This window comes from Streptomyces sp. NPDC104381, assembly GCF_055583745.1.
In genome coordinates this window covers 1-55,054 of the sequence record NZ_JBVJNK010000005.1, presented here as the reverse complement: position 1 = coordinate 55,054, position 55,054 = coordinate 1, and the positions used below count along the sequence as shown (strand labels likewise).

General features: G+C 70.5%; 55 protein-coding genes (1 of these 55 cut by a window edge). 29 read left to right on the top strand and 26 right to left on the bottom strand.

The genetic code is table 11. From position 1 onward, the window contains the following. From ACZ607_RS18025 to ACZ607_RS18015, 3 genes are all read right to left on the bottom strand, one after another. Nucleotides 1–28: the start of an extracellular solute-binding protein gene (locus ACZ607_RS18025; protein WP_469735656.1), read on the bottom strand. 1,271 nt of this gene lie to the left of the window's left edge; the window shows 28 of its 1,299 coding nt (coding positions 1–28); it begins with the start codon at nt 26–28; its stop codon lies beyond the left edge, outside the window. Nucleotides 29–112: 84 nt separating this feature from the next. Beyond that, nucleotides 113–1,132: a LacI family DNA-binding transcriptional regulator gene (locus ACZ607_RS18020; RefSeq protein WP_469735655.1), complete on the bottom strand. Its 1,020-nt coding sequence runs from the start codon at nt 1,130–1,132 to the stop codon at nt 113–115. Between the two features lie 208 nt (nt 1,133–1,340). Further along, nucleotides 1,341–2,639, bottom strand: coding sequence for an MFS transporter (locus tag ACZ607_RS18015; RefSeq protein ID WP_469735654.1), 1,299 nt, complete (start codon nt 2,637–2,639; stop codon nt 1,341–1,343). Nucleotides 2,640–2,879: 240 nt separating this feature from the next. On the opposite strand from ACZ607_RS18015, the gene crcB (ACZ607_RS18010) reads away from it, so the two are divergent. Genes crcB (ACZ607_RS18010) through crcB (ACZ607_RS18000) form a run of 3 tightly spaced genes read left to right on the top strand, consistent with a single transcriptional unit; the run spans nt 2,880 to nt 4,095 of the window. Further along, complete coding sequence (gene crcB, locus ACZ607_RS18010) at nt 2,880–3,374, top strand: fluoride efflux transporter CrcB (RefSeq protein ID WP_469735653.1); 495 nt, start codon at nt 2,880–2,882, stop codon at nt 3,372–3,374. Then, nucleotides 3,371–3,721: a DUF190 domain-containing protein gene (locus ACZ607_RS18005; protein WP_469735652.1), complete on the top strand. Its 351-nt coding sequence runs from the start codon at nt 3,371–3,373 to the stop codon at nt 3,719–3,721. The genes crcB (ACZ607_RS18010) and ACZ607_RS18005 overlap by 4 nt, the downstream gene beginning before the upstream one ends. Continuing rightward, on the top strand, nt 3,721–4,095 hold the full coding sequence (gene crcB / locus ACZ607_RS18000; protein ID WP_469736602.1) for a fluoride efflux transporter CrcB: 375 nt from the start codon (nt 3,721–3,723) through the stop codon (nt 4,093–4,095). The genes ACZ607_RS18005 and crcB (ACZ607_RS18000) overlap by 1 nt, the downstream gene beginning before the upstream one ends. Nucleotides 4,096–4,207: 112 nt before the next feature. On the opposite strand, the gene ACZ607_RS17995 is transcribed toward crcB (ACZ607_RS18000), so the two are convergent. Further along, complete coding sequence (locus ACZ607_RS17995; RefSeq protein WP_469735651.1) at nt 4,208–4,726, bottom strand: MarR family winged helix-turn-helix transcriptional regulator; 519 nt, start codon at nt 4,724–4,726, stop codon at nt 4,208–4,210. Between the two features lie 174 nt (nt 4,727–4,900). On the opposite strand from ACZ607_RS17995, the gene ACZ607_RS17990 reads away from it, so the two are divergent. Next, nucleotides 4,901–6,118 (top strand): FAD-dependent monooxygenase, encoded by a 1,218-nt coding sequence (locus tag ACZ607_RS17990; RefSeq protein ID WP_469735650.1) that lies wholly within the window; start codon nt 4,901–4,903, stop codon nt 6,116–6,118. An 813-nt stretch (nt 6,119–6,931) separates the two neighbouring features. On the opposite strand, the gene ACZ607_RS17985 is transcribed toward ACZ607_RS17990, so the two are convergent. The 3 genes from ACZ607_RS17985 to ACZ607_RS17975 form a co-directional block, all read right to left on the bottom strand. After that, on the bottom strand, nt 6,932–7,711 hold the full coding sequence (locus ACZ607_RS17985) for a hypothetical protein (protein WP_469735649.1): 780 nt from the start codon (nt 7,709–7,711) through the stop codon (nt 6,932–6,934). A 114-nt stretch (nt 7,712–7,825) separates the two neighbouring features. Continuing rightward, nucleotides 7,826–8,236 carry a VOC family protein gene (locus ACZ607_RS17980; RefSeq protein WP_469735648.1) on the bottom strand — a complete coding sequence of 137 codons (411 nt, stop codon included), beginning with the start codon at nt 8,234–8,236 and terminating at the stop codon, nt 7,826–7,828. Between the two features lie 251 nt (nt 8,237–8,487). After that, nucleotides 8,488–9,606, bottom strand: coding sequence for an FAD-dependent oxidoreductase (locus ACZ607_RS17975; RefSeq protein ID WP_469735647.1), 1,119 nt, complete (start codon nt 9,604–9,606; stop codon nt 8,488–8,490). A 51-nt stretch (nt 9,607–9,657) separates the two neighbouring features. Here ACZ607_RS17975 and ACZ607_RS17970 point away from each other — a divergent pair, with 51 nt between their 5' ends. Beyond that, complete coding sequence (locus ACZ607_RS17970) at nt 9,658–10,347, top strand: TetR/AcrR family transcriptional regulator (protein ID WP_469735646.1); 690 nt, start codon at nt 9,658–9,660, stop codon at nt 10,345–10,347. Nucleotides 10,348–10,411: 64 nt separating this feature from the next. Then, nucleotides 10,412–11,023: a TetR/AcrR family transcriptional regulator gene (locus ACZ607_RS17965; protein WP_469735645.1), complete on the top strand. Its 612-nt coding sequence runs from the start codon at nt 10,412–10,414 to the stop codon at nt 11,021–11,023. Nucleotides 11,024–11,063: 40 nt separating this feature from the next. Here the strand turns inward: ACZ607_RS17965 and ACZ607_RS17960 are convergent, their stop codons facing one another. Beyond that, complete coding sequence (locus tag ACZ607_RS17960) at nt 11,064–11,828, bottom strand: SDR family NAD(P)-dependent oxidoreductase (RefSeq protein ID WP_469735644.1); 765 nt, start codon at nt 11,826–11,828, stop codon at nt 11,064–11,066. A 200-nt stretch (nt 11,829–12,028) separates the two neighbouring features. Beyond that, entirely contained in the window at nt 12,029–13,024 is a 996-nt protein-coding gene (locus ACZ607_RS17955) for an Lrp/AsnC family transcriptional regulator (protein ID WP_469735643.1), read from the bottom strand. A gap of 383 nt (nt 13,025–13,407) precedes the next feature. On the opposite strand from ACZ607_RS17955, the gene ACZ607_RS17950 reads away from it, so the two are divergent. Both ACZ607_RS17950 and ACZ607_RS17945 read left to right on the top strand, forming a co-directional pair. Further along, a complete protein-coding gene (locus ACZ607_RS17950) occupies nt 13,408–14,982 on the top strand; it encodes an MFS transporter (protein WP_469735642.1) in 1,575 nt (524 codons plus the stop codon). Nucleotides 14,983–15,110: 128 nt separating this feature from the next. Continuing rightward, nucleotides 15,111–15,857, top strand: coding sequence for a hypothetical protein (locus tag ACZ607_RS17945; RefSeq protein ID WP_469735641.1), 747 nt, complete (start codon nt 15,111–15,113; stop codon nt 15,855–15,857). 105 nt (nt 15,858–15,962) lie between these two features. Here the strand turns inward: ACZ607_RS17945 and ACZ607_RS17940 are convergent, their stop codons facing one another. Next, nucleotides 15,963–17,387: a sulfatase-like hydrolase/transferase gene (locus ACZ607_RS17940; protein ID WP_469735640.1), complete on the bottom strand. Its 1,425-nt coding sequence runs from the start codon at nt 17,385–17,387 to the stop codon at nt 15,963–15,965. 299 nt (nt 17,388–17,686) lie between these two features. On the opposite strand from ACZ607_RS17940, the gene ACZ607_RS17935 reads away from it, so the two are divergent. The 5 genes from ACZ607_RS17935 to ACZ607_RS17915 are packed head-to-tail and all read left to right on the top strand — an operon-like array spanning nt 17,687 to nt 23,067. Then, nucleotides 17,687–19,033: an ABC transporter substrate-binding protein gene (locus tag ACZ607_RS17935; RefSeq protein ID WP_469735639.1), complete on the top strand. Its 1,347-nt coding sequence runs from the start codon at nt 17,687–17,689 to the stop codon at nt 19,031–19,033. After that, a complete protein-coding gene (locus tag ACZ607_RS17930; RefSeq protein ID WP_469735638.1) occupies nt 19,033–19,992 on the top strand; it encodes a carbohydrate ABC transporter permease in 960 nt (319 codons plus the stop codon). The genes ACZ607_RS17935 and ACZ607_RS17930 overlap by 1 nt, the downstream gene beginning before the upstream one ends. A 36-nt stretch (nt 19,993–20,028) precedes the next feature. Continuing rightward, nucleotides 20,029–20,910, top strand: a complete 882-nt coding sequence (locus ACZ607_RS17925) for a carbohydrate ABC transporter permease (protein ID WP_469735637.1) — start codon at nt 20,029–20,031, stop codon at nt 20,908–20,910. Between the two features lie 34 nt (nt 20,911–20,944). Beyond that, nucleotides 20,945–22,072 (top strand): LacI family DNA-binding transcriptional regulator, encoded by a 1,128-nt coding sequence (locus ACZ607_RS17920; RefSeq protein ID WP_469735636.1) that lies wholly within the window; start codon nt 20,945–20,947, stop codon nt 22,070–22,072. Further along, entirely contained in the window at nt 22,069–23,067 is a 999-nt protein-coding gene (locus ACZ607_RS17915; RefSeq protein WP_469735635.1) for a Gfo/Idh/MocA family protein, read from the top strand. Before ACZ607_RS17920 ends, ACZ607_RS17915 begins: the two co-directional genes overlap by 4 nt. 49 nt (nt 23,068–23,116) lie before the next feature. Here the strand turns inward: ACZ607_RS17915 and ACZ607_RS17910 are convergent, their stop codons facing one another. Continuing rightward, nucleotides 23,117–24,607, bottom strand: coding sequence for a glycosyl hydrolase family 28-related protein (locus ACZ607_RS17910; RefSeq protein ID WP_469735634.1), 1,491 nt, complete (start codon nt 24,605–24,607; stop codon nt 23,117–23,119). A 317-nt stretch (nt 24,608–24,924) separates the two neighbouring features. Between ACZ607_RS17910 and ACZ607_RS17905 the strand changes: the two genes are divergently transcribed. Beyond that, complete coding sequence (locus ACZ607_RS17905) at nt 24,925–28,134, top strand: chondroitinase family polysaccharide lyase (RefSeq protein WP_469735633.1); 3,210 nt, start codon at nt 24,925–24,927, stop codon at nt 28,132–28,134. 71 nt (nt 28,135–28,205) lie between these two features. Continuing rightward, nucleotides 28,206–29,189 carry an alpha-L-fucosidase gene (locus ACZ607_RS17900; protein WP_469735632.1) on the top strand — a complete coding sequence of 328 codons (984 nt, stop codon included), beginning with the start codon at nt 28,206–28,208 and terminating at the stop codon, nt 29,187–29,189. A 178-nt stretch (nt 29,190–29,367) separates the two neighbouring features. Here ACZ607_RS17900 and ACZ607_RS17895 read toward each other — a convergent pair whose 3' ends face one another. The 4 genes from ACZ607_RS17895 to ACZ607_RS17880 are packed head-to-tail and all read right to left on the bottom strand — an operon-like array spanning nt 29,368 to nt 32,531. Next, nucleotides 29,368–29,775, bottom strand: a complete 408-nt coding sequence (locus ACZ607_RS17895) for a hypothetical protein (protein WP_469735631.1) — start codon at nt 29,773–29,775, stop codon at nt 29,368–29,370. Nucleotides 29,776–29,802: 27 nt separating this feature from the next. Further along, a complete protein-coding gene (locus tag ACZ607_RS17890) occupies nt 29,803–30,705 on the bottom strand; it encodes a PhzF family phenazine biosynthesis isomerase (protein ID WP_469735630.1) in 903 nt (300 codons plus the stop codon). A 33-nt stretch (nt 30,706–30,738) separates the two neighbouring features. Next, nucleotides 30,739–31,641, bottom strand: a complete 903-nt coding sequence (locus ACZ607_RS17885) for a DMT family transporter (RefSeq protein ID WP_469735629.1) — start codon at nt 31,639–31,641, stop codon at nt 30,739–30,741. Beyond that, nucleotides 31,638–32,531, bottom strand: a complete 894-nt coding sequence (locus ACZ607_RS17880) for an alpha/beta fold hydrolase (RefSeq protein ID WP_469735628.1) — start codon at nt 32,529–32,531, stop codon at nt 31,638–31,640. Before ACZ607_RS17880 ends, ACZ607_RS17885 begins: the two co-directional genes overlap by 4 nt. A gap of 137 nt (nt 32,532–32,668) precedes the next feature. On the opposite strand from ACZ607_RS17880, the gene ACZ607_RS17875 reads away from it, so the two are divergent. The 3 genes from ACZ607_RS17875 (at nt 32,669) to ACZ607_RS17865 (ending at nt 35,974) form a co-directional block, all read left to right on the top strand. Then, nucleotides 32,669–33,616 carry a LysR family transcriptional regulator gene (locus ACZ607_RS17875; protein ID WP_469735627.1) on the top strand — a complete coding sequence of 316 codons (948 nt, stop codon included), beginning with the start codon at nt 32,669–32,671 and terminating at the stop codon, nt 33,614–33,616. Between the two features lie 448 nt (nt 33,617–34,064). Further along, nucleotides 34,065–35,579: a leucyl aminopeptidase gene (locus ACZ607_RS17870; protein ID WP_469735626.1), complete on the top strand. Its 1,515-nt coding sequence runs from the start codon at nt 34,065–34,067 to the stop codon at nt 35,577–35,579. Next, nucleotides 35,576–35,974 (top strand): RidA family protein, encoded by a 399-nt coding sequence (locus ACZ607_RS17865; RefSeq protein WP_469735625.1) that lies wholly within the window; start codon nt 35,576–35,578, stop codon nt 35,972–35,974. Before ACZ607_RS17870 ends, ACZ607_RS17865 begins: the two co-directional genes overlap by 4 nt. Nucleotides 35,975–36,136: 162 nt before the next feature. On the opposite strand, the gene ACZ607_RS17860 is transcribed toward ACZ607_RS17865, so the two are convergent. Next, a complete protein-coding gene (locus tag ACZ607_RS17860) occupies nt 36,137–36,745 on the bottom strand; it encodes a TetR/AcrR family transcriptional regulator (protein WP_469735624.1) in 609 nt (202 codons plus the stop codon). 56 nt (nt 36,746–36,801) lie between these two features. On the opposite strand from ACZ607_RS17860, the gene ACZ607_RS17855 reads away from it, so the two are divergent. Further along, nucleotides 36,802–37,851, top strand: a complete 1,050-nt coding sequence (locus ACZ607_RS17855) for an alpha/beta fold hydrolase (protein WP_469735623.1) — start codon at nt 36,802–36,804, stop codon at nt 37,849–37,851. A 35-nt stretch (nt 37,852–37,886) separates the two neighbouring features. On the opposite strand, the gene ACZ607_RS17850 is transcribed toward ACZ607_RS17855, so the two are convergent. Beyond that, nucleotides 37,887–38,792 carry an NmrA/HSCARG family protein gene (locus ACZ607_RS17850; protein WP_469735622.1) on the bottom strand — a complete coding sequence of 302 codons (906 nt, stop codon included), beginning with the start codon at nt 38,790–38,792 and terminating at the stop codon, nt 37,887–37,889. 476 nt (nt 38,793–39,268) lie between these two features. Then, the gene (locus tag ACZ607_RS17845; protein WP_469735621.1) at nt 39,269–39,829 is read right to left on the bottom strand and encodes a nitroreductase family protein; all 561 of its coding nucleotides are present in this window, start codon (nt 39,827–39,829) and stop codon (nt 39,269–39,271) included. A gap of 246 nt (nt 39,830–40,075) precedes the next feature. Between ACZ607_RS17845 and ACZ607_RS17840 the strand changes: the two genes are divergently transcribed. The 5 genes from ACZ607_RS17840 (at nt 40,076) to ACZ607_RS17820 (ending at nt 43,944) form a co-directional block, all read left to right on the top strand. Then, complete coding sequence (locus tag ACZ607_RS17840) at nt 40,076–41,023, top strand: NADP-dependent oxidoreductase (protein WP_469735620.1); 948 nt, start codon at nt 40,076–40,078, stop codon at nt 41,021–41,023. Between the two features lie 14 nt (nt 41,024–41,037). Next, nucleotides 41,038–41,514: an ester cyclase gene (locus ACZ607_RS17835; RefSeq protein ID WP_469735619.1), complete on the top strand. Its 477-nt coding sequence runs from the start codon at nt 41,038–41,040 to the stop codon at nt 41,512–41,514. Next, nucleotides 41,511–42,245, top strand: coding sequence for an alpha/beta fold hydrolase (locus ACZ607_RS17830; protein ID WP_469735618.1), 735 nt, complete (start codon nt 41,511–41,513; stop codon nt 42,243–42,245). Before ACZ607_RS17835 ends, ACZ607_RS17830 begins: the two co-directional genes overlap by 4 nt. Nucleotides 42,246–42,287: 42 nt before the next feature. Continuing rightward, on the top strand, nt 42,288–43,232 hold the full coding sequence (locus ACZ607_RS17825; protein WP_469735617.1) for an LLM class flavin-dependent oxidoreductase: 945 nt from the start codon (nt 42,288–42,290) through the stop codon (nt 43,230–43,232). A 67-nt stretch (nt 43,233–43,299) separates the two neighbouring features. Beyond that, entirely contained in the window at nt 43,300–43,944 is a 645-nt protein-coding gene (locus tag ACZ607_RS17820) for a TetR/AcrR family transcriptional regulator (protein ID WP_469735616.1), read from the top strand. Between the two features lie 50 nt (nt 43,945–43,994). Here the strand turns inward: ACZ607_RS17820 and ACZ607_RS17815 are convergent, their stop codons facing one another. Next, nucleotides 43,995–44,912 carry an NAD-dependent epimerase/dehydratase family protein gene (locus ACZ607_RS17815; protein ID WP_469735615.1) on the bottom strand — a complete coding sequence of 306 codons (918 nt, stop codon included), beginning with the start codon at nt 44,910–44,912 and terminating at the stop codon, nt 43,995–43,997. A gap of 370 nt (nt 44,913–45,282) precedes the next feature. Then, nucleotides 45,283–45,564 carry a hypothetical protein gene (locus ACZ607_RS17810; RefSeq protein WP_469735614.1) on the bottom strand — a complete coding sequence of 94 codons (282 nt, stop codon included), beginning with the start codon at nt 45,562–45,564 and terminating at the stop codon, nt 45,283–45,285. A gap of 781 nt (nt 45,565–46,345) precedes the next feature. Here ACZ607_RS17810 and ACZ607_RS17805 point away from each other — a divergent pair. The 3 genes from ACZ607_RS17805 (at nt 46,346) to ACZ607_RS17795 (ending at nt 49,734) form a co-directional block, all read left to right on the top strand. After that, nucleotides 46,346–47,266, top strand: a complete 921-nt coding sequence (locus tag ACZ607_RS17805) for an acetoacetate decarboxylase family protein (protein WP_469735613.1) — start codon at nt 46,346–46,348, stop codon at nt 47,264–47,266. Between the two features lie 25 nt (nt 47,267–47,291). Then, nucleotides 47,292–48,890: a succinic semialdehyde dehydrogenase gene (locus ACZ607_RS17800; protein WP_469735612.1), complete on the top strand. Its 1,599-nt coding sequence runs from the start codon at nt 47,292–47,294 to the stop codon at nt 48,888–48,890. Nucleotides 48,891–49,119: 229 nt separating this feature from the next. After that, a complete protein-coding gene (locus ACZ607_RS17795) occupies nt 49,120–49,734 on the top strand; it encodes a TetR/AcrR family transcriptional regulator (protein WP_469735611.1) in 615 nt (204 codons plus the stop codon). Nucleotides 49,735–49,841: 107 nt separating this feature from the next. Here ACZ607_RS17795 and ACZ607_RS17790 read toward each other — a convergent pair whose 3' ends face one another. Together ACZ607_RS17790 and ACZ607_RS17785 are read right to left on the bottom strand one after the other, a co-directional pair. After that, nucleotides 49,842–50,330, bottom strand: a complete 489-nt coding sequence (locus ACZ607_RS17790; RefSeq protein ID WP_469735610.1) for a DinB family protein — start codon at nt 50,328–50,330, stop codon at nt 49,842–49,844. Nucleotides 50,331–50,631: 301 nt separating this feature from the next. Next, on the bottom strand, nt 50,632–51,138 hold the full coding sequence (locus ACZ607_RS17785) for a DinB family protein (RefSeq protein ID WP_469735609.1): 507 nt from the start codon (nt 51,136–51,138) through the stop codon (nt 50,632–50,634). Nucleotides 51,139–51,236: 98 nt separating this feature from the next. Between ACZ607_RS17785 and ACZ607_RS17780 the strand changes: the two genes are divergently transcribed. Continuing rightward, nucleotides 51,237–51,758, top strand: a complete 522-nt coding sequence (locus tag ACZ607_RS17780; protein ID WP_469735608.1) for an MFS transporter — start codon at nt 51,237–51,239, stop codon at nt 51,756–51,758. A gap of 219 nt (nt 51,759–51,977) precedes the next feature. Beyond that, nucleotides 51,978–52,121: a hypothetical protein gene (locus ACZ607_RS17775; protein ID WP_469735607.1), complete on the top strand. Its 144-nt coding sequence runs from the start codon at nt 51,978–51,980 to the stop codon at nt 52,119–52,121. A 136-nt stretch (nt 52,122–52,257) separates the two neighbouring features. Here ACZ607_RS17775 and ACZ607_RS17770 read toward each other — a convergent pair whose 3' ends face one another. From ACZ607_RS17770 to ACZ607_RS17755, 4 genes are all read right to left on the bottom strand, one after another. After that, nucleotides 52,258–52,731 carry an NUDIX hydrolase gene (locus ACZ607_RS17770; RefSeq protein ID WP_469735606.1) on the bottom strand — a complete coding sequence of 158 codons (474 nt, stop codon included), beginning with the start codon at nt 52,729–52,731 and terminating at the stop codon, nt 52,258–52,260. 76 nt (nt 52,732–52,807) lie between these two features. Further along, nucleotides 52,808–53,101, bottom strand: a complete 294-nt coding sequence (locus ACZ607_RS17765; RefSeq protein WP_469735605.1) for a DUF1330 domain-containing protein — start codon at nt 53,099–53,101, stop codon at nt 52,808–52,810. Nucleotides 53,102–53,134: 33 nt separating this feature from the next. Beyond that, entirely contained in the window at nt 53,135–54,568 is a 1,434-nt protein-coding gene (locus ACZ607_RS17760; protein ID WP_469735604.1) for an MFS transporter, read from the bottom strand. After that, nucleotides 54,565–54,927 (bottom strand): MarR family winged helix-turn-helix transcriptional regulator, encoded by a 363-nt coding sequence (locus ACZ607_RS17755; RefSeq protein ID WP_469735603.1) that lies wholly within the window; start codon nt 54,925–54,927, stop codon nt 54,565–54,567. The genes ACZ607_RS17760 and ACZ607_RS17755 overlap by 4 nt, the downstream gene beginning before the upstream one ends. Nucleotides 54,928–55,054 lie beyond the last annotated feature (127 nt).

The window sequence follows — 55,054 nt, the reverse complement described above, 5'->3', positions numbered from 1 at the left end:
GCAGCGAGTACGCCGTTCTCCTCAGCATGAAAGATCTCCGAACTGTTCCCGCCCGGCCTCGTCGCCGGACGGACATTCCTCGCCGCGCCACGAAGGCCCGGCGGCCCGCTCGTCAGGCACCGGGGGCCGGGCCTATCGACGCGCGGGGAACGAACTCGGCGGGCGGCAGCACGACGTGCGCCACCTCCTCGCCTGCCAGCACCCGGTCCAGGGCCCGGGCCGCCGCCTCGCCCCAGCCGCGCGCGTCGGCGCGGGCGGAGGAGAGCGGCGGGTAGGTGTAGCGCGTGAGGCTGGTGTCGTCGTAGCCGACGACCGAGAGGCGTTCCGGAACCGGGACCCCCATCTCCTGGGCCACGGAGAGCCCGGCCGTCGCGGCCAGGTCGTTGCCGTAGACGATCGCGGTGGGCGGTTCGGCCAGCGAGAGCAGCGCGCGGGTGGCCCGCGCACCCCCCTCCGCCGTGAAACCTCCGGGCATCACGGGGCCTTCGGGCAGGCCGAGCGTGTGCAGCGTCTCCTCCCAGGCCACCCGGCGCCGGTGTGCGTGGCGGAACTCCTGGGGGCCTTCGACATGGGCGATACGCCGGTGGCCCAGCCCGGCGAGGCGCTGTACGGCCTCCACGTAGGCGGGCCGGTCGTCGAGGCTCACCGAGGTGAGCCCGTCGCTCCACTCGCTCTGCCCCACCACCACGGCCGGCAGTCCGAGCCGGTGCATGAGAGCGGGGCGGGGGTCGTCGTGGCGCAGGTCGGTGAGGAGCACTCCGTCCACCCGGCGGTCGGCGGACAGCCGTTCGTACACGGACTGCTCCCGCTCGGGGGTGGTGAGGTGCACCATGAGCCCGTCGCCCCGCTCCCCCAGGGCCACCTCGACGCCCGCGATGAAGGCGGGGAAGAAGAGGTCGGCGCCGATCAGGTCGGGCTCCCGGGCGAGCACGAGACCGAAGGCGCCCGCCTTGCCGAGGGACAGCGCCCTGGCCGGACGGCTGGGGGTCCAGCCGAGTTCGGCCGCGACGGCGAGGATGCGCTCCTTGGTCTCCCGCGCGATTCCGGGCCGGTCGTTCAGGGCGAACGAGACGGAACTGCGCGAGACACCCGCACGCTGTGCGACGTCGTCGATGGTGGGCTTACGAGCCATGGGGCCTTCCGCTCTCTGCGTGCCCGGGAGCCGGGCAGGTGGATGGAGCGACATCCTCACCGGCGTTTAAACCGGTTCAGACGTTCAACCGGCGTTCACTAAACCGGTTTGAGAATGGGGCGTCAATGGTCCTCGAGAGGTGACCTGGGTCACACGGGATGTGCTCCCGGCTCACCGAGCGTCCGAACTCCCGCACGGCGGCCGGGAATCACGGCGCGGAGGGCCCCGCACCCTGCCGGGAGGCCCGGCCCCTGTCCGGGCCGCCGGTGCGCACCGGCGTGCGGCGGCCCCCTCGGAGGCCGCTCCGGGAGGCGGTGGCGGGCGAGAGCGCGGCGGCGACCAGCATGAGCAGCAGGACGGGGACCATCGCGGCGCGCAGCCCGTGGTGCTCGCCGAGGAAGCCGAGCGACGGCGGCCCGGCCAGCAGGGCGACGTAACCGATCCTGGAGGTCAGGGCGACGCGGCCGGTGGTGTCCGGGCCGGACTCGCCGGCCGCGGAGAGCGCCAGCGGGAAGCCGAGGGAGGTGCCGATCCCCCAGAGCAGCACGGCGAGGCCCGCTGCCACCGGGGAGTCGACGAAGGACACCAGGGCGATACCGGCGGCCGTCAGCAGTGCGCCGCCGCCGAGCACCACCGGCCGGCCGACCCGGGCGACCACGGGTCCGCCCGCGAAGCGGCCGACCGCCATGGCGGCCGCGAAGCCGGCGTAGACCGACGAGCCGAGGCCGGAGGGCATGTGGTGCCCGTCGACCATCAGCAGCGGCAGCCAGTCGGTGGCGGCGCCCTCGGCCAGTGTCATGCCCAGCACCACTCCGCCGATCAGCAGCAGCCGTGGATCGAGGTACAGCCCGCGCTCGCGGACCTGCCCGGTGGCACCGGACGCCCCTCCGACGGCCCCGGCGGCCCCGGTGTCCGGGCGGCCGATACCGGGGCGCAGTCCCGGCACCGCGAAGGCGAACATCACGGTCACCAGGAGCAGTACGCCCGCCAGGTGCCAGGGCACCGGGAAGCCGGCCGCAGCGCCGGCCACCCCCAGCACTGCCCCGGCCACGGTGCCGAGGCTGTAGCAGCCGTGCAGGGCAGGCAGCACGGGCCGGCCGAACTCCCGCTCCACGACGGCGCCGTCCACGTTGCTGGCGACCTCCGAGAGGCCCACCCCGGCTCCGATGAGCAGCAGTCCGAAGGCCACCGTCGGCGCCGAGGACATCGTCGTACCGAGGGCCATCACTCCCCCGCTGGCGAGCACGAGACACATGCCGGTGACGATCACGGGCCGGGTCGCGAACCGTGCCACCAGGGCGCCGGCCACCAGGATGCCGAGCATGGAGCCGATCGACATGCCGAAGAGCACGAGCCCCATCCCGGCGGTCGAGGCACCGAGCCCGTCCCGGACGTCGGGCGTGCGGGTCACCCAGGTGGCGAGCGACAGACCGGGTATCGCGAAGCAGAGCCGCAGGGCGGCACGGTGACGGCGGATCAGCGGGTCCGGCGGGGTGGTGGGCTCCATGAGGGCGCGGGTCTCCGGGGGGGGCAGGGCGGCGGGGCATCCACGCACCTCGGACGTGCCGGGCGGCTCCCACCTGGGCGGCGCCGGTCACGGTATCCTGGTCGGGTATGCGGCGCCATGGGCGTCGCGCGGCGGTGGGGCTCGCCGTACCCGAACCGCGGCAAGGTCGCCGCCAACAGTCCCTACTCGTGAATCACCCTTGCCCGCACACGGGGGCCGGGGCCACGTGTAGGGAGAGACATGCGTTCGGACGAGACCGACCGGTCGGCAGCCGCGGAGCCCACCGACCCCGATGTGGACCTGCGCGACCGCGAGCAGCGCCGGGAGCTGCGGCGTTCGCACCACCGCGTCCTGACAGTGATCGCCGTGGGCGGGGCCATCGGTGCTGTCGCCCGCTTCGGCGCGGCTCAGGTGTGGCCGACCGCCGCCGCCGGTTTCCCCTGGACCACCTTGGTGGTGAACGCCTCCGGGTGCCTGGTGATCGGGGTCTTCCTCGTCGCGGTCACCGAGGTCTTCTCCGCCCACGCCCTGCTGCGGCCGTTCTTCGGCACCGGGGTGCTGGGCGGATTCACCACGTTCTCCACCTACTGCGTGGACATCGAGCGCCTCCTCACCCATGGACGTACGGGGATCGCGCTCACCTATCTGACGGCGACGGCCGTGGCCGCGGTGGCCGCGGTGACCGTGGGCGCGTGGAGCACGCGCCGGATCCTGGCGAAGTGGAGCGAGTCATGAGCTGGACCACACAGGCGGCGCTGCGGCTGACCGTCCTGGTCGACGACACCGACCTCTGGCACCACAGGCCCGTGTACAGCGAGATCGTCCACCGGGCGCACGCGGCCGGCCTCTCCGGCGCCTCGATCTTCCATGGCATGGAGGGCTTCGGCGGCCAGCAGATCGTCCACACCACCCGGCTGCTGTCGATGGCCGACGACCTTCCCGTGGCCGTGGTCGTCGTCGACGCCGAGGAACGCATCCAGGCGTTCCTCCCCCGGCTCGAGGAGATGGACATCGAGGGGCTGATCACCCTGGAACCCGTCCAGGTGGTCCGCTTCGACGGCTCCCCGGAGGCCCGGAAGTGATCGACTACCTGCTGGTGGCCCTCGGCGGAACGGTCGGTGCGCCTCTGCGCTACCTCACCGACCGAGCCGTCCAGGCCCGCCACGACACCGTCTTCCCCTGGGGCACCTTCGCCGTCAACGTGGCCGGCTCCCTGCTCCTGGGCATCCTGACCGGCGCCGCCCTCTCCGGCACCACCGGGCACACCGTCCAACTGCTGCTGGGCACCGGCCTCTGCGGGGCTCTGACGACGTACTCGACCTTCTCCTACGAGACACTGCGCCTGGCCGAGAGCGGCGCGAGGTTCTTCGCCGCGGCCAATGTCGTGGTCTCCATCGCGACCGGCCTCGGGGCCGTCTTCGCCGGAATCGCCCTTGCCCGGGCGCTGTTCACATGACCCGAGGCGGCACGGACGACCTCGTGGGCGCACAGGAAGGTCCACCCGGCGACCCGGGCACGAGGTCCGTTCGCGGTCCGCGGCGCCCTCCCTGCCGGCAGGGAGGGCGCCCTCAGACCTCCCCCCCGTCCTCCTCGCCGAACCGGTCCAGCCGTGCCGTCACGTCGTCGGCGAGACGCGTGAGGAGCCGGGTGAGGTCGTCGCGGTCCTGCTGCGGCCAGTCGGCGAGCGCCGTGGCGAACCAGCTCAGCAGCGAGGCCACATAGCGGTTGGCGGCTTCCGTGCCCGCTTCGGTCGGCTCGATCAGGCTCGCCCGGCGGTCGTGGGGGTCGGCGACGCGCCGCACGAGACCGCGCTTCTCCAGAACCTGGACCTGGCGAGTGACGTGCGGGCCCACGACCTGCATGCGGTCGGCGATCTCACCGATCCGCAGGGGCCCGTCCGCAGTGCGGAGGGACACCAGTACGCCCACGGCGGGGCGATCGAGGGCGAGGCCGGCCGCCTCGGTGGCGTGTTCGATGAGCCGGCCCTTGGTGAGAGCGCTGCTGAGCCGGGTGATCCGGGGCAGCACGGCGAGCAGGTCGGCCGGCGGGGACCCCGGCGCGGGAGGTCCCGAGGGCTCGGGCGTCATGACATCTCCATTTGCATACCTAAGTTAGGTATCTATATAGTCGAGCGTGGTCGGCGTCCATGGCGGCGCTCCATGGCCTACATAAAGATACCTAAGGTACGCATCCTTGCTGTGCAGGCCGTGCGTGTCGCCTTCGTCCCCCGGGGTCCACCCCGGGCAGAGAGGTGAGAAACCATGATCAAGAACTCTCGTTCCGCCCGTCGCGTACTGATCTCGGGAGCCAGTATCGCGGGCCCCGCGCTCGCGTACTGGCTCGACCGCTACGGCTTCGAGGTGACCGTCGTCGAGAAGGCCGCCGCCGTGCGCGGAGGCGGGTACGCCATCGACATACGCGGCACGGCCCGCGAGGTGGTCGACCGTATGGGCCTGCTGCCGCGCCTGACCGAGGCGCACGTCGACAGCCAGCGGATCACCTTCATCGACGCGGTGGGCGAAACGGTCGGCTCGGTGCGGCCCGAGCAGTTCACCGGTGGGGAGGCCGGCCTTGATCTCGAGGTCCGGCGCGGCGACCTGGCCGACGCGCTCCAGACACCGGTGCGGGAGCGGGTCGAGTTCCTTTTCAACGACTCGATCGCGACACTCGACGACGCCGGGGACGCCGTACACATCGTCTTCGACAGCGGGATACGCCGCACGTTCGACCTCGTGATCGGCGCGGACGGACTGCACTCGAACACACGCCGGCTGGTCTTCGGTCCCGAGGAGCCCTTTCACCACTACCTCGGGCACGTCTTCGCCGGCTTCACCCTGCCGAACGAGTTCGGGTTCGCGCACGAGGCCGTCATCTGGAACGAGCCGGGACGCGGCGCGGTCCTCTACGCCCACGAGAAGTCCGACCGTCTGCACGGCTTCCTCACCTTCACCAGCGAGACCCCGCCCTTCGACGCCTTCCGCGACCCGAGGGCCCAGCGCGACCTGGTCGCGGCGCACTTCCCCGAGCAGGTGTGGCACGTGCCGCGGCTGGTGGAAGGCATGCGGGAGGCCGATGACCTCTTCTGCGACATCGTGAGCCAGATCCACATGCCCACGACGTGGTCCCACGGACGCGTCGTACTGGCCGGGGACGCCGCGCACGCCACCTCGTTCCTCTCCGGTCAGGGCTCCAGCGTCGCGCTCGTCGGCGCGTACGTCCTGGCCGGCGAACTCGCCACCCACGCGGACCACACCGAGGCCTTCGCAGCCTACGAGCGCAGGATGCGGCCCTTCGCGGAACTCAACCAGGCGCTGGCCACCAGCGGCGGGTCGGTCGTCACGCCCACGACGCGCGAGGAGCTCGAAGCCCGCAACGCCCTGGTGCGCGATCCGGAGGCGGCGGCGAAGGAGCTGGCGATGGCGAGTGCCCAGGAAGGACGCGCGGCGCACTCGGCGCTGGCGCTGCCCCACTACGGCTGACGGCCGTCGGCGGTCTCCTTCGAGCTGGTGGCCGTCAGCCATGGTGGGGGGTGCCGGACCGGTCAGAGTCCGGCGGCGCGACGCCGCCGGTGGTAGGCGAGGGTGACGGCGGCAAGCAGCGGCCCCCAGGCGACCAGCGGCAGGTAGAGGATTCCGGCGACGGTGCTGCCGAGGGGGGGTCATGTCCGTATGTGGGAAGGCCCACCAGAAGGCGAACTGGGCGAGGCCAAGGGTGAGCAGCCCGGCACCGAGGCCCGCCGTCACGGCCACCGCGCGCGGGCTCGGCCGGCGCCCGCCGACGAAGGGGATCCACTGCGGCAGCACCTCGCCCCATGGCCGGACCAGCCCGAGCGTGAGCAGCGCGAGCAGCTCTCCGCACAGGGTGAGCCCGACCACGTACACCGCGCCCCAGCCGGTGAAGCCCATCGCCTCGTATCCCGCCTCGGTGTAGCCGGCGGTGTATCCGGCCGCCAGGAACAGGCGCCAGATCCCGGACGGCAGGGTGACGAGCGCGGCGGCGTGGGCGGCCCGGACGGCCCAACGGGGCGGCGGGGGAAGTCTCGTGTCGAGCTGCGTGGTGGCCATGTGCACCATCGTCTCGGCGCGCCCGCCCGCCGGCATCGCCCCTGAGGTCGGGATCGCAGTCGGCCCCGGAAGGAGACCCGTACCCCTGTCTCCCCCGCGCGGAGGAGGGGCCGCCCCTCCCAACGGGCTACTGGCGCACGGCTGCCCGCGGGCCGGGAGCAGCCCGGCCACCGGAGTGTGGTCAGGCCGGCTCGGTCCGGCTACGGGCACATCAGCCGGTGGCCGGGCTCAGCGGGCCGACGTGTTCTGTGTCGCCTCGCGTGCTTCGGTGAGGGCGCGCTGTCTGAGTCCGCCGCCGAACAACTGCATCGTGGCAGCGGCGAGGACGTCGTCCCTGCCGATGGTCCGCCCGTCGCCGTTACGGGCGTACGGGGCGCGGAGGGGATCCTGGAGGAGCGGGGACGGGTCCGGTTCACCCGGCATCACCAGGGTGACCGTGCCGAAACGTCTGACCCCGCCCTCGCGGACGACCATGGCCGCGTCCCTGGCGAGATCCGTCAGGAACACGCTCGCGATTCCGTCCAGGTCGCGGACCAACGCGGGGACGGCCGTCGCCCCCTGACTCCGCAGCAGCTTCCTGACCCCGGCCTCGAACCTGTGGGCACCGGCCACAGCGCTCGGCTTGCGCGGCCTGCTGCGCCGTCGAGTGGGCGCGAGGCCGCCCTCGGCGTCGTACACGGCCCCGGTCAGACCTCGAAACGTCGGGCTGTGGTCGTACCACTTACTCCCCACTTCCAGCTCGACGTTCCGGTCGATCGCCGACAGAAGGTCCGCAGGTATCAGCTTCCTCCGGGCCTCCTCCGCCGCCGCTCTCCTCGCGCCGCAGATGATCTCCGTCAGCACGGTCCGCGTCACCGACGCGGCGGCCCACGCCGCCGGCCGGGAGACATGCATCGAGGTCACGTCCCTGAACACCGCTTTGACGAGAGAAGGCTTGAACGGCGCGGCCTCCATGACGGAGGCGCTCCCGGGAGCACGGCGCTCACGGCGTACGGACTGTGCGGTCATCGCAAGAAACGCTCCCTCGGGCAGCCGGGTATCCAGACATCCAGGTACCCGAGCATCCCACGAGCGGGTGGTCGAGGGTTGGCCGGATCGAGACGGGCCCCGGCCCTGTGCGGCTCAGGAGTTGGACCACGCGCGTGTGCAGAGCACGAGTCGGTATCCGTCCGGGTCCTCGACGGTGACACCCCACTCGTTCCAGTACGGGTTGGGGGACGGGACGCGCTTACCGCCGTAGGCCTCCAGGCGGGTCACCAGTTCCTCGGGCACCTGGTCGTCGAGGTAGATCACGAGCAGGTCTTCCGCAGTGGGCCGCGGCTCGACGTACCCGGCGGCCTCGTGGACGAGTTCGAGATGCCAGGACGCGTCGGGCCGGCCGACCATCAACAGGTCGTGCTCCCCCGGCGCGCCGCCGCCCCTGGCCCGGTACAGCTCGCTGAGCCCGAGACCCTTGACCCAGAAGTCCTCCGCCGCGGCGAGGTCGCGTGACGGGCGGGCGATGCGGATGTGGCTCCGACCGTTGATGGGCATGAACGTCCCCTTCTGCTTGCGCGCTTGGTGGCGCACCCGTGGTCACGGCGCCTTCCGTGGCGGACCGTTTCGGTCAGCGTAGGTACGGAGCGTTCCCGCGGCATCGGTCTCGGGCCCGGGCCTTCGGGCCCCGGCTTCTACGACCGTGGATCTAGGGCGTCGAGATTCGGACGGGTCCGGACGGCCTTGCAGCCGAGCCGGACGCCACGAGGTCGAGCGCCTGTCGGTGCCGGTGCTGCCGCGCCCGGCGGTCAGGACGGCTGGACCTGGTCGAAGAGGGCGATGGCTTCGGCGGGATCCGGGCTCACGAGGCGTTCCAGACCGGCCGTCGTCATCGTCGCCCACCTGCCGGCCCGCGCCCACATCTGCTCCTCGAAGGCGCGGACGGCCGCGTCCAGGTCCTCCGGGCCGGCGGCGACGGCCTCCGCGAGTTCGGCGCCCTCCAGCATCGCGAGATTCGCGCCCGCCCCCAGCGGTGGCATCAGATGGGCGGCATCGCCCAGCAGCGTCACCCCCGGCACATGGGTCCAGGTGTGGGACACGGGCAGGACATGGAGCGGGCGGTGCGCGAAGGCGGTCCCGTGGCGGAGGAGTTCGAGCACGGGAGCGGCCCAGCCGTCGAACAGGGCCAGCAGACTCGACCGTACGGCCTCGGGGTCCGCCTGGTCGACATCCGGGTGCCGGGCCGGCGGCGTACGGAACTGGGCGTACACCTTCACATGGCCGCCGCTGTTGCGTTGGGCGACGAGAGCCCGGTTCACGCCGTACACCGCCACGGAACCGTCGCCGATCAGCCGGGCGAGGCCGGGGTGACGGTCGTCGACGTCGTCCAGCGAGGTCTCGACCATGGTGATGCCGGTGTAGTGCGGCGTGACCGACGAGACGGCCTCGCGGACCCGGGACCAGGCGCCGTCCGCGCCGATCACGAGGTCGAACGCTTCCTGTCCCCCGTCCGCGAAGTGGACCCGTACGCCGTCGCGGGTCCCCGGCACCACCCGCGTCACACCTCTCCCCCACCGGACATCGAGCGGGCCGAGCAGCAGGTCACGGAGTTGTCCGCGGTCGATCTCCGGATTGGCCCGGTCATCCGGACGGGGCCGCCAGTCGCGCAGTACGGTCCCGTCCGTGTCCAGGATGCGCATGGCCTGCCCCTCGGGACGGGACAGCTCCCGGAACTCCGCCAGCAGCCCCGCTCTGTCCAGCGCGAGTTGGCCGAGCCCTTCCTGCAGGTCGAGCGTGCCGCCCGGCGGGCGGGCGTCGGGGGCGGGATCACGCTCGAAAACGGTGACGGGGAAACCGTGGCGGTGCAGGACCCGGGCGAAGGTGAGGCCGGCGGGGCCACTGCCGACTACGGCGATACGGTGTCTCATGTCGATACACTGTATCGAATTGCCTAGGCAGCGCAACAGTACGGTGTGACCATGACTGTGTGGGACCGTCCGGAGCCGCCGACCCGCCCCGTGCCGCTCGACCGCGAGCGGATCGTCGCCGCCGCCGTGGCACTGGCCGACGAGGGCGGCCTGGAAGCGGTGTCGGTGCGCAAGGTCGCCGCCCGGCTGAACGCGGGCCCGATGCGGCTGTACGGATACATCGCCACCAAGGAGGAGCTGTTCGACCTCATGGTGGACGAGGTCCAGGCCGAGATCCTCCCCGAGGAACAGCCCGGCGACTGGCGGGAGGCGCTGAGTGGCCTCGCCCACCGCACCAGGCAAGCCGCGCTCCGCCACGAATGGCTGGCCGACCTGCTCGGCGGCCGGCCGACCCTCGGCCCCAACGGCCTCGCCGTGGCCGAGACCACGCTGGCCGCCTTCGACGGCTCCGCCGACATCGACACCGTCATGCGCGCGGTGGAGACCGTCGGCGCCTACTTCAACGGCGCGATCCGGCGTGAGATCACGAACCTGCGGGCCGAGCGCACCACGGGTCTGTCCAAGCACGACTGGCAGCGCGCTTCGGGCCCGCACCTGACGAGCATGCTGGCCACCGGCCGCTTCCCCGCGCTGACCAAGGCCGTGTACGACGGCGCGGACGTGGACGCGGAGGCGTCCTTCGCGACGGGTCTGGACTGGGTCCTCGACGCCGTGGCCGCCAGACTCGCCCCCCAGGCGTGACGCTCGGCCCGTACAGCCCACCAGGCTTACACTGGACCATCCAGTCCATTCCAGGAGGCGGATCATGCGCGGGGAGCTGACGGCGAAGGGGAAGGCGACCCGGAGCCGGATCGTCGAGGGGTCTGCGGCGGTGTTGCGGGAGAGGGGCGTCGGTTCGGCGACGCTGGACGACATCATGGCGCGTACCAGCACCAGCAAGAGCCAGCTGTTCCACTATTTCCCGGCCGGCAAGGACGAACTGCTCGTGGCGGTCGCCCAGTTCGAGGCGGACCAGGTCCTGGAGGACCAGCAGCCGTATCTGGGCCGCCTGGACTCCTGGGAGGCCTGGGAGCAGTGGCGGGAAGCGGTGATCAAGCGTTACGAGGCCCAGGGGGACGAGTGCCCGCTCGGGTCGTTGTTCCTTCAGATCGGTCGCTCGACCCCCGGGGCGCGGGCGATCGTGGTCGAGTTGATGCGCCGTTGGCAGGAGAGCCTGGCCGCGGGTATCCGCTCGCTCCAGGCCGCCGGCCTGCTTCCCCCGGGAATCGACGTCGACACCAGGGCCGCCGCGCTGCTGGCCGCGATCCAGGGAGGCGTGTCGATCCTGCTGTCGACGGGGCAGTCCACGCACCTGCGCGCCGCCCTCGGCCAGGGGGTCGCGGACTTGCGCCGCGCGGGAAGCAGCCCAGCGGCCTGACCTGGCGAAAGAGCGGGTCCGCCCCGGGCGGCCGTACGTGTCAGCCGGCGATGACGGCGGTGCCGGTGCGCCCGCCGTCGACGTCGAGCACGATGCCGTGGACGAAAGCGGACTCCTCACCGGCCAGGTAGACGGCGGCGTGCGCGATGGCATCGGGGGTCCCCATCCGGCCCGCGGGGGTGCCCTTCATCATGACCTCGCCGGGGTGGACCTCCCCGGGGGCGGGTGTCAGCACGACGCCCGGCGAGATCGCGTTCACCCGCACGCCCTGCGGTCCGAACTCCGCCGACCAGGCCCGGGTCAGGGTCTCCATCGCCCCCTTGGTGGAGCTGTAGAGGGCGCCGACGGGGACACCCAGGCGCGCGATCCAGGAGCCCAGGTTGATGATCGCTCCCCCGCCGGCCTCCGCCATGGCGGGTGCGACGGCGGCCGTGAGGAAGAACGGGGCCTTCACGTTGACCGCGTAGACCTGGTCGAAGGTCTTCTCGTCGGTGGCCGCCGTGACGTCTCCGGGGTAGATCCCCGCGTTGTTGACCAGGACGTCGATGCGGCCGCCGAGGACCCGCGTCGCCTCCCGGGCCAGCGCCTGCGACGCGGCGGCGCTGCCGTCGAGGGCCGCCTGCACGAAGTCGGCCCGGCCACCGCGCTCCCGGATACCGTCGACGACCTCCTCGCCCCGTCCGGCGCTGCGCCCCGAGACGACGACATGCGCCCCCTCGGCCGCGAACGCCTCGGCGATGGCCCGTCCGATGTTGCTGGTTGCTCCGGTCACCAGAGCGGTCTTGCCCTGAAGGCGCGTCGACATGGTCCACTCCATCGCTTCGATCTCGGCTACGAACCGCACGGGCGAACGACACTGCGCGTCCGGCCCGTCGGAGCCCTGCCCGGCAGGGCGAGTGCCACTGTGCGACGAATAAATTGGACTGGCAAGTCCAAACTTACGAGCCCCCGCCGCCGCGGAACGAGCCGGCCGTGAAGAGGGCGGGGCGGCACCGGGGGCGGTTCTCACCGTCGCGGAGGCGGGGGGATCAGCCGTCCCCGGTAGACCAGCGACGCGGCCTGTTTGAGCGGGCGCAGGCGGACGCTCACCGTGTAGCCGGTGATGCCGGGCACCGTGGCGAGGCGGCCGCTGAGGAAGTCGTAGAAGTCGGCGGCATCCCTGCACATGACGATCGCCATGAGGTTCTGGTCGCCGGTCGTGGCCGCCGCGAAGACGACCCGGGGAAGCGCGGCGACGGCCGTGCCCGTCCCGTGGAGCCGCTCGGGGGAGGTCTGCAGCCACAGAGCCGCGCCGAAGGGGTACCCGAGCCGCTCCGGAACGAGGTCCACGTCGTAGAGGAGGGTGCCCGAGCGCTCCAGGGCCTCCATGCGCCGCGCGATCCGGCCGGTGGTCCAGCCGGTGCCCTCGGCGAGCGCGGCCTGGCTCGCCCGGCCGTCCTCGGCGAGGACGGCCAGCAGCGGGGCGTCGTCCTCGCGCAACTCGACCGGCGGGCCCTGTGGCCTCTGACGGGGGTGACGGTCGAGGAGCAGCTCCACCGCCTCCTCCGAGAGGGAAGGGCCGAGCCGCGCCCAGTCGGCGCCGGGCGGGGAGTAGGCGTGGAGCACCATACGGGTGTCGACCTCCGTCACTCCCGGATAGCGGGCGAGCTGACGCAGCACGTCCGGCACCCGGCCGTCGTGAGGTGCTTCCAGCGAACAGACGATCTCCGACCCGCCGAAGGAGATGTTGGCGAAGGAGACCTCGGGCAGCCGGGTCACGGCCTCGGCGAGCGCGTCGATCCGGTCGGGGCGCAGGGTGATCCGTACGACGCTCGCCGTGAGATCGTTCACCGCCGGGTTGACGAGGCCCACGACCCGAAGGGTGCCTGAGCGCTGCATCGCACGGTAGCGGCGCGCCGCGGTCTGTTCCGACACCCCCACCGCCTCACCGATGACACGGAACGGGGCACGCGGCACCACGTGCAGCGAATGGAGGATCAGGCTGTCCAGGGCGTCGAGCATGGAGGAATCATCACATGCGGCGCGTGGTGGCGGTGGTTTTCCCCATGCCATCCCGAGCGGCTTGGGGAAACGCTCAGGTGTGGCGGAAACTTCTGGAGGGTGTACGGGCAGGCTCAGGCTGCGTCCGGGACCCGATCGCGAGGCCCGCGGGCGGCGCCGACCCCGTACGGCGGTTGCGTGCGCGCACGGCCTCGGATCCCCCTCACATCCGGGCTGCACCGTGGCCGCCCGGCTCCTGTGGGCGCGGCCGCCCCACCCGGCCCCGTACGGCAGCAGCTGCCGTACCGCTCGCACCTCGCCACCCGTCCGTCGCGTCGGAGACCCGACGCTCCGAAGGAGCCCTCTTGTCCCAGTCACCACCCGCTGCCGAGCCCCGTCGCGGGATGACTATCCTCATGGCCTGCCTCGGGGTCTTCGTCGCCTATCTGCCGGTGACCAGCGTCTCGGTCAGCCTGACCGCCATCCAGTCGGCCCTCTCCACGAGCACCCTGCAACTGTCCTGGGTCTCGGACGCCTTCGTGTTGCCGATGGCCGCCTTCATCCTCACCGCCGGTGTCTTCGGCGACGTGCACGGCCGCAAGAAGGTCTACCTCGCCGGGCTGCTGCTCTCCGCCGCCGGCGCCGCGACCTCGCTCACCGCGCACTCCATCGGCCAGCTCTGGGCCGGCCAGGCACTGTCCGGGATCGGCGCGGCCGCACTGCTGCCGACCACGCTCGCGCTCATCAGCCACGCCGTGCCCGACCACCGCGAGCGCGGAAAGTTCATCGGCTTCTGGGCGATGTGCCTGCTCGGAGCACTCGCCATCGGCGGTGTGGTCGCCGGAACGATCCTCGGCCATGTGAGCTGGCGATGGATCTTCCTCGTGCCGATACCCGTCGCCCTGGTCGCCTTCGGCTTCTCCCTGCGGCTGCTGCCCGAATCCCGCGCACCGCGAGCCGGACGGCTGGACTGGCCCGGACAGATCACGGCCGCGCTCGCCATCACCGCACTCGTCTACGGAATCATCCAGGGCGGGGCGGGTTCCTTCAGCGAGGCGCAGGTCGTCGTCGCACTCGCCGTCGCGGTCGTCAGCGGGGTCGCCTTCGTCCTCGCCGAGCGGCGCTCCTCGCATCCGATGCTCGATCTCGCGCTCTTCCGCAGCCCCGGCTTCACCGCCACGACGCTCGTGGCCATGGTGATGTTCCTCGGCATGATCGGCTTCTTCTTCGTGCTGAGCCTCTACTTCGGCATGGCCCAGCACCTCGACACGCTCGGCATCGCCTGGCGGATGCTCCTGATCACCGGGGCCGCGCTGCTCGTCAGCGGGATCGCCGGACGCATCATGCACAAGGTCTCACCGCGCCTCATGATCACCACGGGCCTCCTCATGGTGACCACCGCGCTGCTCACCCTGCTCGGCGCCGACGCCGCCACCTCCTTCGCCTCGCTCTCCTGGCGTCTGGTCCTGCTGGGGCTCGGCATGGGGCTGGTGACGACACCGATGACGGCCGTCGCCGTCGCGTCCGTACCGCACCCGCTCGCCGGCATGGCGGCCGCGGGGAACAACGCGTTCCGGCAGGTCGGCGGCGCTCTCGGCCCCGCCGTGCTCGGCGCTCTCCTCACCAGCCGCGCCGTCTCCGCCCTGCCGGGGCGCCTCTCCGAGGCAGGCGTCGACGGCCCTCTCGCCGACCGTCTCGCGGACGCGACCCGCGACGGAGGGCTCGGTGCCATCGGCTCGGTACCGTTCGGCGCACAGGCGGGCCTGATCCAGAAGGCCGTGGGCGACGCCTTCCTCGAGGGGATGCGCCTGTGCCTGACCGTCTCGGCCGGTCTGACCTTCCTGGCCGCCGTCCTCGCCTTCGCCCTCCTGCGCCCGCGCGGGGCGGCCACGAGCACGGAGAAGGTCGTACGCTCCTCGACCGCGCGGACACCGCAGACCTCCGAGCGGCCCAAGGCCCTGGTGGAGGAAGACGCCTGAGAACCGGCTCGACCCGGCGCGGGAAGGCCGCGCCTCGCGGAAGCACCGCGAGGCGCGGCCTTCCCGTCGGTACCGTCAGGGCAGCCGCCCCGGTCACACGTACGACCGGCCCGCTACGATGCCCGCTCATGAATGACGACGTACGCAACATCGTGCTCGGTCTCATAGCCGCCGGCATCAGCGCCGCCCTCGGCTGGCTCGCCCGCACCTACCTCTGGCGGCGTAAACTCCGCCGCAAGCAGGCCTTCTTCGGGCTGCCGGGGAACTCCGAGTGCCTGCTCGTCGTCAACCGCGACGCCGGCGGCGACGGCGCCGTCCACCGTCACGACGTCTTCGCGCTGCTCGAACTCTCGGCCCTCATCAAGGACTGTGCCGCACACGCCCAGATCGTGTCCCACGACGGCGCCCAGCAGGGTTTCGGCGAGCGTACGGAGATCTGCGTCGGCGGCCCGGGGTCCAACCGGCGCATGGCCGCGCACCTGCAGTCCATGCTGCCCGGCGTGAAGATCAACACCGGTCCGGAGCCGGGCCCGGACCGTGCCGCCTTCCAGGTGGGCTCGGAGCGCTACCGCCTGGAGCCCGGAGTCTCCGAATACGTCCTGCTCGCCAGGCTCACCGGCGGCCAGGACGCCCGTCCCGTCTTCCTCCTCTGCGGCCAGCGCGCCATCACCAACCAGGCCGCCTCCCGGTACCTGATGCGCAACTACGAGAAGCTGCAGCGCAAACACCGCGGCGGATCCTTCGTGCTGCTCCTGAAGGTGGTCAACTCCCAGGCCTACGGCCCCGACGTCGTCGAACTGGTCGGCGACGTGACGCGCACGGCACAGGCCCCCCTGCCCACCGCACCCCGCCCCTCCCACCGCGCCACGAGCTGAGCGCGGAGAGCCGGACGTCCCGAACGGATCAGGGTTTCCGTCGCGCCCGACACGGCGGCTCGGGCCCGATGGTGGCCACCCATCAGGCGGCGTCACCGACTTCGTTCAGCCCGGCGGAGGCTCGAAGGCGGTGCCGAGGGTGCCGGGGGTCGCCGGCGTGCGCTGACCCGTTCCCGCCACCGGCAGGCGGGCACCGTCGACGGCGGGGTCCACGTAGACGGCGAACCACTCGTCCAGGCGCCCGGCCAACTCGGCGCGTACGGAGGCGCAGGCGGGGTCGCTGACGCGATTCTCCCTCTCCCCCGGGTCCCGGTCCATGTCGTACAGCTCGTGCGGGCCGTGCGGGTACCGGTGGACGTACTTCCAGCCGGGGGTGCGGATCATACGGACGGGTCCGTACTCGTCGTAGACGACCACCCGGTCCCGGGTTGCGGACGCGCCGCCCTCGCCTCCGAGAAGCCCCGCGAAGGAGGTCCCGGGCAGGTGCGGGTCCGGCTCGTGGTCGAGGCCGAGGTGCTCCACGAACGTGGGCAGTACGTCGTAGTGGGACAGCAGGGCGTCGCACGTCCGGCCCCCGGCGATCCTGCCTGGCTGGGACATGAGGAACGGCACCAGGACGGAACTGTCGTACATGTTCTGCGGGAAGGTGCCGTTGCCCTTGCCCCAGACTCCGTGGTGCCCGGCGTTGAACCCGTTGTCGCTGGTGAAGATCACCAGGGTCGACTCCGTGAGCCCCAGGGCCTCCAGACGGTCGAGTACGCGGCCGATCGCCGCGTCCATGGCCGTCACGGCGGCGAAGTATCCGATCAGGGCCTGCCGGGTATCGCTCTCCCCTCCCACCGGGGCGCCGTCCTCGTCCAGCGGCTGCCAGGGGTGAGGGGCGCCTTGGGGACACGTCTCGAAGGCGCAGTCCTCGTACAGGTCGGTGTACTCACGGGGGTGCTGCCCCTTCCACGGTTTGTGGGGCGCGGTGAAGTGGAGCGAGAGGTGGAAGGGCTCCGGGCGGTCCGATTCGCGTTCCAGGAAGCGCCCGGCGTCCTCGGCCAAGGCGTCCGTGAGGTACTCGGGCTCCGGCGCGCGCCGGCCGTCCCGGTACATCGGAGCGTCGTAGTAGGGGCCGCCACCGCTCTCGTGCGCGTACCAGTGGACGAACCCGGGCCGGGGGCGGTCGTTGGCTCCCAGATGCCACTTGCCGCTGAGCCCGAGCCGGTATCCCGCGCGGGCCAGGAGATCGGTGAAGAGCAGGCGTCCCTCCAGGAAGTCCAGCCCCGTCCGGCCGGCGTGGTGGTACGACAGCCAGTCGTGCACACCGTGCTGCGAGGGCAGCTCCCCGGTGAACAGCGAGGCCCGTGCCGGTGAGCAGACGGGCGACGTGCAGAAGAAGCGGCTGAAGTGGACGCCGCTCGCGGCCAGGGCGTCGAGGCGTGGGGTGCGTATCTCGTGGTTGCCGGCGCAGCCGAGCGCCCAGGCGCCCTGGTCGTCGGAGAGCACGAGCAGCACGTTGGGGCGGGCGGGATCACGGCTGGCCATGGACGTCCTCAGCCTCGAGCGGGGTGGGCCGACCGTGACCGGAACGAGGGGCGGGAACGGTCGATCGGGGAATGGCGGAATCGTGCTCGTCGGCGCCCCGGCCTGTCAACCGTCGTCACGCATGAATGTGCGATGAATCCTCAGGCACTGACGCGCCTATCGCCTCGAATCCCGGACTGCACGCGATTCATTGGGCATTCATTCGCATGATGGGTCGTTGACTCGCCCATTCTCACCTCTGAATCATATGGCCAGGTCCCCCCACCACCGCCTCCCTCCCCCGTCCTGAGGAGTGCTCCATGCCCGACGCCGGCAACCACGGTCCTGCCGCTGCGCGTACTCCGCGCCTCTCCCGCCGCACCCTCCTGGCCACCTCGCTCGCGGCCGCGGTGGGCCTGACGGCCTCGGCGTGCGGTGCGGGCGCCGCCGCGCAGGGGGACGGCAAGTCGTTCACCTACTGGTCGATGTGGAAGCAGAACGAGCCCCAGGCGAAGGTCCTGCAGGCGGCCATCGACCAGTTCACGAAGGACACCGGCGTCACGGTCCACGTCCAGTGGAAGGGCCGGCAGGTCATCCAGCAGCTGGCGCCCACGCTGAACACCTCGAACGTCCCGGCGGACCTGGTGGACTCGCCCGACCGCTCCGCGTACGCCCAGCTCCACATGACAGGCCAGGCCCTCGACCTGACCCCCCTGCTCAAGACCGCGGTACCGGGCGAGAGCGGCACGGTGGGCGATGTGATTCCCGCCAAGTACCTGGACCTGAACACCACCGACGGTGTGCTCTGGCAGATCCCGTACGAGGTGGTCCTCACCCAGTTCTGGTTCGACGGCTCCGCTCTGCCCGACGTGGCCGCCCGACCACCCGCCACCTGGGACGAGTTCGTGCAGCTGCTCGACACGCGCAGGAAGGCGCTCGGTGACGGACCGCTCGCCCTGGACGCCGACGTCCCCGACTACGGGGCCTACTGGACCTACTACGCGGTCGCGCGGGGGCTCGGCGACGGAGCCTTCGGCAAGGCCGTGGCGGACCGCACGGGTGCGTCGTTCAGAACGGACTCCTTCGTCAAGGCCGTCGAGCATGTCGAGAAGCTGGTCAAGGGCGGCTACTTCACCAACGGTTACGACGCCTCCAAGTGGCCGACCATTCAGCAGAAATGGGCCAAGGGGAAGTCCGACTTCCTTCTTCTGGGCACCTTCGCCCCCAGTGAGACAGCCGAGTTCGCCGGTGACTCCTTCACCTACCGCTCGTTCCCCTTCCCCGCCTTCGGCCCGTCGGGCGACACCTCTCAGGACATCTACCTGATCGGCTTCTCGATCCCCACGAAGGCCCGCAACAGCGCGGCCGCACAGAAGTTCATCTCCTACTTCCTCGCCAGGAAGCATCTCGAAGGCATCTCCACGCAGGCGAAGAACATCACCCCGCGCAGCGACATCGCGGCCCCGCCGGAACTCGCCGACGGACAGAAGGCGCTGGAGACGCGGAAGGTGGTCAAGAGCCTGGACGGGGTCAAGGAGACGGCGGCCGACTGGTACACCAAGGTCTTCCTGCCCCTCAACACGAAGTTCCTCACCGGTCGCCTCAGCTCGCGCTCCTTCGCCGAGAAGCTCGCGGCCGACTCCGCCACCTACTGGAGGTCGGCCTGATGGCGGCCCCCGCGGTCGTCGGCGCGACCGAGCGGCGACGGGCCACCCGGCTGAGCACCGACGCCCGACACAGTCCCTTCCTGGCACGCCGGCGCAGGCTCTTCTGGCCCCTGTTGCTGCCGGCCGTCCTCGTCTACCTCGCGTTCTTCGCCGGCCCGTCCCTGTACACGTTCTGGCTCAGCCTCAACGAGTGGGCAGGCGCGGGTCCCATGACCTTCGTGGGCCTGGACAACTACCACCGCCTGTTCGTGGACCCGGCCTTCCGCACCTCGTTCGCCAACACCCTCTGGATCATCCTGGGCGTGGGCGGCGCCACGTTCGCCCTGTCGTTCGGGCTGACCATGCTGCTGCGCGACATGACGGGCCGCAAGGCCGCTCGGTCGATCCTGTTCTTCCCCAACATCGTGCCCAGCGTCATCCTGGCGATCCTCTGGGGCTTCCTCTTCCAGCACGACGGACTCGTCAACGCGGCCGCCACGGCCGTCGGCCTGGAGCACCCGCCGAACTGGCTCGGCCAGGAACACCTCTTCCCGGTGATCATGGCGGGCCTGGTGTGGACGTCCACGGGCTTCTACACCACCATCCTCATGGCCGCCGTCGACCAGATCCCGCAGGAGCTCTACGAGGACTGCGATCTGGCCGGTGCCAACGCCTTCCAGAAGTTCCGCTTCGTGACGCTGCCGCTCATGTGGGACGTGGTCGGGGTGTGCGCGGTGCTGTGGACCATCACCGCCGTGAAGGTGTTCGAGTTCATCTACGCCTTCGCCGGTGCGGCCGGGCAGATGCCCGACACGGGTGTGTGGAACACGGCGCTCTACACCTACGGGGAGGCGTTCGCCTCCGGCGGCATACCCCGATACGGCTCGGCGGCGGCCGGCGCCGTGGTCATGCTCGCCCTCGTCGGCGTACTCGTCGTCCTCATCCGCCGGGTCATGCGCCGCGACGCCGTGCAGTACTGAAGCCCCTCGCCGTCCCGCCCCGGAGGTCACCCCGTCATGGCCATCAGCACGCCCAGCCGGTCGTCCGGTTCTCCCGTCCCGCGCATCCGCCGTCTCCTCGCCGCCCGGTCCGCCGGGGTCGTCGTGGTGTGGCTCTTCGCCGCCTTCAACATCCTGACCGGCATATGGCTGCTCCTGTCGTCGCTCAAGAACGCCGACGAGATCTTCAGCACCCCCTGGCAACTGCCGCACGCCGCCCGATGGGCCAACTACGCCCGTGCCTGGACCACGGGCCTGTTCGGGCAGGCGGCGTTCAACACCGTGGTCGTGGTCGGTGGCACTGCGGTCGTCACGCTGGTCCTCGCGGCACCGGCCGCCTACGCGCTCAGCCGCATCACGACCCGGTTCAACGGCGGCTTCACCCTGTTCTTCGCCCTGGGCCTGGGCATACCGGCGCAGGTGGTGATGCTTCCGCTGTTCGTCGTCATGAACCAGCTGTTCCTGGTGGACAGCCTCTTCGGCCTGGTCGTGGTGTACGTGGCCACCTCCCTGCCGTTCGCCGTCTTCTTCCTCACCGGCTTCATGTCCACCCTGCCCGTCGAACTGGAGGAGGCGGCGGCACTCGACGGCGCCTCGCCCTTCCGGACGTTCTGGCAGGTCATGCTCCCTCTCGCCCGGGGCGGAATGGTCACGGTGCTGATCCTCAACATCATCCAGCACTGGGGGGAGACGGTCTTCGCCCTCGTCTTCATCCAGAACACCCAGAACCAGACGCTCTCCCTCGCGCTGCTCGGCTTCCTGCAGCAGATGCAGTTCAACGGGGCGGACTGGGGCGGTCTGTTCGCAGGTGTCACGATCGTCGTCCTGCCCGTCCTGGTCTGCTACATCTGGCTCGGCCGCAGGATCATCGAGGGAATGACCCTCGGCTCGGTCAAGTGAGCCGAGGACTGTTCCGCGGAGGACGAGACCGAACATGGGGGGATCCGTGCAGCCGGACGCGCGCGACCTGAAATTCCGACAGCTGGCGTCCCAGCTCCGCCAGGACCTGCTTCTGGGCACCTGGCCGGTGGGCGCCAAACTGCCGACGGAGAAGGAACTGGCGGTCAGCAGCGGCACGTCGGTGAGCACCGTGCGCCGCGCGGTGGACGAGCTGGTGTCGGAGGGCCTCGTCGTACGCCGGCAGGGCGCGGGGACCTTCGCCCTGCCGCCCCGCGCGGCCGTCTCCGACCGGGCCCTGGTCGGGGTCATGGTCCCGGACACCGTCTTCTACTACCCGCGTGTCCTGCAAGGCGTCGAGGAGACGCTGTCCGCGGCAGGCGCACGGTTGCTGCTGGCCTGTTCCGGTTACGACCAGGAGCGGGAGCACAAGGACCTCCAGGACATGCTGGACGCGGGTGTCGACGGCCTGCTGGTGGTTCCCACGCTGACCGGCCCGGAGCCCGCCGACCAGTACCTCGCCCGCCTCTCGGCCCTTCCCGTACCGGCCATCCTGATCGAGCGCCGTGACACCTCCCTGGGCGACGCGAACGAGTACGTCTGCTCCCACCACGAGGCCGGCGCCTACGACGCGGTCCGCCATCTCCACTCCCTCGGGCACGGCGCCCTGGGTCTGGTCCTGCGGTCCCCCAGTCCGACGTCCGGGCCGGTCGCCACGGGTTTCGGCGAGGCCGTGGCCGAGTGCGGTGTCGACCACGTCGAGTTCCTGGCCCCGATGGAGGAATGGAGCCCCGCGACGGCCGACCGGTGCCTGGAGGCACTCCTGGCCGCCGGGGCCACCGCGGCCGTGTGCTTCGGTGACCGCCAGGCGATTCTCCTGGAGAACGCCGCCCAGCGAGCCGGGCTGCGCATCCCCGACGACCTCGCCCTCGTCTCGTACGACGACGAGATGGCCGATCTCGCCGACGTCCCGCTGACCGCCGTCGCGCCCCCCAAGCACCAGCTGGGCCGGGCCGCCGCCCAGGCGCTCCTGGAACGGTTGCGCGACGCGTCTCTGCCGCGCCGCCGCCTCCTGCTGCGTCCCGACATCATCGTCCGGCAGTCCTGCGGAGCCGCGGCGGGACGCTCGGCCCACCCTCCCCTTCTCAAGGAGACAACCTCATGACTGACGTACGGCTCGGACTGATCGGCGCGGGCGCCGTCGGCCTGCTGCACTCCCGGGCCGCGGCCGCCGTCCCCGGGGTGAGCGTGAGCGCGGTCTGCGACATCGACGCCGACACCGCGCGGGACGTGGCCGGCCCCCTGGACGCCGCCCCCTTCACCGATCACCGCGACCTGATCGGGTCAGGGCTGGTCGACGCCGTCGTCATCAACACCCCGCACGCCCTGCACACCCACATCGTCACCGCCTGCGCGGCGGCCGGCCTGCACGTCCTCGTCGAGAAGCCGATGGCCACCAGCAGCGAGGACTGCGCCCTGATGGAACGGGCCTGTGCCGACGCCGGCACGGTTCTCTTCGTCGGGCACATCCAGCACTACCTGCCGCCGATGACAGCGGCGAAGGCCGCTCTGGACGCCGGTGTGCTCGGAGCCCCGCTGGCGGTCACCGACTGGCGCAGCACCGACTACCGGCGCGGCAGCCGCCCGTCCTGGTTCTTCGACCCTGCCGTCTCCGGGGGCGGTGTGTTCATCAACATCGGTACGCACTGCGTGGACCGCCTGATGTGGCTCACCGGCCGCCCGGTGGTCGCGGCCCAGGCGGGTGCCACGTACCGGGGGGACATCGGTGTGGAGACCGACGTCGTGGCCCGGCTGGAGCTGGCGGGCGGCCTCTTCGGCCACATCACCGTCACCAGCGCCCTCCTCCCCCCGCGCGACGAACTGACCGTCATCGGGGAACGCGGCACCCTGCGCGTCGCACGCGGAAGCGGCGCCGTGCTGTACCCGGACGACGGTTCGGGCCCGGTCCAGCTGGCGAAGGAGTCCCCCGACGACGTGGCGGACGCCTTCCGGGACCAGTTGGCGGCCTTCGTGTCGGCCGTACGCGGGGAGGAGGAACCGGCTGTGCCCGCCTCCTACGGCCGCCAGGTGGTCCAGGCGGTCGAGGGCGTCTACGCCTCCTGCGCCTCGGGGGCGCGGGTGACCGTCCCGGTGGAGTGACCTCGCCCCGCCGGGTCGGCCGCCACGCCCCCGTGGCGCCGGTCCGTCGTCACCCCCCGTGGGCCGGGAGCGCGTAGGAGGGCGCTGTCAGACCGCTGCAGGCGTCGGTGGCGGGGGCGCCGGCGACGGGGGCGAGCGTGATGCCGGCGGGCGCGGTGACGGGTACGGTCGCGCCGGTGTCCTGGTAGGCGTTGGACGTGTACACCGTGATCGCGTCCGCCTCCGCCTGGCTCAGCACCGCGGGCGCGAGCTGTCCGGCGGCGATTCCGGTCGTGTGCGTCGGATCGGCGAAGGTGTTGCGGTAGGCCCGGATCCCGCCGAGGCCGGTGGGGCGGACGTTCTCGTAGTAGGTGATGCCCGCGTGTGTCGGGTCGTCATGGGTGGCGATCTCCAGGACGTTGGCGCAGACGTCGACGTCCCGGAGGGTCAGGGGGTAGGTCGGATCGCTGTACACGTACAGCAGGACCGGGGTGTCGACGAGGCGGTTGGCACCCACCGTCAGCGGGCCGTCGGAGTTGCGGACCTTCACTCCTCCTTCCGCGGCGTTCGGCCATCCGCGGATCCAGTTGCGGGTGAACCGGCCGCTGACGCCCTTGAGATAGGCGGCGTGGTCCCGGAGCGAGGGAGTCGCGGGATCCGCGTCGAAGATGTTGGAGTCGACGTCCAGATGGGCGTCGAACCCCGTGTACAGACCGCTGCGGTAGTGCCCCTGGGAATCGCCGAGATGGAGTGCCGTACGCAGGGTGGCGAGCTTCGCCGGCAGGGAGACCCGGGCGGGTGAAGGGTTCACCGTCCCGTCGGACGACCGCTCGGTCCAGTTGGCGTGGCCCGGCCAGTCCTCCAGCCAGTCGCTGTCGCTCAGTTCGAGTCCGACCACGTTGCGCCGGATGGACAGGCCGCTGGTCCGGTACAGGCTCATCGCGACCGCGTCGGTGCTCCGGTCGCCGTGCAGGAAGACCGAGTCCGTCACCCTGTTGCTGCCGGTGAGGCGGTTGAGGACGAGCTGCTGGTTCGCGGGGCTGTCGAGCTGGCTGATGTGTCCCCTCGCGTCGCTGAACACGTCGCGTTCCAGGACGGCGCTGGTCCTCGTCCCGTTCACCCCGACCTGGATGCTGTCGAAGAACAGGTCCTGGAGGGTGATGGTCCCGGTCCGGGTGGTGTTCGTCGCGGCGGCGGTCTCGCCCAGGACGATCCCGGCGACCGTGCCGCGGATGACGGTCGGCGTGGGGCTGTCGGACTCGCCCGTCAGCTTCAGCGCCGTCGGCAGGCCGATGGACGCGCCGAGCTCGTACGTACCCGTCGGGAACCACACGTCGCTGCCGCTGTTCACGGCGCACCGCACGGCGGCCGCGTCGTCCGTCACCCCGTCGCCCCGCGCCCCGTAGGCCGCGACACTCACGTAACCGGTCGGCGCCCAATGTCCGCTCTCCTGAGCACAATCGGCCACGGCCGCCGCGCTGCCGGCCCGCAAGGCGGTGCCCAGCACGCAGGCGGTGACGACGGCTGCGGTGAAAGTCCGTGTTCTTCCTCTTCCAGGCACGTGCGACACCTCTGTCCCTCCGCGCACCGGTGATGCCGGTGACAGTGGTCGCGGACAGTACGGCGCCGTGAGAGGAGGAATCAATGCGTAATGCGGTGCCGATATGACGAAACCAACAGCCGCGTACGCGGATCAAACGGACCATTGATCCGGCATCCCGCGTTCCTGACTGTTCCCGGCCGTGAAAAGCGGGCCGTCGGCAACGGAATACTCCTTGATTCATACGGTGCGGAAGGCATTGGGTGTGTGCCACCCCACCCACCGGGCGCTGCCCGTCCAGCGCGCGTCAACGCGCTGCGCCGAAGGAGGACGCCGTCATGCCCGAAGCTCCCCGCCCGTTGACCCGGCGCACGGCTCTGCAAGCAGGCACCGCGCTGGCTGTGAGCTCCCTGAGCCTGAACCTCGCCGGAGCGCCCCGCTCCGCGGCGGCTCCCGCGCGGACGGTGGAGGAACCGGCCGCGGACCTGGAGCAACGCGCGCTCGCCCTGAGTCCGCCCGCCTTCCTCTTCGAGACGGATGTGCCCGCGCAGGTGAGGGCGGGCCGCGGTTCGACGCTGAGCATCACCGACCGGGCGGCGATGTGCGGGCGCCACTCGCTGCGCTGGGAGCATTCCGCACGGTCCACGGTGACGGTGGAGGCGCCCCTCCGCTTCACCCCCGACCCCTATGTGCCGGGCCGCCTGCCGGGCGCCGACCAGGCGTGGCAGGGGCTGGTCGACACGTTCTCGGTCTGGGTCCACAACGCGTCCCCCGTGGACGACGTACTGCGCTTCGAGTTCGGCCGGGGCGGCCGCACCGACGCGTGGTTCGACTTCGGACTCGACTTCACGGGCTGGCGCACCGCGTGGGTGCGGTACGGCTACGACATGAAGGGCAGCCCGCATCCGGGCATGGACACGTTGCGCCTGGTGGCACCCGCGCGCGCCGGCGTCCTGCATGTCGACCAGCTCGTGCTGAACGTGGCCATGCGCCCGGACCAGCCGGTCCGTGACGCCCAGGTGCCTTTCGTGGCCCTGGAGAGTGACGCGTGGGACAACGCACACTGGCAGGCGCTCTACCGGTTCGACGAGCTGCTGACCCGCAACCGCCCGCGGACTCCGCAGCCGTCGGATACGGAACTGGCGGCGCTGCGGGCGCTCGTGACCCGCTACCGCGACGAGTATCTGCTGCCGGCCGGCCAGGCCGCGACGACTCCGAAGCAGGTGGCGGACCTCACCGCCCAGGTCGAGGCCATGGGTGTGCCCGCCCTGGGCTCCACCGGTCCGGGGCGCCCCGTCGTCTCGTACCAGCACCAGGCCTACCCTCCGGAGATCGCCGCCGATCTGAAGACCTTCGTGAACGCGGTGACCCTGCGCGCGTGTACCGACCTGCTGAAGTCGGTGGCGCTGGCCCACGGGCGCGCGGGCGCCGCCGAGCGCCCCGCGCTCGCCGGCCTGTACGTGCGCGTGATCGCGCATCTGCGGGACCAGGGCTGGGCCTGCGGCAGCTCGCAGGGCACGATCCACCATCTCGGGTACGACGCGCGGGGGCTGTACGACTCGGTGTACCTGATGCGTGACGTGCTCAGGGAGGAAGGCCTGCTGGAGGCGGTCCGCGCGGATGTCACCTGGTTCACGGGACTGGGCCGCGTCTTCCGTGACTGGAAGGACCGCCAGGCGTACGGCGGCATCATGGACGTCTTCAACACGACCGTCCGGGGCATGCTGGCCTCTGTCCTGCTCATGGACACCGAGGCCGAACAGGTCGCCTACCTGCACGCCCTGCGCAGCTGGCTCGACCGGGCGCTGACCCCCAGCAGCGGCATCCAGGACGGTCTCAAGCCGGACGGCACGTCCTTCCACCACATAGGCTTCTACCCGGACTACTCCCGGGACGGATTCACGGGCCTGGCCCCGATCGTGTACGTACTGAGCGGCGGTGTCTTCCGGATCTCCGAGGCAGCACACGCCACGTACAAGAAGACCTTGCTCACGATGCGGGCGTACGCCAACACCTTCAACTGGCCGCTCTCCCTCAGCGGACGCCATCCCACGGGTGTCACCGCACTGTCCATCACCCCGTACCAGTGGGCCGCGATCTCCGGCACCCCCGACGGGACGTCCGACGTCGACCCCGAGCTCGGGGCCGCCTTCCTGCGGCTGCTGCCCGCGCAGCCGTCCACCGCGCTACGGGCGATCGCCCAGCGGCTCACCGCTCGCGGCATCACGGCCGAGACCGCTCCCCACGGCACCTGGGCCGCCAACTACGCGGCCTTGTCCTTCCACCGGCGGCAGGACTGGCTCGTCGCGGTGCGGGGCCACAACCGCTACCACTGGTCCACCGAGATCTACGAGGGCTCCAACTGGTACGGCCGCTATTCCACTTACGGCCAGATCCAGGTCCTGGGGCGCGGCAACCCCGTGACCAACGAGGCCAGCGGATTCAGCCAGAACGGCTGGGACTGGGCCCGCTGGCCGGGTACGACCGCGATCAACGTGCCCCTGGACCGGCTGAAGGCCGATCTCACCGGCACGATCGAGGAGATGCTCCTCACCGACTCCGCGTTCGCCGGCGGGCACACCATCGACGGCCGCCACGGCATGTTCGCCATGCGACTGCGTGAACACCCCAAGTACGAGTCCTCGCACCGGGCCTTGAAGTCGGTGTTCCTGTTCGACGACCGGATCATCGCCCTCGGCACCGGCATCGAGAACTCCGACCGGGCCCACGAGACGGAGACCACGCTGTTCCAGGGCGCGCTGAGCGATCGCACCGCACCCACGTATGTGGATGCCGCCCCCGTCACCGCGTTCCCCTACGAACGCCCCGACCTGCGGCTCGGCTCCGCGTGCTGGCTGCTCGACGGTTCGGGAACGGGCTACTACGTGCCCGCCGGCCAGCGCGTCGGGGTCCGCCGCGCCACCCAGCAGTCCCGTGACCAGGGGACCGACCTGCCGACGAGCGGGGACTTCGCCACGGCCTGGATAGGCCACGGCAAGGCGCCCCGGGGAGCTGCCTACGAGTACGCCATGCTCGTGGAGTCCGATCCGGACTCCATGGCCTCCTTCAGCCACGCCATGGCGAGCCGTGACACCGCCGCCTACCGGGTCCTGCGCGCGGACTCCGTGGCCCACGTGGTGTCGGACCGCGCGACCGGGATCACGGGCTACGCCGTGTTCGAGCCCACCCGCCGCCTCCAGGCGGGCCCGGTACGCGAGGTGGACACCCCCTGTCTCGTCCTCACCAGGGCCGACGGGAACGGCGGCCGGGTGCTGTCCGTCTGCGATCCCGACCTGCATCTCTACGAGGGCAAGGACCACGAGCAGTACCGCGGTGGCACCTACACCGGCGCCTACACGTCGTACTCGCGGAGCTGGCAGGCCAACCCCAGTGCCGAGCACCGCCTGTCGGTCGTGCTCGACGGCCGGTGGCGTCCTTCGGACAGTGGGCAGCCGTGCCGCACGAAGAGCCTCGGGAATTCCACCCGCGTGGAGTTCACCACGGTCCACGGGCGTCCCGTCCAGGTGAGACTGGTTCCGGCGGGCTGACCCGTCGTCCGGGCCTCCACCCGCCGGCCGCACGATGTACAGGACGCAGCACGAGACGCGAAGGCAGGACGATGACAGCGCGACAGGTATCACCCGCCGGCCTCGACCGGTACCGCGGAGCCCGGTTCGGCATGTTCGTCCACTGGGGGCTGTACGCCCTCCACGGCAGAGGCGAGTGGGACATGTTCGAGTCGCGCACCCCGGTCACCGAGTACGAGCGCCTGGCCGACCGCTTCGAGGCGGAGCGCTTCGACGCGCGGGAGTGGGTCGATCTGGCGGAGGCCGCGGGGCAGCGCTACATGACGGTGACGACCCGTCACCACGACGGTTTCTCCCTGTACGACACCGCGCTGTCCGGGTTCAAGTCCACCAACACGCCCTTCGGCCGTGACGCGTTCGGCGAACTGGCCGAGGCGTGCTCCGGAAGGGAGGTGAAGCTCGGGGCCTATGTGTCGCTGATCGACTGGCACCACCCGGCCTTCCGCTTCCGCGAGGAGTCGAAGCTCGCCTGGGAGGACTACGTCGGGTTCCTGCACGGACAGGTACGGGAACTGTGCACGCAGTACGGCGAGCTGGGTCAGGTCTGGTTCGACGGGGAGTGGCCCCACTCCGCCTGGACCCGGGAACACGCCGACTGGTTCGCCCCTGGAGGGTCGTACGGCTACCCGGAGCTGTACGACCTGGTCCACCGCCTCCAGCCCGACGCCGTGGTCCTCAACAACCGCAAGTCCGTACCCCTTCCGCCCGGGGAGGACGTGCAGGGGTTCGAGAACGACCTACCGGGTGAGAACACCGCCGGATTCAACACCGGCACCGTTCTCGACGGCCCCAAGGAGACCTGCCTGACCATGAACAGGACCTGGGGCTACGTGCCCACGGACGACGCCTACAAGACGGCCGACCAATTGCTCGGCACGATTCGGCGTGCGTGGGCGGCCGGCAGCAATCTGCTCCTCAACGTCGGGCCTCGCCCCGACGGGACGATCCCGCCGCGTGAACAGGAGCTGCTGCGCGCGGTGGGATCGCGGCTGTCTCCGCGCGGTGACGGCCTCTGACGGTGTCCCGGCCGCGACGGGCGGCTTGCCCCGAATCTCCGAACGTTCTGCTCGCCGGGCTCACCGGCGGCCAGGACGCCCGTCCCGACTTCCTCCTCTGCGGCCGGCGCGGAACAGTTCCTACCGCGCCGCGCCCCGCCCCTGCCACCTCGCCACGAGCTGAGCTCGGAGAGCGGTGTCAGGCCTTCGTCCCGGGGCTGCAGACTTCGCTTCCGTAGCGCACGCCGTCCCTCGAACGCCAGATGCAGACCCGGACGAAGTAGGACTCGTCGATGTCGTAGTCGCAGGACGTGTAGCCACCCGCCGCGTTACTGATGCTGGTGGTGTCGTAGCAGCCTTCCCGGACGGTGACCCAGGAAGCCTCGGCCAATTTGCGCGCGACCCGGGACCGCACGGAGTAGCCGTCCGCCTTCTTGTCCTTCACCCGCACATGGTCGCCCTTGGTGACGAGGGTTGCCGTGCCCCAGGAGGCGGAGGCGGTCACATCGGGCCCGTCCGCGAAGGCCGGACCCGCCATGCCCCCGCCGATGATGACGACGCTCGCCGTGAAAGCCCCGCCGGCCTTTGCCCACGTACTGATTCCCATGAAGATGTCCTCTCTGCCGGCTGATCGTCAGATGTGCAGCTCGGCTCTGAACGCGATCGATGCCTCACCCGTGATGGCGACGCGCAGTTCGTCATCGGCTCCTCCGGAGACGCGGACCTCGATGTCACCGGGCCTTCCCATGGCCCAGCCCTGCCGCCCCGTGAACGTGAGTTGGCCGTCCACGGTGGGGGCGATGCCATGACGCACCAGATAGGCGCCGAGGGGGCCGTGCCCGTTGCCGGTGACGGGGTCCTCGGCGATCCCGATCGCGGGGGCGAACATGCGTGACCAGGTGAGCAGGTGGGGGTTGCCGGTCGCTCGTGTGAAGACGAAGAAGCCGTTGGTGCCGACTTCGCGGCTCAGCGCCGTCAGCGCGGTGGGATCCGGGCTCAGGCTGTCGATGACGCTGCGGTCACGCAGTTCGACGAGTGCCTTGGAGTGACCGGTCGACACGATTTGCACCGGGCCGTTGTCGGCCAGGTCGCCACGGTCCGCCCCCAGCGCCCGCAACAGCCGGTCCGTCAGGCCGCCGTTCAGTTCGGGGCCGAAGACGGCCTTGCCCTGTTCCATGCTGATGCGTACACGGTCGCCCTCGCGAAGAATCGCCACTTCCTGCAGAAGCCCCGTGCCGGTCTTCTGTACACATGATCCCGAGGGCAGGTCGTACTCGACGGCCCGTGCGTAGTGAGCCGCCACCGTGGCGTGCCCGCAGGTCGGAACCTCGGTGGTGGGGGTGAAGAACCGCACGCGCACATCGTGGTCGGCCCCCTCTGCCGGCAGGACGAAGGCGGTTTCCGAGTTGTTCAGTTCGCGTGCCACGGCTTGCATCCGGGCTTCGGTCAGGCCTTCGGCGCAGAGGACCACTCCGGCCGGGTTGCCCCGGAAGGGTGTGGGAGAGAAGGCGTCGATCTGATAGAGGATCCGCGACATACGGTGGCTCCTTCCAGCGCGGGTGGCCTGCGGTCAGCAGCTCGCCCTGAGGGTGTCCGGGGCTGCGGATCGGTAGCGGCGTGTGAGGGCGACGCCGACGAGCACGACCAGCATCCCGATACCGATCCGTGCGTCGAAGTCCTCGTCGAGCACCGCGACACCCAGGGCCACCGAGACCACGGGCAGGAGGTAGCCCACGGTCGCGGTGTTCGTGGCTCCCTCGGCGGCGATGTTGCGGTAGGTGAGGTGGAACGTGGTGGCCGTGGCGACCACGCCGAGAACCAGTACGACGACCACCGTCCTCGCGCTGATCTCGACCGGCTCCAGACCACCGAACGGCAGGGTCAGCGCGGTGAGACAGGTCGCCACGACGAGCTGCGCGGCGGAGAGCGAGACGGTGGGGATGCCGGTGCCGGCAAGGTGGTGCGCCATGAAGGCGAAGCCGATCGCATAGCTGGCCGCCGCCAGAGCGACGGCCACGATGCCCCACCCACCCGACTCTGCGGCCTCCCACGGGGCGAGGATCAGCACGACTCCGGCGTACCCGACCAGCAGCCCGCACAGCCGGGTCGGCCGGAGCCCTCGGTCGGCACCGGTGATGACGCCTATCAGAAGCGCCCACAGCGGAGTGGTCGCGTTCAGCACGCCGGCGACTCCCGAGTCGATGCTCCGCTGGCCCACGCTGAACATCGCGAAGGGCAGGGCGTTGCAGAAGAAGGCGGCCACCGCGATACGGCCCCAGATTCTCCGGCCACGGGGCAGCCGATGCCCCGCGAGTCGGCAAGCGACCAGCAAGGTGATCGCCCCGATCACGCAGCGGCTGAAGGTCACCTGCACCGGCGCCAGCGCCTCGAGGGCCAACTCGATCCAGAGGAAGGTCGATCCCCACAGCAGAGCGAGTGCACCGATGCGTGCCCAGCTCCAGGTCCCGTTCATGCCGCCGCGAACCGCAGCAGTGCGGCGATGAAGGCCTCCGGGTTCTCCTCCGCGATCCAGTGCGCGGTCCCCGCCACGATGAGTCCGGTCACCTGCTCGGCCACCTCGAGCATCATCTCCTCGATGAGCGCCCCTGACGTGCTCATGGCCCCACCGACCGCCAGGACCGGCACGGTCAGCTTGCCGTTGCGATCGAGCGCCGCACGGTTGTCGGCCGCGTCCTGGTCGAAGGCGCGGTACACCTCGAACCCGGCGCGCATCGCTCCGGGGGCGGAGTACGCGGCCACGTACGTCTCGAAGTCGCGGTCCGACAGTGCGGAGGGATCGGAGTTGCGCACACCGAAGAAGGCCTGGAGGTACTGCCGTTCGCGTCCTGCGACCAGCATCTCCGCCACGTCCCGTGCCCCGTGGAAGGCGAAGTGCCACACACGGGGGTCGCTGCGCAGCCGGTCGAAGACCGCGGTGCCGGGCAACGGGGCGTCCATCGCCACCAGGTGGGAGACATCGTCACGGAACCGCTGCGCGTATGCGTAGGCGACCATCAACCCGATGTCATGACCGACCATCACCACCGGTTCGCGCACGCCGAGATGCTCGTGCAGCAGACGGTGGAGGTCGCCCGCCATCGTCCACTTGTCGTAGCCGGCGACCGGCCGGAACGAGTGACCCGCGCCCCGGTAGTCGGGGGCGACGACGCGGTACCCGGCCTCGGCGAGGGGCTGGATCACCCGGTGCCACTCCCACCACGTCTGGGGAAAACCGTGTACGAGGACGATCGTGCGGTCCCCGTGCCCGGCCGTCACGTAGTGCATGCGCAGCCCCGGCTCGATATCAGCCATGCCGTGCGTGACGGCGGGCGGATCCTGGTGGTCCATGTGGAGTGTCGACACGATCGGGTCTCCTGTGCGGTGGTGTGCCGGCTGGGGCCATGCGGGGAGCCGTACGCGGACCCCGACAGCTGTAGCCTGCGCCCAGCCAACCGACAGCACAAGTGAAATGATCTACAGCTACTGTTAACCTCGGCTACATGCTCGATATGAGGCGCATGCAGGTCCTGCGTGCCGTGGTCACCAGCGGATCGGTCACCGCCGCAGCGGCCAATCTGGGATACACCCCGTCCGCCATCAGCCAGCAGATCTCCGCCCTGGAGAAGGAAGCCGCGATGCCGCTGCTGGAGCGGGCCGGACGCGGCGTACGCCCCACGGAGGCGGGGCGGCTGCTCAGCAATTACGCCGCCGCCATAGGCAGGACCGTGGCGGAGGCGGAAACAGCGCTCGCAGATCTACGTGAGGGCCGCACCGGGCGGGTGACCGTGCGGTACTTCGGCACGGCGGGCGCCCCGCTGATGGCGCCCGCTCTGGCCCGGCTCCGCGACACTCGCCCCGGCGTACGGTTCGACCTGCACCTCAGCGACCCCGACGACCCACTGCCGGATGTCCAGCAGGGACGCGCCGACCTCGCCCTGGTGGTACGCCCCGCGACCGGGGAGCCTGCCGGTGTGCGGTTCATCCCCCTCCTCGACGACCCGTACCACGTCGTCCTGCCTGCCGGTCATCCCCTGGCCGACCGCGGCCTGCTCGCCCTGGGCGACCTGGCCGACGAGCCATGGGTGGGCAGCGAGCGCTCCTCCGATCCCTGCCAGGCCATCGTCCTCGACGCCTGCGGGGCCGCGGGATTCAGCCCCAAGTTCGTCGTCGAGAGCGGTGATTACGCCACGGCGCTGGGCTTCGTGGCCGCAGGAATCGGAATCGCGCTGATCCCCCGGCTCGGGCTGCGTGCCGTTCCCACGAACGTGGTCGTGCGGGAGGTCCGGGGACCGGAGCCGATCCGGCACATCTGCGGCGCGGTCCGCGCATCGATGACGGTCCCTTCTGCCCTCGACGCGTTGATCGACGCACTGAACGAGGCCGCTCTCGCCCTGTCCGACCACCGGCCGTTCCTCCCGGAGGATCCGGAGCGCTCCGCCCCTGCGTGAAACGGCGAAATGCCTGCTCATCGGTCGAGTCAGCCGCGCGCCGGGTGCCTGGCGACGGACGTCGTGCCCGTGCTTCGCCCCCTTCCGCAGGACAACAGAGATGTAGATGCGCTTAACGGTGGTGCAGAAGCTTTTGATTGTGCTCAGGCGCCGGCCCCAGGCATCGTTCCTCAGGGGCCGGCGTGGGAGGAGACCGAACGCGAGCGGTGTCGCAGTCAGACCTTGGGCACCCACCGGCTCGTACCGGATTGCTCGCCGTGACGCGGAGCCCGTCTTTCCCCGGACCGGACGAGCCCCGCGGCCTGAAAACGGAGTGATCCGGGACCACGAGGAGGAACGGCACCTCCAGCTCCCGTAGCGACCGCTTCAGGCGGCCCCCGGTCGGGGAAAGACACCCGGATTCCTCCTCGCCAAGCTCGGAAGACCCTTCGGAGAACAGGACAATGACGTGACCACCCTCACCGTCTCCACCGCCGCCACCGGAGCGCAGCACACGAACTGCGTCGTGGTCGGTGTCTCGGCAAGCCCGGCGGGGCCGGTCGTCGCCTCCGGCGCGGAAGCTGTGGACAAGGCGTTCGACGCCGGCCTCGCCGCGACGCTCGGCACCCTCGGCTTCACCGGCGCAGAGGGGGAAACGCTCAAGCTGCCCGCCCCGGCAGGCATCGAGGCCGATGTGGTCCTCGCGGTCGGCCTGGGGAGGACGGCTGAGGACGGGACGGCCGGCAACGACGCGCTGCGCCGAGCCGCCGGAGTGGCCGCCCGCGCGTTGGCCGGTACCGCGCACGCCGCGCTCGCCCTTCCGGTCGACACCGCCGAAGCCGCGGAAGCGGTGGCGATGGGCGCGCTGCTCGGCGCCTACACCTTCACCGCTTACCGTGACCCGGGCGAGGGCGAGGGCCCCGTGCGCGCACTGGTGATGCAGGCGGACGAGGACACCCGGGACGAGGTGGCGGCCGGGGCGCGGCGCGGCCGTGTGATCGGCGAGGAGATGAATCGCGCCCGGGACCTGATCAACATGCCGGCGAACCATCTGACGCCGGAGGCGTTCGCCGCGACCGGACGGGATGTCGGGGAGAAGTACGGTCTGGAGGTCGAAGTACTCGACGAAGAAGCCCTCGCCAAGGAGTCGTTCGGCGGCATCCTCGGCGTCGGCCAGGGCTCGGTGAGGCCGCCACGCCTGGTCAGGCTCGCCTACACCCACCCGGCCGCCGGAAAGACCCTCGCCTTCGTCGGCAAGGGCATCACCTATGACTCGGGCGGCATCTCGCTCAAGCCGGTCGGCTTCAACGAGATCATGAAGCGGGACATGTCCGGGGCCGCCTCGGTCCTGGCTGCGGTGGTGGCCGCCGCTCGGCTCCGCCTGCACGTGAACGTCACCGGCTGGCTCGCCATCGCCGAGAACATGCCGTCCGGCTCGGCGACCAAGCCGGGAGACGTGCTGCGGATGTACGACGGCAGGACGGTCGAAGTGCTCAACACGGACGCCGAAGGACGCCTGGTGCTCGCGGACGCCCTCGTCCGCGCGGGCGAGGAGGGACCGGACGCCCTCGTGGACGTCGCCACCCTGACCGCCGCGATGAAGATGGCCCTGGGCCACCGCGTCTTCGGCGTCATGTCACCCGACGCGAGCTTCCGTGCCCACGTCGTCGACGCGGCCGAGCGTGCCGGGGAGGAGGCATGGCCCATGCCACTGCCGAAGCAGCTGCGCGAGAGCCTGGACTCCCCGGTGGCCGACATCGCCAACACCGGTGAACGCATGGGCGGGGGCCTGGTCGCCGGTCTCTTCCTGCAGGAATTCGTGCCCGACGGTCTGCCCTGGGCCCATCTCGACATCGCAGGTCCTGCCTTCAACGAAGACGAGCCCTACGGATATACCCCCAAGGGCGGCACAGGCTGTGCGGTACGCACCCTGGTGCAACTGGCCCAGGACGCCGCCCTGGAGCAGTCAGGAGCTAACCGGTGAACCACGCGACCTCAGGGCTCCGCAGCGTCACATCAGCCACCGCTCCGGCACCCTTCGGGCACTACGCGCAGGCGACCGTCACTCCGGACGGTGCCGTCTGGGTATCCGCCCAACTGCCGGTCGGCAACGGCGTGATCCCCACGTCGCCCATGGCGGAGCAGACGCGACAAGCCCTCACCAACGTCCTGGCCATCGTCGAGGCCGCAGGAGGCCGAGCCGATTCGGTGGCCAGGGCCACCCTGTACCTCACGGACATCTCGGACTGGGACTCCGTCGATGCCGTCTTCAGCGAGGTGTTCGGCGCCCACCGCCCGGCTCGGGCGATCCTGCACGTTGCGGCGCTGCACCATGGCTACCGTGTGGCCGCCGACGCCGTCGCCTGGTGCACGCGTTGACGGAGCCACTCCGTGGCGACGTAGGCGCCGTCGTCGGCGAAGTGGCGACGTAGGCGCCGCGTCGGTGAAGTGATGACGTAGGCGCCGCGTCGGTGAAGTGGTGGCCGGCGCCGGGGCCCGCGGTGAGGATTCGGCCGGATCCGCCCCGCCCCCCTCGTTCCGTCAAGGACTCGGTTCCGCCCCGGGCGCCAAGGCCATGTCGATCAGATCGACAAGCCGGCCCGCGGCCTGCACGGTGTCGTAGGCGGGATCGCGGAGTCCCTCGGAGACGATGGCGTCGATCGCGCCTCCGGTGATGACGGCCAGCGTCCGCGCGTCGACTGACGCGGCTCCTCGCGCCTCAACTGCGGCTTCGATGAGCTGCGCCAAGGGGCCCCACCTCGCCTCGGAATCGTGGTGAAAGCCGTCCCGGTCGGCCGCTTCCACGATCATGCGCGTGTGCTGCGGATACTCATGGAAATGCCCGATCATCGAGCGCGCATAGACGGTCGGGCCGTGGGCGGCCTCAGCAGCCTGGACCTCTGCCCCGACCTCGGTGGTCAGCATGGTGATGACCTCACTGTATGCGGCGTCGATCAGGGAGTCCTTGGACTCGAAGTGGTAGAAGACCGCCGCCTTCGTGATGCCTGCCGCCGCGGCGATTCCGGCCAGCGTGGTGCCCGCGTACCCGTTCGCGGCCACCTGCTCGATCGTGACGGAGATCAACTGTGCTCTCCGTGCCTTCTCCGTCAGCGTCAAGTGGTGTCCCTCGGGGCGCAGTCTCGTTGCCATGGGCCAATATTCTACCGTACGGTCAAACTATCTACCGATCGTTAAAAAGGGCGGCGATGACGGACACGACACCTGAGGGCGACGGGGAAGGCGTGAGCAGCGCCCCGGACATCCGGGCGGCCGCAGCTGTCCATGCAGAAGGGCGCGAGCAAGGCACGGCGAAGTCTCGGCGCCATCGTCGGCGGTGGCGCGCCATGGCAGGTCGCTCGTCCTCCTCTGTCGGGCACTGGGACAGCGCCGAGGGCAGGGAGCGGTTCCGGTCGGCCTACAGGGCGGCTTTCGCCGATCTCCCGAACCCTGCGGCGACACTCGACATCCGAACCGACCACGGCGTGGTACGCGTCTACCGGTTCGCCGGGAAGAATGCCGGTGCGCCGCTGGTGCTGCTGCCCGGCCGGGCCTCCGCTTCTCCGGTGTGGGCGAAGAACCTGCCGAGTCTCCTGGCGATCAGCGACGTCTACACCCTTGACCTGCTCGGCGAGCCGGGCATGAGCGTCCAGGACCGGCCCGTCTCCGGCGATGCCGACCAGGCCGCATGGCTGCACCAGGTCCTCGAAGCGCTTCCGGAAAGATCATTTCATCTGGTCGGGCTCTCCATCGGGGGGTGGACCGCCGCCAACCTGGCGCTCCACCAGCCGGCCCACATCGAGACGTTGACTCTGATCGACCCCGTCTACGTCTTCGACGGCATGCCCTGGAAGACGATCGCCCGCTCCCTTCCGGCGGCCCTGCCCCGGCTGCCGAAATCCTGGCGCGACAGCTTCAACTCGTACACCGCTGGTGGAGCGCCGGTCGAGGACGTGCCTGTGGCACAGATGATCGAAGCCGGCATGAAGCACTACTCCCTGAAGCTGCCCCAACCCACGCGAATCAGCGAGGACCGGCTCCGCACGCTGAACATGCCCGTGCTTGCGATCATCGCGGGCCGCTCAGTCATGCACGCCCCGCAGACCGCCGCCAGGACAGCTGGACGTGCGCTACCCATGGGCACCGTCCGCACCTACAAGGGCGCGTCCCATGCGATCAACGGTGAACATCCCGAGCGCATCGCCAGGGACATCGCGGCCTTCACCGCCGCGCATCGAGCGACACCTTCCGGAAACTGATGCCGTAGGCGACCGCGCGGTGGCCGCAGGCCACATCAGGCGGACCGATCGCGGAACAGCGCGTCGAACTGCGTCCCGCCCTCCTTGCGCAGCCAGGTATCGAAGTCCATCAGAGCCGGGTGCAGGCTTCGGAGCTTCGGAATGTCGGCCTGCCAGCCCCTGCGATTGACGAAGTCGTAGCCGGCGCGGGAGTCCGGGTCCGGCCCTGTGAGAGCGTCTCGCGGGATCGCCCGGTAGGTGACGGCGACTCCGGTGGTGCGGCTGATCGCATCGACGATCTGCGGCAGCGTCAGTTCATCACCGGCGATCTCGAGCGCCTGGCCGATGTACTGGTCGGGGTGGGTGAAGGCCAGGGCCGCGAAGGCGCCGATGTCGGCACCGGCGATGAGCTGGACGGGAACCTCCGGCTCGACCACATCGGTCAGTACACCCCCGCGCACCCCCATGGTCGGGTCGGAGTGGTTCTCCATGAACCGGACGGGACGCAGGATGGTGGCGGGCAGCCCCAGGGCGCCGATCCGCCCCTCGATCCGCCATTTGCTCTCCCAGCGGCGGATACCGGGTGAGCGCTCGGCACCACCGACCGAAGCGTAGACGAGGTGCCGGACATCGCCGTCGTTCGCTGCCTCGATCACATTCATGCCCAGCTGGATCTCGTCCTCGACGGAGAAACCGGCCGGGGTGCCGGGATAGCCGGCGGTGGGTTGGACGCTGAAGACCCCGTGCACGTCCCGCATGGCCGCGTCGAGGGAAGCGCGGTCCCCCATGTCGCCCGGAACGACCTCGGCGCCGGCCCGTACCAGTGCGTGGGCCCCGGGGCCTGCCAGGTCACGGACAAGGGCCCGCACCCGCCAGCCGCCCGCCAGTAGCTGCCGCGCGGTGGCGCCGCCCTGAAGACCGGTGGCCCCGGTCACCAGCACGATGGGACTCGTTGTCGTCATTTCCGCCTCCGCATGAGCGCCGGACGCCGCCAGGTCCGGGATGGAACGTGGCAGCGTTCGGCGAGCTTGTCGAACCCCATCGCGATCGCACGGAACTGCTCAAGAACGGACGACCGCGTACTTCCGCCCCGCGGCGACAGGGGTTCTGTTCGCTCCCCCACCGCATACGTCAACTCACCTCGGCCCGCAGCAAGATCGATGACCGGAGTGCTAGTGCCCGCACTCCGGCGGGTCCGTCACGAAACGGCTCAGCAATCCCTGGTCAGGGCCAGGGCAGCACGGCAATTGGGCCAGGCTCCGTTCCCGGTGGACCTGTGCCAAGGCAGTCAGGAATGACGGCTCGCCTCCATCTGAACCCGCCAGGAGCATGAATACAAGCGACCAATTCTGCACGCACTCTTAAGGGTTCCTACATCTACCCTGCCCGCGTTCATGGCCCCTGAGGGACGGGGCGCTGCGGGTGGCGGGCTCGTCCGTCACTCCGCCGGTGACCAGGGAGCGGAGCGCAAGTGCGCGACGCCGCGCCGGGCTCGGCCCTCCGGCGGCCCGCCGGCCGCCTTCCCCACCGCGATCATGGAGATGATCACCCAGCCCGGGTTCGGGTCCAGCTCCTTGGTGAGCCCTTCCTTGTCGAAGGCCCGGAACTGGTGGGCGGCCAACCCCATGGCCTGGGCCTGAACAGTCATGTGTGCGACGGCCTGGCCGAGGTCGTAGTCCGCGAACTCGGAGTAGAGCAACTGCGTGTCGTCGACGTACCGGCGCGTCAGCGTGACGACCAGCAGGCCCGCATCGGTCGCCCAGCGGGCCGAGCTCGGCGCGAGGTGAGGGAGCACCCGGTCGTGCTCCGGCTCGCCCGGGCGGCAGACGAAGAACCCCCACGGTTGGGAGTTCCCCGCCGACGGTGCCCAGCGCGCGGCTTCCAGCAGCAACCCGAGGACGTGGTCGTCGACAACCGCCGACGGGTCGAACCGGTTCGGGCTGAAACGCCCGGCAAGCAGCGGGTGTATGCCGATGGGCGGCTCCTGGGAATCGTGCATGCTCCGCTCCAACCGGCCACCGCACGTGGGTATTCCGGGCGATACGAGCGCGGGCGCCACCCCACCGGACGACCGCGACGAGGGCCCCGCCAGGGGGCGTCACGAGCACCGTGGCCCGTACCGCCTCGCCCTCACAGCAAGCCACTCCTGCAAGACCTCAACCGCCCATGAGCCGACGGCAGATCGGCGGTTGACCCTTTACATACAGACTGCATGTATGTAGCTTCGCGCCAGGAGGTGACGCGTATGCGGGCGATGCAGCAGACAGCGTGGGGAGAGACCGAATCTCTCCGACTGGTCCAGGTGGAGACACCCGAGCCGACGTACGGCGAGGTGCTGGTCAAGGTCGGCGCGGCCGGGGTCAATCCGGTGGATGTGTACACGCGGCGGGGGCAGGCCTACAACCGGGTGCTCGATCTGCCGTTCGTCAACGGCTGGGATGTCGCCGGGACGGTGGTCAGGACCGGGTACGGCGTTACGCGGTTCCGGCCCGGCGATCCGGTGTTCGGGATGCCGTGGTTCCCCCGGGAGGCGGGCGGCTATGCCGAGTACGTCGCCGCCCCGGCCCGGCACTTCGCCCGGATGCCGGCGGGTCTGGGCTTCAGTGAGGCTGCGGCGCTGCCGCTGGCCGGCCTGACGGCGTGGCAGATGCTCACCGAGGTCGCCGCCACCGCTCCCGGAGAGCGAGTGCTCGTGGCGGGTGCGGCGGGCGGGGTGGGGCATCTGGCGGTCCAGATCGCCAAGGCCCGCGGCGCCCACGTGACCGGCACGGCCAGCGCCGCCAAACACGACTTCGTGCGCTCACTGGGCGCGGACGAAGTGATCGACTACACCACGACCGACGTGTCCACCGCCGTGCGCGACATGGACACCGTCATCCAGATGTTCGGCGGCGAGGCCGGGCTCAAGGCACTGGACTGCCTTCGGCCGGGCGGCGTCCTGGTCAGCGGGCAGGCGGCCTGGACTCCGGGCCTGTACGAACGCGCCGCCGAGCTCGGTGTGCGCGCTGTGGCCTTTCTCGTCGATCCGGACGGCGCGGGGCTCGACGCGCTGGCCGGACTCGTCGCCCGGGCACAACTCAAGGTCCACCTCGATGCGGTGTTCCCGCTGGCGGATGCGGCCGAAGCACATGACCACGTCGCCAGCGGCCGGACCGTCGGAAAGGTCGTGCTCACCGTCGGTGAGCCGGAATGAACGGGAAGAGGGACATGACCGAGGAGCACACCGTGCCGAGCGACGTCGTCCGGTCGTACGCCGAGGCGAAGAGCCAGGCCGACATACAAGGGGCCATGCGCTTCTGCCACCCCGACGTCGTCTTCGAGACGATCGCCTTCCAGGCCGTCGCCTCCGGCCTGGACGAAGTCGCCCGGCAGAACGCGGCGTTCCTACGCACCTTCCCGGACTACAACGTGCAGCTGGAGTACCTCGTCACGGCAGGCGACCTGGTCGTCGGCGCCGGGACGGTGCAGGCCACCATGAAGGGAAGCCTGGTCGGCATCGAGGCCACCGGCAGGGCCTTCACACTGCCCTTCGCCTGCCACTGGACCGTGCGGGACGGCCTGATCCTCCACGAACGGTTCTTCTTCGACTTCCACCAGATGTGCGAACAGCTCGGCCTGTCCACCGAGGCCGCAGCGGAAAGATTCGCGGCTTGGCGCGAACGCACGAGGACACCGGCGCAATGACTGCATATGTGCTGGTGCACGGCGCCTGGCACGGCGGTTGGTGCTGGCGCCGGACCGCGCAGCTGCTGCGCACGGCAGGTCACGAGGTCCACACGCCGACCCTGACCGGTCTCGGCGAGCGGGCTCACCTCCTCGGCCTCGGGATCGGGCTGCGCACGCACGTGGACGACCTCCTGGGGGTGCTCACGTACGAGGACCTGCACAACACCGTGCTCGTCGGGCACAGTTACGCCGGCCTGGTCGTACGGGAGGCTGCCGATCGCATGCCGGAACGCGTCGCCCGCATCACCATGGTCGACGCCTGGGCAGGTCAGGACGGGCAGTCGTTGGAGGATCTGGCACCCGAGTTCTTCCGCGACTGGACCGAATCGGCCACGGTCGACGGTCTGGTCCCGCCACCCCCGGCGGCCACCGTCGGAGTGACGGAGCCGGGCCAGGTGGCGTGGCTGGAGACCAGGCTGACACCCCATCCCCGGCGGACGTTCTCCGAGCCGACCCGACTGTCCGGGGCCGTCGACGCGATCGACTGCCGTGCGGTCCTCTGCTCGCCGGACGGTCCCATGCCGTTCCCCGGCCTTGCCGAGAGGAACGGCTGGGAGAGCACGGTCCTGCACGTCGGCCACGATGCCATGGTCACCGCACCGCAGGCACTGGCGGAAACCCTCCTGCAGGACGCACGCCCCGTCCCACCGCCGTCAGCGGGCCGCCGCCGTCCTTCGTCCGGGAGATGACGACGGCCCGGGCGATCGAGCTCGATGAAGGGAGATGGTCATATGTCCGAAGTCGAAGTCGGCTATCTGCTGCCGACGCGCGATCAGGCCGTACGGGGCGATGACGACCTGGCCCGGCTGATCGAACACGCTCGGCACGCCGAAGCTGTCGGGTTCGATTCCCTCTGGGCGGGCGACAGCCCCCTCGCCCGCCCCCGCGCCGATCCCCTGCTCCTGCTGTCGGCCGTGGCCATGGCCGCCCCGCGAGTGATGCTCGGTACAGCCGTGCTGCTGCCCGCGCTGCGGCATCCGATCTTGCTTGCCCACCAGCTCGCCACCTTGGACCGGCTCGCCGACGGGCGTCTGATCGTCGGCCTGGGTGCCGGCTTCCCCACCACCGTCACCCAGGCGCAGTTCGACGCGATCGACGTACCCTTCCGGACCCGGGTCAGCCGCCTCGATGAATCGATCGAGGCGATGCGGAGGCTGTGGAGCGGCACTGAAGTCTCGTTCAGCGGCCGTCATTTCCGCTTCCGCGACGTCACCCTGGCGCCCACGCCGACCTGCCCGGAAGGACCGCCGATCTGGTTGGCGGGGGGCGGCGATCCCGCGCTGCGGCGGGTGGCCCGTCTGGCGGACGGCTGGCTGCCCTACCCTCCGGTCGTCGCCGACTATGCCCGGGACCGAGCGACCATCCAGCGGCCGGCGGCCCGCCCGATCGCCCCCGCCCTGTACGCGACGCTCTGTTTGGGAGACGATGCCCAGCACGCGCGCCGTCTTCTACGCGGGAGCATCGAGCGTTACTACAACGCCCCGCTGGAGAGGGTGGAGCAGATCCAGGCCATGTTCGCGGGCCCGCCCGCGGACAGCGCTGCTTGGCTGAACTCCTACATCGCGGCAGGAGCCCGGCACCTCGTGGTCCGCCTGGTCGCCGACGATCAGCACGCGGCCCTGGACATGTTCGCCGCTCAGGTCCGGCCGCTCCTCGACCTGGGCGGGAACCGATGACGGCCGACGCGAGACACATGCCCTGTGGTCGCGCTTCTATCCTGGTGGGAGGCGAAAGGGGATGTGAGTGACAGCGAAGGCACATGTGCGCCGCAGTCAGCAGGAACGCACCAGGACGACCACGGGCGCACTGGTCGCTGCGGCACGCGACCTCTTCAACAGCGACGGTTTCTCCGTCACCTCGCTGGACGCGATCTGCACCAGGGCCGGCGTGACGCGCGGCGCCTTTTATCACCACTTCAGCAACAAGGAACACATCTTCCGCGAGGTGTACGCGGCCGACCAGAAGGAGCTCGCCGTGATCGTCCGGCGGGCGTTCCAGGCCGAGCAGGATCCCTGGGACGGGATGGCCGCGGGCTGCCGCGCCCTGCTGGAGGCGTCCCTGGAGCCCGCCGTACGTCAGATCACCCTGATCGAAGCGCCGGGCGCGCTCGACTGGTCCACGATGCGCGGTATCCAGGCCGGGTGCAAGGATCAGATGCGGCGCGGACTGTCGATCGCGAGCGAAGCCGGATGCATCCCCGACCGGCCGCTGGATCCCCTCACTTCGCTGCTGTACGGCGGGATCTGTGAGATCGCCCTGGACCTCGCTGACTCCACCGACCGGTCCACCGCGTTGGAGGGCTCACTGGCAGAGCTCGACCTGGTGCTCGCCGGCGTCGCCGGCCGGGACACCCCCGGCTGCGCGCACAAGGATCGGGTGGGGTCCTGATCAGCCCGCGGCGTCGCGTCCCGGCGTCGACGAGAGTTCCGGAAGGAAACTCAGCCGAGGATCTCGGTGATGCCCTCCCGGTAGGAGGTGACGGCGAAGTCGGGGAAACGCGTCGTGAACTTCGAGGTGTCGAAGATGTTGTCGCCGCGGTAGCGCGGCAGTAGTTCCTGGACCTCTCCGAGCGGTCCGACGAAACGGCCGCCGATGTTGAAGAGGGCCAGGGGAAGCACGGTGTAGCGGATCCGGCGGCCGGTGACTTCTTCGGCCACGTGGACCAGTTCGGCGTAGGTGCGGCGGTGCGGGTCGATCGGCAGGTGCCAGGTCTGGCCGTAGGCGTCCGGCGTGTTGCCGATCAGGGCCATGGCGCGACTGGCGTCCGGCGTCCAGATGAGGGACCGGGCGGTCTTCGCGCTGAGGGGAACCAGGGGCCGCTTGCCCGCCTTGATGCGGTCGAAGACGAGCGAGTTGGTCAGGCTCTTGGTCTTTCCCGGACCGTAGAACTCCGGCGCCCGGCAGATGACGGCGTCGACCGTTCCCGCCCCCATCGCGTCCAGCAACGTCGTCGCGATCTGCGCCCGCACCCGGCCCTTGCGGCCGTTCGGCTCGAAGCGGGTGGACTCGGTCTGCGGGGTGCTCGTACCCGGGTACATGTACGTGTTGTCGAAGAAGACGAGCTTGGTTCCGTACGTCGCGCAGGCGTCGATCACGTTGCGCATCATGACGGGGAACTGCCGTTCCCACAGCTCGGAGTCCATGGGCAGGCCCACGGTGAGGTAGGCGACCTCGCTGCCCTCGACGGCCCGGTTCGTGGCCTCGGGGTCCGTCAGGTCGGCCTTGACCAGTTGGTCGGTGTCGTGGATCTTCGCGGGGCGACGGCTGACCAGCCGGATGTCGTGCGTGAAGCTGCGGTACAGCTCCCGGGTGAGCTCTTCGCCGATCGGCCCGTTGGCTCCCAGAACCGTGTGCATGGGTGTGTCACTCTCTCTTGTCCATGTGACGCCCGGAAGGCGCTTGAAGATTTTCAGGCCCGCGGAACGATGCGGGCCTGGCGTGCGGGGTCGATTCCGTCAGGTGCTCCGACCGGGATCAACCACCAGACGGTGACGGTCTGGGACTCGGTGTACTTCACGATGCCGTGCCCGCCGTGACGGCGGCCCGGTCAGGAGGCCTTCATGCCGCCCATGGGCGCGTCGACCGAGCCCTACGCCGCGGCGTAGGCGTCGTTGGCTTCAGCGGTTCCGCCTTGCAGGCGTGCGGCGATCCGTCGCCCGCGGCGCTCCTCGCCAGTGGAGAACCGTTCCTGCCTGCCGCCATTTCGCGAGAGAACGTTTCCGCTGATCACGGCTCGTCATCAATAGAGGCCGGCTGCATGCCGGTGAATGCTTTCTCTTCACCCTCGCTGGGCTCGACCGACACGCGGCCGGTGACCCAGAGGGTCCTCAGACCGAGCGGAAACCGGATCTCTTCGAACCTGTCCGGATCGGGGATGTACCCGGCCGCCGGACGGGCGCTCGTCACCGGCGCGGGCAAAGCCTCTCGCTCGATCTCCTCCAGCCGCCGGTGAAAGTCGCCCCGCAACTCTTCCATCGTGTCGAAGAAGCCCTCCAGCAGAGAGCGCATTCCGTTCCTCCCGTGGTCGCGCCGATTGCTCCCGCTGTGACGACAGGGAGCCTGGGGTGCGCGGAGACGGCGCAGTGGTCGATTGTGATCGGTTCCGGTATTCCAGACTCCCCAACGAATCGACCTGCTGAAGGGAACGAGCTGTTCGGGTGATCTCGCACGAACGCGGCCCCTTCCTCGGTACGGGTCCACACGCGACGGATGACGCCGGGAAGGCCGACGAAGTACCTGCTTTCCCCCGCGAGTTCCCTCGCCCCGGTGACGTCCGCCCGGTTCAGCGCACTGGCCACCACATCGATGACCACCTCACCGGCGGCAGGCGTCGGGTCCTCGGTCTCGATCAACTGCAGGACCTCAGGACCACCGTTCTCCGTGATCGATACAGCCTTCACGACAACTCCGTTCGCATCAATGAAATGAAGGACTCCTGCGGGGTCTTGGGCATGGGCCATCCGCGACGTTCCCACCGGCCGGCCGATGCCGAGCGCGCCCTCGCCTCCCGGAGTCGAATGTTTACAGCACACACATTATCGCGCGAAGTGTGCAGCGTCAACATTCAGGAGTCGCCGCGCTTCCGAGCCACCTCGCACAGGCCTCCCGCGCAAGCCGAACCGGTAGCAACAGGCGCGACCACCAAGTTGCCGGAGGCGGTGGAGCGCCCCGGCCGACGGCCTTCCGCGGCCGTCCGCAAAATCCCCACACCCCATTGTTGACAGTGCACACATTGCCTGCCTACAGTCATGTGTGCACCGCTTACATGCAGAGTGAAGGAACCCCCGCCATGTCTTCAGCACCGAAGGACAGCATCAAGGTCAGCTTGGGCGACCGCGAGGTCAGCGTCCCCAAGGGCGGCCTGTACGACCAGTACCGGATGGACCCCGTCCTCGACTCGATCGCCCGCGACCCGCGCGTCAGCGGCGTGGACTTCTTCCGGCAGCTGCCGAAGATCAAGGTCGACTCCCCGATCGGTCCCACGCTCACCCCGAACTTCTACTACGCGATGTCCAGCGCCCGGCTCACGATGGTCGCGCCGTCCCGCGCGATCCGCACCCGGCTCCCCGCGGAACTCGACCCGTTGGAGGTCGCGCCCGGACTCGGCCTGATCTCGGTCCTGTTCTTCCGCTACGACGTGTGCGACATCGACTTCTACACCGAAGCGGCTGTCGGCGTCGCCGTCAAGCCCGCCCGGCACGGAAGGCTCGGCTTCTTCGACCTCGTCTCCGGCCTCAAGAACGAGCACCTCGACTCCTACGTGCTGTCCCTTCCCGTGAATTCGGACATCGCCCAGGTCCGCGGCCACGACGGCTACGGCTTCCCCAAGTGGGTCACCGAGCTCGACGTGGACATCGACCACTACCGGACGACCGCGCGCGTGGCCAACGACGCGGGCGGGGTCGACCTGTCGCTCCTGGCGAACACCCCGGCCCAGAAGGCCTACCCGAGCGGCGAGCGCGTCAGCTCACTCACCTCGTACACGACGATCAACGGTGCCTGGCACTCCACCCTGAACCAGACCAACGTCCTGAACGCCGGCACGACGCGCAGCACCAACGGCATCACCCTCCAGCTCGGTGAGGGCCGCATGTCCGACGACCTGCGCTCGCTCAAGCCGAAGCGGACCATCCAGTTCGACGTCATGACCGAGGGCCAGGCCGCCCTCCACATGCCGGTGCCCACCTCGGTCCGGAGCCGGAACAAGTAGCAGCAAGCAGCGAGGAGTCCCCGCCATGATCACCGACCACACCAGCCGCACCGAGCCCGCCCGCGTCCTGAGCCTGCCCGCGTCCATCACCCCGGCCCTGCTCACCAAGCTGACCGCCCGGGTCTCGGCCGCCGCGGACGCCGCACGGGTCACCACCGACGCTCCCTACACCGGCGCGCCCCTGGCCGACTTCCCCGTCTCCACTCCCGAGGACGTCGAAGCGGCGTTCGGGCGGGCGCGGATCGCGCAGAAGTCCTGGGCGGCGGCGCCGATCGCGGAGCGCAAGAGGATCCTGCTGCGCTACCACGACCTGGTTCTCGCCCGCCAGGACGAGGCGCTGGACCTGATGCAGGCCGAGAACGGCAAGACCCGGCGCGACGCGTTCCTCGAAGTCGTCGACATCGGCGTCGTCTCCCGGTACTACGCGCGCAACGCCGCCAAGTACTTGTCCCCCAAGCGGCGCCACGGTGCGATCCCGCTCCTCACGCACGCCACCGAGCTGCGCCACCCCAAGGGCGTCGTCACCGTCATCTCGCCGTGGAACTACCCGTTGAGCATGGCCGCCAGCGACACCATCGCCGCGCTCATGGCCGGCAACGCCGTCGTGCAGAAGCCCGACACCCAGACCGCCCTCACCGCCCTGTGGTCCATGGACCTCATGTACGAGGCGGGCCTTCCGGCCGATGTCTGGCAGATGGTGATCGGCCGGGGCAGCTCCATCGGCGGCGCGCTGATGGACAACGCCGACTACATGATGTTCACCGGCTCCACCGCCACCGGCCGCCAGATCGCGAGCGGCGCCGGCACGCGCCTCATCGGCGCCTCCCTCGAACTCGGCGGCAAGAACGCCATGATCGTCCTGGACGACGCCGACATCGACAAGGCCGCCGACGGCGCCGTCGCCGCCTGCTTCCCCTCCGCGGGCCAGCTGTGCGTCTCCATCGAGCGTCTGTACGTCGCCGAGTCCATCCGCGAGCAGTTCGTCGCCGCGTTCGTCGCCCGTACCAAGAAGCTCAAGATCGGCGCCGCGTACGACTACAGCGTCGATGTGGGCAGCCTCACCACCACGTCGCAGCTCAAGACGGTCACCGAGCATGTCGGCGACGCCGTGGCCAAGGGCGCCACCGTCCTGGCCGGCGGCAGGGCCCGCCCCGATCTGGGTCCGCTGTTCCACGAGCCGACCGTCCTCACCGACGTCACACCCGACATGACGCTGTACGACCACGAGACGTTCGGCCCCGTCGTCTCCGTCTACTCCTACCGCGACGTCGACGACGCGGTCACGCAGGCGAACGCCACGGCGTACGGCCTCAACGCCAGCGTCTGGTCGCGCGACGGCGCCCGGGGCCGGGCCGTCGCCGCCCGCGTGCACGCCGGCACCGTCAACGTCAACGAGGCCTTCGCCGCAGCCTGGGGAAGCATCGACGCCCCCATGGGCGGTATGGGCGACTCGGGGCTCGGCCGGCGTCACGGCGCCGACGGCATCCTCAAGTACACCGAAGCCCAGACCGTCGCCCACCAGCGCCTCCAGGGCTTCTACCCGCCGGCCCGTATCAGCCCCGAGACCTGGGCCAAGCTCCTGACCGGCGCGCTGAAGGTCATGAAGGGAGTCGGCGTCCGCTGACGTCCGCCGAACAGCGACCGACGCACCGCCGTGGCCGCGACGAGGGCGGTTGCAGCGCCCGGCTGGGCTCCGCCCCCTGACAGGCCAGGCGCGGCGGGCTCGTCCTGATCAGATCCTCGGCCAGGGCAGGAAGTCCCAGTTCCCTCTTCCCTCTCGATCGTTTATGATGTATGCACCATTCACATTGAAGAGGGTATGTGAACGTCGCAAGTACTAGGGAGTGTGGCCTGTGTCTCAAGCCGGCGGATACCACCACGGGGACCTTCGCGCGGCCTGCCTGAGGGCTGCGAGGGAGTTGCTGGAGGAGGACGGCAGCGCAGCTCTCTCCCTGCGCGCGGTCGCCCGGAAGGCCGGCGTGTCCGCGACGGCTCCCTATCGTCACTATGCGGACCGTGACGCCCTCGTGTCCGCCGTCGCCGCGGAGGGGTACCGCGAGCTCGCCCAGCACCTTGCCGCCGCCCACCCCGCTCCCTCCACACCCGACGACCTGGCCGCCGTCGCCGTGGTGTACGTACGGTTCGCCCTGGAGCACCCCGCCCTGTTCCGGGCGATGTTCGCGGAGCCGTGCGACCCGACCAGCGAGGAACGCGTCGCCGCGACCGCCGTCATCACCGAGTACGTCCAGAGCATCGTCCGCGACGCCTTCCCCGGGGCCGAGGACTCCGCCGCGCTGGCGACGACGGTGTGGGCCCTCGTCCACGGTCTGGCCTTCCTCCACCTCGACGGCAAGCTCGACACCTCCACCCCCGAGGTCGTAGCCGATCAGGTCCGCGCCTCCGTGTACGCGCTGTTCGCTGCCTCTCCGGCGCTGTCGCAGGCGGTGGCCACACCGGCCGGCAGGTGACGGCCCGGGGTCCGCACTCCGCCGTGCCCGCCGGGCGCCGCCCCATGTGCCGCCTGGCAGACGTCAAGAACCTGCACGGATGGCCCGCAGCAGCTACGGGCCGGTGCTCAGCGAGGTCCAAGTCCCGTTCGGCCGTCGAGGAGTTCGCGGACGACGTCCAGATGGCCGGCGTGCCGTGCGGTCTCCTCGACAACGTGCAGGATGATCCCGCGCAGGTCGGCGAGCTCGTCCCCCAGGGGTTCGGGATGACGACCCCGCGGGGGTGACGACAACGGGGTGCGGGCGATGACGGCGTCGGAACGGCGGCACTGGTCCTCGTAGAAGGCGAAGACCACCTCCGGCGCGCGCGGTGTCGTCAGCGGGGCGTGGTCATCGGGCCACGGCAACGGCTCGGCCGCTCCGGTGACGACCTCCTGGAACCAGTGTCTCTCCGCGTGCCCCAGATGTTCCACGAGTCCGAGGGGCGTCCAGCCCGAGGGCAGGACCGGCGTGGTCAGCGCCTGCGTGTCGAGCCCGTCGACAATGGCCAGGACGCTGGATCGCTGCGCCGCGAGGAACGCCGACAGCGTCTTCTTCTCCTTGCTCTCTGTGTCCATGCGCGCATGGTGCCAGGCGCCACTGACAAGCGCGGCAGCGATCCACCCACTGCGTGACGGCCGCGGGTCTGGGCACGCCCCGCGAACGGAGCGCCGGTCGCCTAGGGTCTTTCGTTTGGATCAGGCCGGATCAGGGAGCGGGGTCTGGTGCGTGCAGCTGCAAGGCGGAGGAGGGAGTCAACGCGGAGCGTTGCCGACTGACGACAACGCCGCTGGGGGTCCCCCCTGCTCGAGCGAAGTCGAGAGCTTGGGGGAGTGCGTGCCAGACCCCGCGAGCCCGGCATGATCCAAACGAGAGGCCCTAGTGGCCGGTCGTGCCGTCGAGCATCTCGCGCAGGATGTCCAGGTGGCCGTTGTGGCGGGCCGTCTCCTCGGTGAGGTGGTGCAGGATCCAGCGCAGGTCGACGTGGAGGCCGTTGCGGATGGTTCCCCGGGCCTGCTTGCCCAGATCGCTACCGGCGACCAATTCGCGGTAGCGGGAGCTCTGTTCGGCGTATTCGTCGAGCAGTTGCGTGAGCGGGAAGTCGACGGCGATCCGCATCTCGCGGTCGGGATCCTCGTCGGTCATGGGGGCCAGGTCCTCCTCGCCGAGGAAGATCACCTGGAACCAGTAGTACTCGACCCAGCGGAGGTGGTTGATCACTCCGCTCATGGTCATCAGCGGCGAGCCCGGCAGGAGCGCCTTGCGGGCGTTCTCCGCGGATACGCCTTCGCACTTGGCGCGAGCGGTGCCACGTGCGTAGTCGAGAAACGTGGTGAGCTGGGTGCGCTCGTCCCACGCCGGCGGTGTGTCATCGATTCTTGTCATCGCGCGAAGCGTCCCCGATCGACGCCACCCGTGTCGAGGGATTTGTGCACGACCCCCACCCGCTTCACCCCGCGTCTTCGGTCAGATTGCCGCCCTGGGTGTGGCCCTGGCCGACGGACAGGCGGCGCTGCTGGTCGCCTTCCTCCTTCCTGGCCGCCTTCACCAACGGCTCGGCCGCCGTCTACTACGCCTACACCGCCGAGCTCTACCCGACCGCCGTACGGGCCACCGGCATGGGCGCGGCCTCCGCCGTCGGGCGGATCGGCGCGATCGTCGCCCCGATCACCATCGGCTACGTGTACCAGAGCGTCGGCTTCACGCAGATCTTCCTGGCCCTGGTCGGTGCTCCCGCGGTCGCCGTGGCCGTGATCGTCGCGTTCGGTGAGAAGACCTCCGGACGCAGCCTGGAACAACTGGAAGGTGCCACCGCACGACCACCCCCACCGCCGGCCGCCTGCTCATCACCGGCGCCCCCCTCCTCCTCCACCCCGAGCAGGGCGAACTCACCGACGTCTCATGGCTCGCGGTGGCCGAGGGCCGTATCGCCGCCACCGGCACCGGGCCCGCCCCGGCCGCCGCCGACGGGGTACGCGTGCTCGACGTGGCCGGGGCCGCCGTGACGCCCGGCCTCACGGTCCGCGCCCTCGCCGGGCGCATGCTGCGCCGCGGCTTCACCACCGTGCGGGACGTGGGCGGCGCCGATCACGGCATGGCCCGGGCCCTGGCCGAGGGGCTGATGCCCGGCCCCCGGCTCGTCCACGGCGGCAAGGCGCTCTCCCGGACCGGCGGACACGGCGACCTGCGCCCGCTCTCCGACGACCGCCGCCCGACTGCTGCGCATGGAAGGCCACCTCGGCACGCTCGCCGTCGGCGCCCACGCCGACCTGCTCGTCGTCGACGGGGATCCACTGGAAGACATCTCGGTCCTGACCAGGCCGCAGGAGTGTCTCAAGCACGTCATCAAGGCGGGCACACCGCTCTGACCTCGCTCACCATCGAGGTCAACCGCCGCCCGTGCGGCGGCCGATGAGTCCGAGCCGGGGTCGATGCGGGCGGGGCCCGTCTTCTTCGTCCGGCCGGACGACGGTCGCGCCGTCCATGGAGGCGTCGGTGGTGACCTCAGTGCTGGATCAGGCCGCCGACGGGGACGGCGGCGACGTGGCCGGTCGCCGGAACGGTGTGCGCCAGGGCGAGGCCGATGTCGACCAGCGATGACCGGCGCAGACCGGCGACATCGGGGACCGGGGTCCAGACCGACTCGGCGATCTCGCCGTCCGGCTCGGGCCGGAGTCGGCCACCGACGATCCGGACCCGGTAGAAGATACCGACGTTCTGATGCTCAGGTCCGCCGGGGACGGCGCGTTCGGACGCGGGGATCACCCTGGAATCCACGCCCAGCAGACGTTCGACCACCGCGTCGCAGCCGGTCTCCTCGGCCACCTCCCGGATCACGGCGTCGAACGGATCCTCTCCCTGCTCGACCCTGCCGCCCGGAAGCGTCCAGGTGGATTCACCATGGGGCGACACGTGACGGGCGATCAGCACCCGCCCGTCCTCGATGCACACGGCATACGCCGCCAGCCGGAAACTCATTCCGTACCTCCCGTCGGACCTTATCCCGACGTCCCAGGGGCAGGCACGGGTCGGGCCGCCCTGGTCCGGAGCTCGGTCAGTCGATGCCTTCGACGATGCGGAAATCACGCTCGACGCCATCTGCGAGGGCGACCAGCGCCTTCTGGTAGGCCGCACTCTCGCGCGCCGCGACGGCCTGCTCGAAGCTGTCGAACTCGACCAGGACGGTGCGCTCGGCGATTCCGGCGTCGTACGCCATGACCCGGCCGCCGAGGACGATGGTCCGACCGCCCGCGGGCCCGACGGCCAGGCGGGCCAGTTCGTTGTATGCAGCCAGCTTCTCGGGGTCCGAAATGGTGCGGTAGACGCTGACCCAGTAGCCCTTGGGCATGGAACCTCCAGTGTGGGGATGAGTACATCTGATTTACGGGGCGTTCCCGGACGAGCGTCGGCGGGCGAGAGCGAGGCTTGTCAGCGTCGTGAGCGCCATGGCGCCGATACCGACCAACGCCGCCGTGGTGTAGGCGCTGTCGTCGGGGAAGAGCCTGCCGGGGCCGGTGCTCGCCGCGAGGATCAGGCCGCCGACGGCGCTGCCCAGGGAGTACCCGACGCTGCGGACGACGTAGTTGAAGCTCATGGCGCTCGACGTCTCGCTCTTGGGGGTGACGGCCAGGATGACGCCGGGCATCGCGGCCGAGAAGCCCCCGACGCCGAAGCCGAGCACGCCCATCGCCACGAACAGTTCGGCCAGGTCCGACCGGGCCGCCGCGAACAGGGCGAACCCGCCGCCGACCACGACGGCACTGCCGGCCAGGAGCAGGGGGTCGGCGATCCGCGTACGGACCCGAGGCGTGAGCTTGCCGGCGACGAACCCCAGCACCGAGAACGGGATGAGGACCAGCCCGGCGACAAAGGTCGTCAGCCCGAAGCCGTAACCGGCGCCGTGCGGCGTCTGCGCGTACCGGGTGACGAGCGTGAGCAGGAGGTACATGCCGATCCCGCCGACGAACATGGCGAGGTTCGCCCCGGCGACCGCCGGGTGCCGCACCGCCCGTACATCGACCAGGGGCGTCGCGCTGCGCAGCTCGATGACGGCCCAGACGCAGAGCAGCACCACCGCGACGACGGCGAGGCCGGCCGCCACGGCGAGGTGCCGGCTCCACAGACTCCGTTCGCCGGCGAGGAACAGCACCAGGAGCAGCGCGGCGGCCAGGACGACCGCGCCTGTCACGTCCACGTGGGCGGAGCGGCCTTCGGGGGCGTCGGGCATGGAGCGCCACGCGGTCAGGAGGGCGGCGGCGGTGACGACGAGGCCGAGGCCGTAGGCGGCCCGTACGCCGCCGAGTTCGGCGAGCAGTGCGGCCAGCGGGTAGCCGACGCCGGCCCCGATGATCGAGACCACCGAGATCAGGGCGATCACGGCCGTGCCGCGCTCCTCGGGGAGATGGTCCCGCGCCACGCCCATCATCAGCGCCGTCAGCCCGAGCCCGACGCCCTGGGCCGCCCTGCCGGCGAGCAGCCACGCGAACGGCAGCGGCAGCACGGTGAGCGCGCTGCCGGCGACGACGACCGCCAGCGTGGCGAGGATGGTGGCCCGCCGGTGCGGGCCGGCTCCGAGCCGGCCCAGGACCGGCGTGGCGACGGCGCCGCTGAGCAGCGCGACGGTCAGCGTCCACTGCGCGCTGCCGAGCGGGACGTGGAACGAGGTCGCCACGCTGGTGATGAGCGGCGCCCCGAGGCTGGCGACCGCCGCCACGACCAGAGCGATGAACATCAGGGCGGGGACCAGCAGTCGTGCCTCCGCGCGCGCCACCGGGGGCGCCTTCTCCGCGCCCACGCCGACCGGCTGCCCGGTCACTGCTTCGGACCTTCGCGGTCCCGGCGTTCGAGCTCCGTCAGATGCTCCAGCGCGGGAAGGGCTGCAACCAGCGCCTCGACCTCGTCGCCGGTGAGGTCGCCGATCAGCCGCTCGAACGCGTCGACGCCCGCCTGACGCCGCGTCCGGACGTAGGAGGCGCCGGCCTCGGTCAGACACACCAGCGTGACGCGCTTGTCGGACGCGTCGCCCCGCCGCTCGACCAGGCCGGACTCCTCCATCACCCGGACCAGGGCGGTCATCGCGGGCTGGGTGACGCCCTCGACCGCGGCCAGATCGGTGATGCGCCGCGGGCCGGACCGGTCCAGGGTGGCCAGGGTGGCGGCGGACGTCAGGCTCATGTCCCGGGGCAGGCGCCTCGCGGCCCTAGGCCGGTTCGTTTGGATCACTTCCGCTGGCCGAGGTCATCGTTGATGATGTCCACGTGACTCACCGCATCAGCGCACTGATCTCGGCAATCGGCCTCCT

Excerpts from the sequence above, each read along its gene's own strand:
- ACZ607_RS17960 (WP_469735644.1), bottom strand. The coding sequence starts at position 11,828 with ATGTCGACGCGCCTTCAGGGCAAGACCGCTCTGGTGACCGGAGCAACC.
- ACZ607_RS17860 (WP_469735624.1), bottom strand. The coding sequence starts at position 36,745 with ATGGCAACGAGACTGCGCCCCGAGGGACACCACTTGACGCTGACGGAG.
- ACZ607_RS17765 (WP_469735605.1), bottom strand. The coding sequence starts at position 53,101 with ATGCCCAAGGGCTACTGGGTCAGCGTCTACCGCACCATTTCGGACCCC.
- ACZ607_RS17985 (WP_469735649.1), bottom strand. The coding sequence starts at position 7,711 with ATGACCGCACAGTCCGTACGCCGTGAGCGCCGTGCTCCCGGGAGCGCC.
- ACZ607_RS17995 (WP_469735651.1), bottom strand. The coding sequence starts at position 4,726 with ATGACGCCCGAGCCCTCGGGACCTCCCGCGCCGGGGTCCCCGCCGGCC.
- ACZ607_RS17950 (WP_469735642.1), top strand. The coding sequence starts at position 13,408 with ATGACTATCCTCATGGCCTGCCTCGGGGTCTTCGTCGCCTATCTGCCG.
- ACZ607_RS17850 (WP_469735622.1), bottom strand. The coding sequence starts at position 38,792 with ATGACGACAACGAGTCCCATCGTGCTGGTGACCGGGGCCACCGGTCTT.
- ACZ607_RS17955 (WP_469735643.1), bottom strand. The coding sequence starts at position 13,024 with ATGCTCGACGCCCTGGACAGCCTGATCCTCCATTCGCTGCACGTGGTG.
- ACZ607_RS17875 (WP_469735627.1), top strand. The coding sequence starts at position 32,669 with ATGCTCGATATGAGGCGCATGCAGGTCCTGCGTGCCGTGGTCACCAGC.
- ACZ607_RS17900 (WP_469735632.1), top strand. The coding sequence starts at position 28,206 with ATGACAGCGCGACAGGTATCACCCGCCGGCCTCGACCGGTACCGCGGA.
- ACZ607_RS17800 (WP_469735612.1), top strand. The coding sequence starts at position 47,292 with ATGATCACCGACCACACCAGCCGCACCGAGCCCGCCCGCGTCCTGAGC.
- ACZ607_RS18020 (WP_469735655.1), bottom strand. The coding sequence starts at position 1,132 with ATGGCTCGTAAGCCCACCATCGACGACGTCGCACAGCGTGCGGGTGTC.
- ACZ607_RS17845 (WP_469735621.1), bottom strand. The coding sequence starts at position 39,829 with ATGCACGATTCCCAGGAGCCGCCCATCGGCATACACCCGCTGCTTGCC.
- ACZ607_RS17810 (WP_469735614.1), bottom strand. The coding sequence starts at position 45,564 with ATGCGCTCTCTGCTGGAGGGCTTCTTCGACACGATGGAAGAGTTGCGG.
- ACZ607_RS17990 (WP_469735650.1), top strand. The coding sequence starts at position 4,901 with ATGATCAAGAACTCTCGTTCCGCCCGTCGCGTACTGATCTCGGGAGCC.
- ACZ607_RS17935 (WP_469735639.1), top strand. The coding sequence starts at position 17,687 with ATGCCCGACGCCGGCAACCACGGTCCTGCCGCTGCGCGTACTCCGCGC.
- ACZ607_RS17895 (WP_469735631.1), bottom strand. The coding sequence starts at position 29,775 with ATGGGAATCAGTACGTGGGCAAAGGCCGGCGGGGCTTTCACGGCGAGC.
- ACZ607_RS17830 (WP_469735618.1), top strand. The coding sequence starts at position 41,511 with ATGACTGCATATGTGCTGGTGCACGGCGCCTGGCACGGCGGTTGGTGC.
- ACZ607_RS17920 (WP_469735636.1), top strand. The coding sequence starts at position 20,945 with ATGGGGGGATCCGTGCAGCCGGACGCGCGCGACCTGAAATTCCGACAG.
- ACZ607_RS17930 (WP_469735638.1), top strand. The coding sequence starts at position 19,033 with ATGGCGGCCCCCGCGGTCGTCGGCGCGACCGAGCGGCGACGGGCCACC.
- ACZ607_RS18005 (WP_469735652.1), top strand. The coding sequence starts at position 3,371 with ATGAGCTGGACCACACAGGCGGCGCTGCGGCTGACCGTCCTGGTCGAC.
- ACZ607_RS17775 (WP_469735607.1), top strand. The coding sequence starts at position 51,978 with ATGGAAGGCCACCTCGGCACGCTCGCCGTCGGCGCCCACGCCGACCTG.
- ACZ607_RS17905 (WP_469735633.1), top strand. The coding sequence starts at position 24,925 with ATGCCCGAAGCTCCCCGCCCGTTGACCCGGCGCACGGCTCTGCAAGCA.
- ACZ607_RS17890 (WP_469735630.1), bottom strand. The coding sequence starts at position 30,705 with ATGTCGCGGATCCTCTATCAGATCGACGCCTTCTCTCCCACACCCTTC.
- ACZ607_RS17945 (WP_469735641.1), top strand. The coding sequence starts at position 15,111 with ATGAATGACGACGTACGCAACATCGTGCTCGGTCTCATAGCCGCCGGC.
- ACZ607_RS17805 (WP_469735613.1), top strand. The coding sequence starts at position 46,346 with ATGTCTTCAGCACCGAAGGACAGCATCAAGGTCAGCTTGGGCGACCGC.
- ACZ607_RS17825 (WP_469735617.1), top strand. The coding sequence starts at position 42,288 with ATGTCCGAAGTCGAAGTCGGCTATCTGCTGCCGACGCGCGATCAGGCC.
- ACZ607_RS18015 (WP_469735654.1), bottom strand. The coding sequence starts at position 2,639 with ATGGAGCCCACCACCCCGCCGGACCCGCTGATCCGCCGTCACCGTGCC.
- ACZ607_RS17855 (WP_469735623.1), top strand. The coding sequence starts at position 36,802 with ATGACGGACACGACACCTGAGGGCGACGGGGAAGGCGTGAGCAGCGCC.
- ACZ607_RS17815 (WP_469735615.1), bottom strand. The coding sequence starts at position 44,912 with ATGCACACGGTTCTGGGAGCCAACGGGCCGATCGGCGAAGAGCTCACC.
- ACZ607_RS17770 (WP_469735606.1), bottom strand. The coding sequence starts at position 52,731 with ATGAGTTTCCGGCTGGCGGCGTATGCCGTGTGCATCGAGGACGGGCGG.
- ACZ607_RS17980 (WP_469735648.1), bottom strand. The coding sequence starts at position 8,236 with ATGCCCATCAACGGTCGGAGCCACATCCGCATCGCCCGCCCGTCACGC.
- ACZ607_RS17915 (WP_469735635.1), top strand. The coding sequence starts at position 22,069 with ATGACTGACGTACGGCTCGGACTGATCGGCGCGGGCGCCGTCGGCCTG.
- ACZ607_RS17755 (WP_469735603.1), bottom strand. The coding sequence starts at position 54,927 with ATGAGCCTGACGTCCGCCGCCACCCTGGCCACCCTGGACCGGTCCGGC.
- ACZ607_RS17840 (WP_469735620.1), top strand. The coding sequence starts at position 40,076 with ATGCGGGCGATGCAGCAGACAGCGTGGGGAGAGACCGAATCTCTCCGA.
- ACZ607_RS17965 (WP_469735645.1), top strand. The coding sequence starts at position 10,412 with ATGCGCGGGGAGCTGACGGCGAAGGGGAAGGCGACCCGGAGCCGGATC.
- ACZ607_RS17885 (WP_469735629.1), bottom strand. The coding sequence starts at position 31,641 with ATGAACGGGACCTGGAGCTGGGCACGCATCGGTGCACTCGCTCTGCTG.
- ACZ607_RS17940 (WP_469735640.1), bottom strand. The coding sequence starts at position 17,387 with ATGGCCAGCCGTGATCCCGCCCGCCCCAACGTGCTGCTCGTGCTCTCC.
- ACZ607_RS17790 (WP_469735610.1), bottom strand. The coding sequence starts at position 50,330 with ATGGACACAGAGAGCAAGGAGAAGAAGACGCTGTCGGCGTTCCTCGCG.
- crcB (WP_469735653.1), top strand. The coding sequence starts at position 2,880 with ATGCGTTCGGACGAGACCGACCGGTCGGCAGCCGCGGAGCCCACCGAC.
- ACZ607_RS17970 (WP_469735646.1), top strand. The coding sequence starts at position 9,658 with ATGACTGTGTGGGACCGTCCGGAGCCGCCGACCCGCCCCGTGCCGCTC.
- ACZ607_RS17925 (WP_469735637.1), top strand. The coding sequence starts at position 20,029 with ATGGCCATCAGCACGCCCAGCCGGTCGTCCGGTTCTCCCGTCCCGCGC.
- ACZ607_RS17785 (WP_469735609.1), bottom strand. The coding sequence starts at position 51,138 with ATGACAAGAATCGATGACACACCGCCGGCGTGGGACGAGCGCACCCAG.
- ACZ607_RS17835 (WP_469735619.1), top strand. The coding sequence starts at position 41,038 with ATGACCGAGGAGCACACCGTGCCGAGCGACGTCGTCCGGTCGTACGCC.
- ACZ607_RS17975 (WP_469735647.1), bottom strand. The coding sequence starts at position 9,606 with ATGAGACACCGTATCGCCGTAGTCGGCAGTGGCCCCGCCGGCCTCACC.